The sequence below is a fragment of the Pseudomonas sp. GM48 genome, assembly GCF_000282335.1.
Taxonomy (GTDB): domain Bacteria; phylum Pseudomonadota; class Gammaproteobacteria; order Pseudomonadales; family Pseudomonadaceae; genus Aquipseudomonas.
In genome coordinates this window covers 1-42,550 of the sequence record NZ_AKJM01000086.1, presented here as the reverse complement: position 1 = coordinate 42,550, position 42,550 = coordinate 1, and the positions used below count along the sequence as shown (strand labels likewise).

Annotated in this window: 35 protein-coding genes; 13 read left to right on the top strand and 22 right to left on the bottom strand. The window is 60.1% G+C overall.

Features of this window, described 5'->3' with window-relative positions:
- Window positions 1-11: 11 nt before the first annotated feature.
- The 7 genes from PMI28_RS12640 to PMI28_RS12670 form a co-directional block, all read right to left on the bottom strand.
- Window positions 12-896: an ABC transporter permease subunit gene (locus PMI28_RS12640; RefSeq protein WP_007987688.1), complete on the bottom strand. Its 885-nt coding sequence runs from the start codon at window positions 894-896 to the stop codon at window positions 12-14.
- The gene (locus PMI28_RS12645; protein WP_238539257.1) at window positions 893-1,774 is read right to left on the bottom strand and encodes an ABC transporter permease subunit; all 882 of its coding nucleotides are present in this window, start codon (window positions 1,772-1,774) and stop codon (window positions 893-895) included. The genes PMI28_RS12640 and PMI28_RS12645 overlap by 4 nt, the downstream gene beginning before the upstream one ends.
- A 35-nt stretch (window positions 1,775-1,809) precedes the next feature.
- The gene (locus PMI28_RS12650) at window positions 1,810-2,952 is read right to left on the bottom strand and encodes an ABC transporter ATP-binding protein (protein ID WP_007987684.1); all 1,143 of its coding nucleotides are present in this window, start codon (window positions 2,950-2,952) and stop codon (window positions 1,810-1,812) included.
- A 71-nt stretch (window positions 2,953-3,023) separates the two neighbouring features.
- Window positions 3,024-4,121: a polyamine ABC transporter substrate-binding protein gene (locus PMI28_RS12655; protein WP_007987682.1), complete on the bottom strand. Its 1,098-nt coding sequence runs from the start codon at window positions 4,119-4,121 to the stop codon at window positions 3,024-3,026.
- A 243-nt stretch (window positions 4,122-4,364) separates the two neighbouring features.
- On the bottom strand, window positions 4,365-5,474 hold the full coding sequence (locus PMI28_RS12660) for a polyamine ABC transporter substrate-binding protein (RefSeq protein ID WP_007987680.1): 1,110 nt from the start codon (window positions 5,472-5,474) through the stop codon (window positions 4,365-4,367).
- Window positions 5,475-5,645: 171 nt separating this feature from the next.
- Window positions 5,646-7,010, bottom strand: a complete 1,365-nt coding sequence (locus PMI28_RS12665; RefSeq protein ID WP_007987678.1) for an aspartate aminotransferase family protein — start codon at window positions 7,008-7,010, stop codon at window positions 5,646-5,648.
- A gap of 59 nt (window positions 7,011-7,069) precedes the next feature.
- Window positions 7,070-8,428 carry a glutamine synthetase family protein gene (locus PMI28_RS12670; protein WP_007987676.1) on the bottom strand — a complete coding sequence of 453 codons (1,359 nt, stop codon included), beginning with the start codon at window positions 8,426-8,428 and terminating at the stop codon, window positions 7,070-7,072.
- A gap of 667 nt (window positions 8,429-9,095) precedes the next feature.
- Between PMI28_RS12670 and PMI28_RS12675 the strand changes: the two genes are divergently transcribed.
- Both PMI28_RS12675 and PMI28_RS12680 read left to right on the top strand, forming a co-directional pair.
- The gene (locus PMI28_RS12675; protein ID WP_007987674.1) at window positions 9,096-10,472 is read left to right on the top strand and encodes a glutamine synthetase family protein; all 1,377 of its coding nucleotides are present in this window, start codon (window positions 9,096-9,098) and stop codon (window positions 10,470-10,472) included.
- A 240-nt stretch (window positions 10,473-10,712) separates the two neighbouring features.
- Complete coding sequence (locus tag PMI28_RS12680; protein WP_007987672.1) at window positions 10,713-11,351, top strand: TetR/AcrR family transcriptional regulator; 639 nt, start codon at window positions 10,713-10,715, stop codon at window positions 11,349-11,351.
- 158 nt (window positions 11,352-11,509) lie between these two features.
- Here PMI28_RS12680 and PMI28_RS12685 read toward each other — a convergent pair whose 3' ends face one another.
- The 9 genes from PMI28_RS12685 to PMI28_RS12725 all read right to left on the bottom strand — a co-directional run bounded on the left by PMI28_RS12685 (window position 11,510) and on the right by PMI28_RS12725 (window position 20,534).
- Window positions 11,510-11,725, bottom strand: a complete 216-nt coding sequence (locus PMI28_RS12685; RefSeq protein ID WP_007967989.1) for a TOBE domain-containing protein — start codon at window positions 11,723-11,725, stop codon at window positions 11,510-11,512.
- A gap of 33 nt (window positions 11,726-11,758) precedes the next feature.
- A complete protein-coding gene (gene ssuB / locus PMI28_RS12690) occupies window positions 11,759-12,565 on the bottom strand; it encodes an aliphatic sulfonates ABC transporter ATP-binding protein (protein WP_007987670.1) in 807 nt (268 codons plus the stop codon).
- Window positions 12,562-13,344: an aliphatic sulfonate ABC transporter permease SsuC gene (gene ssuC / locus PMI28_RS12695; RefSeq protein WP_007987668.1), complete on the bottom strand. Its 783-nt coding sequence runs from the start codon at window positions 13,342-13,344 to the stop codon at window positions 12,562-12,564. Before ssuC ends, ssuB begins: the two co-directional genes overlap by 4 nt.
- 9 nt (window positions 13,345-13,353) lie before the next feature.
- Window positions 13,354-14,502, bottom strand: a complete 1,149-nt coding sequence (ssuD, locus tag PMI28_RS12700) for an FMNH2-dependent alkanesulfonate monooxygenase (protein WP_007987666.1) — start codon at window positions 14,500-14,502, stop codon at window positions 13,354-13,356.
- A 25-nt stretch (window positions 14,503-14,527) separates the two neighbouring features.
- A complete protein-coding gene (locus PMI28_RS12705) occupies window positions 14,528-15,493 on the bottom strand; it encodes a sulfonate ABC transporter substrate-binding protein (protein WP_007987664.1) in 966 nt (321 codons plus the stop codon).
- A gap of 90 nt (window positions 15,494-15,583) precedes the next feature.
- Window positions 15,584-16,177, bottom strand: coding sequence for an NADPH-dependent FMN reductase (gene ssuE, locus PMI28_RS12710; RefSeq protein ID WP_007987663.1), 594 nt, complete (start codon window positions 16,175-16,177; stop codon window positions 15,584-15,586).
- 334 nt (window positions 16,178-16,511) lie between these two features.
- Window positions 16,512-17,150, bottom strand: a complete 639-nt coding sequence (locus PMI28_RS12715) for a peroxiredoxin (protein WP_007987661.1) — start codon at window positions 17,148-17,150, stop codon at window positions 16,512-16,514.
- Between the two features lie 291 nt (window positions 17,151-17,441).
- Window positions 17,442-18,782, bottom strand: coding sequence for an OprD family porin (locus tag PMI28_RS12720; protein ID WP_007987659.1), 1,341 nt, complete (start codon window positions 18,780-18,782; stop codon window positions 17,442-17,444).
- Between the two features lie 411 nt (window positions 18,783-19,193).
- Window positions 19,194-20,534 carry an OprD family outer membrane porin gene (locus PMI28_RS12725; protein ID WP_007987658.1) on the bottom strand — a complete coding sequence of 447 codons (1,341 nt, stop codon included), beginning with the start codon at window positions 20,532-20,534 and terminating at the stop codon, window positions 19,194-19,196.
- Between the two features lie 364 nt (window positions 20,535-20,898).
- Here PMI28_RS12725 and tauA point away from each other — a divergent pair, with 364 nt between their 5' ends.
- Window positions 20,899-21,888 (top strand): taurine ABC transporter substrate-binding protein, encoded by a 990-nt coding sequence (gene tauA, locus PMI28_RS12730; protein WP_007987656.1) that lies wholly within the window; start codon window positions 20,899-20,901, stop codon window positions 21,886-21,888.
- A gap of 150 nt (window positions 21,889-22,038) precedes the next feature.
- Here the strand turns inward: tauA and argA are convergent, their stop codons facing one another.
- Both argA and argE read right to left on the bottom strand, forming a co-directional pair.
- Window positions 22,039-23,337 (bottom strand): amino-acid N-acetyltransferase, encoded by a 1,299-nt coding sequence (gene argA / locus PMI28_RS12735; protein ID WP_007987654.1) that lies wholly within the window; start codon window positions 23,335-23,337, stop codon window positions 22,039-22,041.
- Between the two features lie 260 nt (window positions 23,338-23,597).
- Window positions 23,598-24,761, bottom strand: a complete 1,164-nt coding sequence (gene argE, locus PMI28_RS12740; protein ID WP_007987652.1) for an acetylornithine deacetylase — start codon at window positions 24,759-24,761, stop codon at window positions 23,598-23,600.
- Window positions 24,762-24,918: 157 nt separating this feature from the next.
- Between argE and PMI28_RS12745 the strand changes: the two genes are divergently transcribed.
- Complete coding sequence (locus PMI28_RS12745) at window positions 24,919-26,286, top strand: CYTH domain-containing protein (RefSeq protein WP_007987650.1); 1,368 nt, start codon at window positions 24,919-24,921, stop codon at window positions 26,284-26,286.
- A 112-nt stretch (window positions 26,287-26,398) separates the two neighbouring features.
- Here the strand turns inward: PMI28_RS12745 and cadR are convergent, their stop codons facing one another.
- Window positions 26,399-26,848 (bottom strand): Cd(II)/Pb(II)-responsive transcriptional regulator, encoded by a 450-nt coding sequence (cadR, locus tag PMI28_RS12750; RefSeq protein ID WP_007987649.1) that lies wholly within the window; start codon window positions 26,846-26,848, stop codon window positions 26,399-26,401.
- 93 nt (window positions 26,849-26,941) lie between these two features.
- Here cadR and PMI28_RS12755 point away from each other — a divergent pair, with 93 nt between their 5' ends.
- The 7 genes from PMI28_RS12755 to PMI28_RS12785 all read left to right on the top strand — a co-directional run bounded on the left by PMI28_RS12755 (window position 26,942) and on the right by PMI28_RS12785 (window position 36,000).
- Window positions 26,942-29,203 (top strand): heavy metal translocating P-type ATPase, encoded by a 2,262-nt coding sequence (locus PMI28_RS12755; protein ID WP_007987646.1) that lies wholly within the window; start codon window positions 26,942-26,944, stop codon window positions 29,201-29,203.
- A gap of 16 nt (window positions 29,204-29,219) precedes the next feature.
- Window positions 29,220-30,083: a LysR family transcriptional regulator gene (locus PMI28_RS12760; protein ID WP_007987644.1), complete on the top strand. Its 864-nt coding sequence runs from the start codon at window positions 29,220-29,222 to the stop codon at window positions 30,081-30,083.
- A 228-nt stretch (window positions 30,084-30,311) separates the two neighbouring features.
- Window positions 30,312-31,388: a putative 2-aminoethylphosphonate ABC transporter ATP-binding protein gene (locus tag PMI28_RS12765; RefSeq protein ID WP_007987643.1), complete on the top strand. Its 1,077-nt coding sequence runs from the start codon at window positions 30,312-30,314 to the stop codon at window positions 31,386-31,388.
- Entirely contained in the window at window positions 31,388-33,112 is a 1,725-nt protein-coding gene (locus PMI28_RS12770; protein WP_007987642.1) for a putative 2-aminoethylphosphonate ABC transporter permease subunit, read from the top strand. Before PMI28_RS12765 ends, PMI28_RS12770 begins: the two co-directional genes overlap by 1 nt.
- A gap of 54 nt (window positions 33,113-33,166) precedes the next feature.
- Window positions 33,167-34,192: a putative 2-aminoethylphosphonate ABC transporter substrate-binding protein gene (locus tag PMI28_RS12775; protein ID WP_007987641.1), complete on the top strand. Its 1,026-nt coding sequence runs from the start codon at window positions 33,167-33,169 to the stop codon at window positions 34,190-34,192.
- A 117-nt stretch (window positions 34,193-34,309) separates the two neighbouring features.
- Window positions 34,310-35,443, top strand: coding sequence for a TIGR03364 family FAD-dependent oxidoreductase (locus PMI28_RS12780; RefSeq protein WP_007987640.1), 1,134 nt, complete (start codon window positions 34,310-34,312; stop codon window positions 35,441-35,443).
- Window positions 35,443-36,000 (top strand): phosphonate degradation HD-domain oxygenase, encoded by a 558-nt coding sequence (locus PMI28_RS12785; RefSeq protein WP_007987639.1) that lies wholly within the window; start codon window positions 35,443-35,445, stop codon window positions 35,998-36,000. Before PMI28_RS12780 ends, PMI28_RS12785 begins: the two co-directional genes overlap by 1 nt.
- A 150-nt stretch (window positions 36,001-36,150) precedes the next feature.
- Here PMI28_RS12785 and PMI28_RS12790 read toward each other — a convergent pair whose 3' ends face one another.
- Both PMI28_RS12790 and PMI28_RS12795 read right to left on the bottom strand, forming a co-directional pair.
- A complete protein-coding gene (locus PMI28_RS12790) occupies window positions 36,151-37,527 on the bottom strand; it encodes a GTPase/DUF3482 domain-containing protein (protein ID WP_007987638.1) in 1,377 nt (458 codons plus the stop codon).
- The gene (locus tag PMI28_RS12795) at window positions 37,520-38,890 is read right to left on the bottom strand and encodes a DUF2868 domain-containing protein (RefSeq protein WP_007987637.1); all 1,371 of its coding nucleotides are present in this window, start codon (window positions 38,888-38,890) and stop codon (window positions 37,520-37,522) included. Before PMI28_RS12795 ends, PMI28_RS12790 begins: the two co-directional genes overlap by 8 nt.
- Window positions 38,891-38,975: 85 nt before the next feature.
- Between PMI28_RS12795 and PMI28_RS12800 the strand changes: the two genes are divergently transcribed.
- Window positions 38,976-39,488 (top strand): dihydrofolate reductase, encoded by a 513-nt coding sequence (locus PMI28_RS12800; RefSeq protein ID WP_007987636.1) that lies wholly within the window; start codon window positions 38,976-38,978, stop codon window positions 39,486-39,488.
- 104 nt (window positions 39,489-39,592) lie between these two features.
- Here PMI28_RS12800 and PMI28_RS12805 read toward each other — a convergent pair whose 3' ends face one another.
- Window positions 39,593-40,984, bottom strand: a complete 1,392-nt coding sequence (locus PMI28_RS12805) for an L-cystine transporter (protein WP_007987635.1) — start codon at window positions 40,982-40,984, stop codon at window positions 39,593-39,595.
- A gap of 242 nt (window positions 40,985-41,226) precedes the next feature.
- Between PMI28_RS12805 and PMI28_RS12810 the strand changes: the two genes are divergently transcribed.
- Window positions 41,227-42,282 (top strand): hypothetical protein, encoded by a 1,056-nt coding sequence (locus tag PMI28_RS12810; RefSeq protein ID WP_007987634.1) that lies wholly within the window; start codon window positions 41,227-41,229, stop codon window positions 42,280-42,282.
- Window positions 42,283-42,550: the final 268 nt, after the last annotated feature.

The following is a 42,550-nucleotide window of genomic DNA, read 5'->3' as shown; positions in this document are numbered from 1 at the left end:
GCAGCTGGCCCTTAGGCCGTTGCTGCTGCCATTTGCTTTTTCGGTTGCTGCCAGGATTCGCTGGCGGTCTGGTCCATGGCTTCCTGGATCGCGCGTTTACGGGTGGCTTCGGCACGGCGGCTGAAGTACCAGACCATGAAGGTCACGATCGACACCGCCAGCAGGATGAGGCTGGCCACGGCGTTGATCTCGGGCTTCACGCCCAGACGTACCGCCGAGAACACTTCCATCGGCAGGGTCGTGGACCCAGGGCCCGACACGAAGCTCGCCAGCACCAGGTCATCCAGCGACAGGGCGAACGACATCATGCCGCCGGCCGCCAGTGACGGCGCGATCATCGGGATTGTGATCAGGAAAAATACCTTGAATGGCTTCGCACCCAGGTCCATGGCCGCTTCTTCGATGGACAGGTCCAGCTCGCGAAGGCGGGCGGAGACTACCACCGCCACGTAAGCGGCACAAAACGTGGTGTGAGCGATCCAGATGGTGACGATGCCACGTTCCTGCGGCCAGCCGATCAACTGCGCCATGGCCACGAACAGCAGCAACAGCGACAGACCGGTGATCACTTCAGGCATTACCAGCGGCGCGGTGACCAGGCCACCGAACAGGGTACGGCCCTTGAAACGCGTGATGCGCGTCAGGACGAACGCCGCCAGTGTGCCCAGTGCCACCGCCGCCACCGCCGTGTAGCAGGCGATTTCCAGCGAACGCACCACCGAGCCCATCAGTTGGCTGTTGTCGAGCAGGCCGACATACCACTTGATCGACCAGCCGCCCCACACCGTTACCAGTTTCGAGGCGTTGAACGAGTAGATCACCAGGATCAGCATCGGCAGGTAAATGAACAACAGACCCAGTACCAGCATCAGGCTGGAGAAACGGAAGCGCTTCATTCTTTACCCTCCATTTCCTTGGCCTGACTGCGGTTGAACAGGATGATCGGCACAATCAGGATCGCCAGCATCACCACCGCCAGGGCAGACGCCACCGGCCAGTCACGGTTGTTGAAGAACTCTTGCCAGAGCACTTTACCGATCATCAGGGTTTCCGGACCGCCGAGCAGTTCCGGGATCACGAATTCGCCCACCACCGGGATGAACACCAGCATGCAGCCGGCGATGATGCCGTTTTTCGACAGCGGCACGGTGATTTTCCAGAAGCTGTTGAAGGTGCTCGAACCCAGGTCCGATGCGGCTTCCAGCAGGCTCTGGTCGTGCTTCACCAGGTTGGCGTACAGCGGCAGGATCATGAACGGCAGGTAGGAATAAACCACGCCGATGTAGACCGCCAGGTTGGTGTTGAGGATCTGCAGCGGCTCGTCGATCCAGCCCATGCTCATCAGGAAACCGTTGAGCAGGCCGTTGTTGCTGAGGATGCCCATCCACGCATAAACGCGGATCAGGATCGCGGTCCAGGTCGGCATCATGATCAGCAGCACCAGCACCGTCTGCACTTCCTTGCGGGCAACGGAGATGCCGTAGGCCATCGGGTAGCCGATCAACAGGCAGAGGATGGTGCTGAAAAGCGCCATCTTCAACGAGCCGAGGTAAGCGGCGATGTACAGCTCGTCACCGCCCAGCATCGCGTAGTTGCCCAGGTTAAGCAGCAGTTGCAGCTTCTGCTCGGCGTAGCTGTAGATTTCGGTGTACGGCGGAATGGCCACGTCCGCTTCGGCAAAACTGATCTTCAGGACGATGAAGAACGGCAGCATGAAGAACAGGAACAGCCAGATGAATGGAATTCCGATGACCATCTGACGGCCACCGGGAATTATTCGATTGAGTCGGCGTTTGAGTTTGCGCATGTTCATGAGCGAAGTACCACGCCGCTGTCGTCTTCCCAGTACACGTAGACCTGATCACCCCAGGTCGGCCGCTGCCCACGGCGCTCGGCGTTGGCGACGAAGGACTGCACCAGCTTGCCGCTTGGCAGTTCGACGTAGAACACCGAGTGGCCGCCAAGGTAGGCGATGTCGTGAACCTTGCCGCTCGACCAGTTGTATTCGCAGGTCGGCATTTCGGCGGTGACCAGCAGTTTTTCCGGACGGATCGCGTAGGTGACCGACTTGTCCTGCACCGAGGTGCTGATGCCGTGACCGACGTAGATCTGGCGGTCCAGGTCCTTGCAGGTGATGGTTGCGTGGCCTTCGGCGTCGTCGATCACTTCACCGTCGAAGATGTTCACGTTGCCGATGAATTCGCAGACCAGGCGGCTGGTCGGGGTTTCGTAGATGTCGATCGGGCTGCCGATCTGGGCGATCCAGCCCAGGTGCATGATCGCGATGCGTTCGGCCATGGTCATGGCCTCTTCCTGGTCGTGGGTCACCATGACGCAGGTTACGCCGACGCGCTCGATGATCTCGACCAGCTCCAGCTGCATTTGCGAACGCAGCTTCTTGTCCAGTGCCCCCATCGGTTCGTCGAGCAGCAACAGTTTCGGTCGCTTGGCCAGGGAACGGGCCAGGGCCACACGCTGACGCTGGCCACCGGACAACTGATGCGGCTTGCGCTTGGCGTACTGGCTCATCTGCACCAGCTTGAGCATGTCGGCCACGCGCGCATCGATCTCGGCGGCCGGCAGTTTGTCCTGCTTGAGGCCGAAGGCGATGTTCTGCGCCACGGTCATGTGCGGGAACAGGGCGTAGGACTGGAACATCATGTTGATCGGCCGCTCGTAGGGCGGCATGTCAGTGATGTCTACGCCATCGAGGAAAATGCGCCCCTCCGTGGGCCGTTCGAAACCTGCAAGCATGCGCAGCAATGTGGATTTGCCCGATCCCGAACCGCCGAGCAGGGCGAAAATTTCGCCTTTCTTGATTTCCAGGGACACATCGTCCACGGCAATCGTCTCGTCGAACTTCTTCGTGACCCGGTCGATTTTGACCAGCACCTGCTTAGGTTGCTGGTCGCCCTCGAGGGCTTTCTTATAGGCGCCGGAGGCAACTGCCATTTACGAAACTCCCAAAAAAAGAGTGCAGTTCGCTCAAGGTGAGCCAACCTTGGATAGTTTGAGCCTTGAATCTATTTACCCGACTTGACCTTGGTCCAGCTGCGGGTCATCAAACGTTGAATATTCGGCGGTAACTCGATGGACACGTAGGTCTTGTCGAGAACCTCTTGCGGTGGATAAACCGCTGCGTCGGTGCGAATGGACTGTTCCATCAGTTTGTCCGACCCCGGGTTAGGGTTGGCATAGCCGACGTAATCACTGACCTGGGCAATCACCTCAGGCTTCAGCAAATAGTTGATGAAGGCGTGGGCCTGCTTGACGTTGGCCGAGTCCTTCGGAATCGCCAGCATGTCGAACCACAACGCACCACCTTCCTTGGGAATCGAGTAAGCGATGTTCACGCCTTTCTTCGCTTCAGCCGCGCGGTTGCGGGCCTGGAACATGTCGCCGGAAAAGCCGATCGCGATGCAGATATCGCCGTTGGCCAGGTCCGCGATGTATTTGGAGGAGTGGAAGTAGGTCACGTAAGGCCGGACTGCCAGCAATTTGGCTTCGGCCTTTTTGTAGTCTTCGGGGTTGGTGCTGTTTGCGTTCAGGCCCATGTAGTTGAGGACCGTCGGCATCATTTCATCGGCAGAATCGAGGAACGCCACGCCGCAACTGTTCAGCTTCTTGATGTTCTCCGGTTCGAATACCGCAGCCCAGGAATCGATCTTGTCGACGCCCAGCACAGCCTTGATCTTGTCGACGTTGTAGCCGATGCCGTTGGTGCCCCACAGGTACGGCACGGCATACAGGTTACCCGGATCGTTCTGTTCCAGGCGCTTGAGCAGCACCGGGTCGAGGTTCGAATAGTTCGGCAACTGCGACTTGTCGAGCTTCTGGAACGCCCCGGCCTTGATCTGCTTGCCGAGGAAGTGGTTCGACGGCACGACCACGTCGTAGCCGGTACGCCCGGCGAGCAACTTGCCTTCCAGGGTTTCGTTGGAATCGAAGACGTCATAGACCGGCTTGATACCGGTGTCTTTCTTGAAGTCGGCCAGTGTCGTCTCGCCGATGTAGTCCGACCAGTTATAAATATGCACGGTGCCGGCGGCCTGAACACTGACTGCAAGCGTCAGCCCGGCGCCAACCAGCATGGCATTGCGCAACAAAGAAAAAACAGGCAAGTGGAGGTCCTCTAAAATTAGTTGGGCCCAAGTTGCCCCGCGTTACATGACAACCGTGGTTGCCCGGCAACAAAACCGGCGCGCAACTTACCCTCGAAAAACCGTTCCAGCAAAACTTTTATGCAGACCCTTGTAGGAGCGAGCTTGCTCGCGATGGTCGTCAACGATTACGCGTGGTGCCTGACACCCTGCGGTGTTCCGGCTTTTTTCGCGAGCAAGCTCGCTCCTACAGGGTTTAACTGCTTACTTGCCCGACTTGATCTTGGTCCAGCTGCGGGTCATTTCACGCTGGGTTGCCGCTGGCAGGTCGGCGATGGCATACAACTTGGCCTGTACATCGGCTGGCGGGTAGATGCCTGGATCGCTGGTGATGTCTTTTTCTACCAGGGCTGTTGCAGCGGCGTTACCGTTCGGGAAACGTACGGCGTTGGTGATACTGGCCATGACTTCAGGCTTCTGCAGGAAGGTCATGAACTTGTAGGCGCCCTGAACGTTCTCGGCATCCTTGGGAATCGCGACCATGTCGAAGAAGCTGCCAGCGCCTTCTTTCGGAATGGCGTAGCTGACTTTGACCTTGTCACCCGCCTCTGCGGCACGGGACTTGGCCTGCTGAACGTCACCCGAGTAGCCAACCGCTACGCAGATGTTGCCGTTGGCCAGGTCCGAGATGTACTTGGAGGAGTGGAAGTAGGTGATCGAAGGACGAATCTTGAGGAACAGTTCCTCGGCTTTCTTGATGTCTTCTTTCTTCTGGCTGTCGGTTGGCAGGCCCAGGTAGTGCAGCGCGACCGGGAGCATTTCGGTCGGCGAATCGAGGAAGCTCACACCGCAACCCTTGAGCTTGGCGATGTTTTCCGGCTTGAGCAGCACGTCCCAGGAGTCGATGGTGTCGACGCCCAACGCAGCCTTGACCTTCTCCGGGTTGTAACCGATGCCGATCGAGCCCCACATGTACGGGAAGGCGTGTTTGTTGCCAGGGTCACTGACCGAAACGGCCTTGAGCAGATCCTGGTTCAGGTTTTTCCAGTTAGGCAGCTTGGACTGGTCCAGCTCCTGATATACGCCGGCCTTGATCTGCTTGGCCAGGAAGTTGTTCGACGGCACGACCACGTCGTAGCCGGACTTGCCCGCCAGCAGTTTGGCTTCCAGGGTTTCGTTGCTGTCGAATACGTCGTAAACGACCTTGATCCCCGACTCTTTCTCGAAGTTCGCGATGGTGTCCGGAGCGATGTAGTCGGACCAGTTATAGACGTGCAACACCTTGTCGTCCGCCTGAACCGCACCCGCCATCATGCCCGCGACGGACAGGGCGAGAAGTGTCTTGCCAGCAAGCTTTTTACCTAATGCCTTCATGCGTCATGCTCCAAATTTTTCTTTTTTGAACCACTTTGTTCAGCTGCCGAACCCGGACAACTGGAACTGCGGCTAGTCTGGCAAGATCCGAGGCGGTCTTTCAAGAAAAGACCGGCCTTTGTGACAGCATTGAGCGAGAGCGCCGCAGCTCCCTCGCTCTGAGCCTAGCACTTAGCCCTGCAATGCACTCAGGGTCAGGTCAAGGCACTTGCGAGCCTTGGTCACCAGCTCATCGATTTCCGCCGGTGTGATCACCAGAGGCGGAGCGATGATCATGGTGTCGCCGACTGCGCGCATGATCAGGCCATTATCGAAGCAGAACTGACGGCAGATCATGCCGACGCCCTTGCCCTCGTAACGCTTGCGAGTGGCTTTGTCCTGGACCAGTTCGATGGCCCCCAACAGCCCAACCCCACGAACCTCACCTACCAGCGGGTGATCGTTCAGTTCCCGCAGACGCTTCTGCAAGTACGGTGCCGTTTCTGACTTCACGCGCTCGACAATTTTTTCGTCGCGCAGGATACGGATGTTTTCCAGCCCCACAGCCGCCGCTACCGGGTGCCCGGAATAAGTGAAGCCGTGGTTGAAGTCTCCGCCCTCATTGAGCACGTCCACCACTTCATCACGCACGATCAGGCCGCCCATCGGGATGTAGCCTGACGTCAGGCCCTTGGCGATGGTCATCATGTCGGGCTTGAGGTCGTAGAAATCGGTACCGAACCACTCGCCGGTACGGCCGAAACCGCAAATCACTTCGTCAGCCACGAACAGGATGTCGTACTTGGCGAGGATTTCCTTGATGCGCGGCCAGTAGGTGTCAGGCGGAATGATCACGCCGCCGGCGCCCTGGATCGGCTCGGCAATAAAGGCGCCGACATTGTCGACGCCGACTTCCAGAATCTTTTCTTCCAGTTGGTTGGCCGCCCAGATACCGAATTCTTCCGGGGTCATGTCGCCGCCTTCGGCGAACCAGTACGGCTGGGCAATGTGGACGATGCCCGGAATCGGCAAGTCGCCTTGCTCGTGCATGTAGGTCATGCCACCCAGGCTCGCGCCGGCCACGGTGGAACCGTGATAGCCGTTCTTGCGGCTGATGATGACTTTCTTCTTCGGCTGACCCTTGATCGCCCAGTAGTGACGAACCATGCGCAGCATGGTGTCGTTGCCTTCAGAGCCGGAACCGGTGAAGAACACATGGTTCATGCCTTGCGGTGCGATGTCGGCGATGGCCTTGGCCAGTTCCAGTACCGGCGGGTGTGCGGTCTGGAAGAACAGGTTGTAATAAGGCAGTTCGCGCATCTGTTTGCTGGCGGCATCGGCCAGTTCATCGCGACCATAACCAATCGCGACACACCACAGGCCGGCCATACCGTCGAGGATCTTGTTGCCTTCGCTGTCCCAGAGGTACACGCCCTTGGCGTTGGTGATGATCCGCGGGCCTTTCTCTTTCAGCTGCTTGAAGTCGCTGAACGGAGCCAGGTGGTGATCGTTGCTCAGGGTTTGCCATGCACGGGTTTGCGGATTGTTGCTGGTCATACGAATCTCCTAAAAAATCCAGGTGAGAACGCCGCCCGACAACAGCGGCGCCCGGCGAATCAGACGGCGAATAGCAGGAATTCCCGTTCCCACGAACTGATCACGCGCTTGAAGTTTTCATGCTCGGCTCGCTTGACCGCGACGTAGCCAGTGATGAAATTTTTGCCCAGGTAACGCTCGATGGTCGCGCTGTTTTCCATGCGCTCCAGCGCGTCTTCGATAGTCAGCGGCAGGCGCAGGTTGCGGCGTTCATAGCCACGACCCACCACCGGCGCACTCGGGTTCAGGCCTTCGACCATGCCGATGTATCCGCAGAGCAGGCTCGCGGCAATCGCCAGGTACGGGTTGGCATCGGCGCCCGGCAGGCGGTTTTCCACCCGACGGTTATTTGGCCCGGCATCCGGAACCCGCAGGCCCACGGTGCGGTTCTCTTCGCCCCATTCCACGTTTACCGGTGCCGAGGTGTCCGGCAGGAAGCGGCGGAACGAGTTGACGTTGGGTGCGAACAGCGGCAGCAGCTCGGGGATGAGTTTCTGCAAGCCACCGATGTGGTGCAGGAACAGCTGGCTCATGGTCCCGTCTTCATTGGAGAAGATGTTCCTGCCGGTCTCGATGTCGATGATGCTCTGGTGCAGGTGCATGGCACTGCCCGGTTCGCCGGTCATCGGCTTGGCCATGAAGGTCGCGGCCACGTTGTGCTTGAGCGCGGCTTCGCGCATGGTGCGCTTGAACACCAGGATCTGGTCGGCCAGGGACAGGGCATCGCCGTGACGGAAGTTGATTTCCATCTGCGCCGTGCCGTCTTCGTGAATCAGTGTATCGAGGTCCAGGTCCTGCAGTTCGCACCAGTCGTAGACGTCTTCGAACAGCGGATCGAACTCGTTCGCCGCTTCAATAGAGAACGACTGTCGACCGATTTCCGGGCGACCGGAGCGGCCGACCGGCGGCTGTAACGGGTAGTCCGGGTCGTCGCTGCGTTTGGTCAGGTAAAACTCCATTTCCGGCGCCACGATGGGCTGCCAGCCTTTGTCGGAATAGAGTTTCAGGACTTTCTTGAGCACGTTGCGCGGCGACAGCTCGATCGGGTTGCCTTGCTTGTCGTAGGTATCGTGGATAACGATGGCGGTCGGCTCGATGGCCCAGGGCACCAGATACACCGCGTTCTGGTCGGGGCGGCAGATCATGTCGATGTCGGCCGGGTCGAGCAGTTCGTAATAGATGTCGTCTTCGACGTAATCGCCGGTCACGGTCTGCAACAGAACGCTTTCTGGCAGGCGCATGCCTTTTTCGGCGATGAATTTGTTGGTCGGCGAAATCTTGCCCCGGGTAATCCCGGTCAAGTCGGCGATCATGCATTCGACTTCTGTGATCTTGTGGTTTTTCAACCAATCGGTGAGCTGGTCGAGGTTGTTACTCATAAATGCCTCTAGGCTTGAGTTGTCTGACCCTTTTAAGGTCAGGCGTTGTTTGACGCATCGGCGTCGCGTTGTAGAGCGTTTCTGCGGCAGATTATCGTGTTTGCCGACACGGCCGCAGAGGCCGGGCGTGCAGAATCGCAAGCGGTGCCCTGAACGATGGTCAGGCCGCTATTGTGAATCGGTTCTATATTGAATGGAGTAACCGTAATGGGGGTGCCATCGCGACCGTCCAGAATAACGGACGGGGACGGGCTAACCGTCAGGGACGGAAGGATCACCGGAGCCGCTGAAGCCACGGAGCGGAAGGGCGTGTCACCACTGATGTGATAAACATGCCGACCGACCTGTCTTGAGCAGTCGATGACGCCGATTATCGGCAGGCGAGACATGAAGCACCCCGGTATTATTGCTGTTATGGGTTTGATTCGAGCTTAGCCTTGTTCATTTTTTTACACAACACCCCCGTAAAAAATACAACACGGCCCGCTCAAGCCCGCGGCCGCCACCACGTCCAGCGGAGTAAAAACGCCCTAAAGTGCCTCAAAAAAGCCACGCTAGTGCTTTTTTAGGGCAAAAAAGGCCTCGCTTGACTTCGGCATGCCGTTCGGGTTGACTGAAACCAGAAAAGATCAATGATTGATATTTTTAACAACAAAGGTGTTGCATCATGTCGGTACCCCCGCGTGCCGTTCAGCTTAACGAAGCGAACGCGTTCCTTAAGGAACATCCTGAGGTTCTGTACGTTGACCTTCTGATTGCGGATATGAATGGTGTGGTGCGCGGCAAGCGCATCGAACGCACCAGCCTCCACAAGGTTTACGAGAAAGGCATCAACCTGCCGGCCTCTCTATTTGCTCTGGATATCAACGGCTCCACGGTGGAAAGCACCGGTCTGGGCCTGGACATCGGCGACGCCGATCGAATCTGCTATCCAATCCCCGATACCCTGTGCAACGAGCCATGGCAGAAGCGCCCGACCGCGCAACTGTTGATGACCATGCACGAACTCGAAGGTGACCCGTTCTTCGCCGACCCGCGCGAAGTGCTGCGACAAGTCGTGGCCAAGTTCGATGAGATGGGCCTGACCATCTGCGCCGCGTTCGAACTGGAGTTCTACCTGATCGACCAGGAGAACGTGAACGGTCGCCCGCAACCGCCTCGTTCGCCAGTGTCCGGCAAGCGTCCGATGTCGACCCAGGTGTACCTGATCGACGACCTCGACGAATATGTCGACTGCCTGCAAGACATCCTCGAAGGCGCGAAGGAGCAGGGCATCCCGGCTGACGCCATCGTCAAGGAAAGTGCCCCGGCACAATTCGAAGTCAACCTGCACCATGTGAAAGACGCGATCAAGGCCTGCGATTACGCGGTTCTGCTCAAGCGCCTGATCAAGAACATCGCCTATGACCATGAGATGGACACCACCTTCATGGCCAAGCCGTACCCGGGCCAGGCAGGTAATGGTCTGCACGTGCACATTTCGATTCTCGACAAGGAAGGCAACAACATCTTCGCCAGCGAGGATCCCGAGCAGAACGCCGCGCTGCGACACGCGATCGGCGGTGTGCTCGAGACCCTGCCTGCGCAGATGGCGTTCCTCTGCCCGAACGTCAACTCCTACCGTCGTTTCGGCGCACAGTTCTACGTGCCGAACTCGCCGAGCTGGGGCCTGGACAACCGTACCGTGGCCGTTCGCGTACCGACCGGTGCTCCAGACTCCGTACGTATCGAACACCGCGTGGCCGGTGCCGATGCCAACCCGTACCTGCTGATGGCGTCGGTGCTGGCCGGTATTCACCACGGCCTGACCAACAAGGTCGAGCCAGGCGATCCGGTGGAAGGCAACAGCTACGAGCAGAACGAGCAGAGCCTGCCGAACAACTTGCGCGATGCACTGCGCGAGCTGGACGACAGCGAAGTCATGGCCAAGTACATCGATCCGAAATACATCGATATCTTCGTGGCCTGTAAAGAGAGTGAGCTGGAGGAGTTCGAACACTCCATCTCCGACCTCGAGTACAACTGGTACCTGCATACCGTGTAAGCGGTTGCAGTAAAAAAACGCCGCCGGCTGTAAAAGCCTGCGGCGTTTTTTTATGGGTAATTTCAGTTGGACCGGGTCGCCTGCTTCGCGAGCAAGCCCGCTCCCACAGGGATCTTCTGCGAACACAGCATCTACGTTGAACACAAATCCAGTGTGGGAGCGGGCTTGCTCGCGAAGGCGTCCGGGCAGACAACACACAACCCGACTCGTACAATGCCCGCTGCCCCGCAGGAGACTCCAATGACACGCGTAGCCACTCCCCGCAAACCCCGCGCACGCAGCCAGGCCCGGATCGATTCGATACTCGATGCGGCCCGTACGCTGCTGGCTGCCGAGGGTGTGGCCAGCCTGTCGATCTACAGCGTCGCCGAGCGCGCGGAAATTCCGCCCTCATCGGTCTACCATTTCTTCGCCAGTGTCCCGGCCCTGCTCGAAGCCCTGACCGCCGACGTCCACGCCGCGTTCCGCGCCTGCCTGCAAGCAGCCATCGACCATGACGCCCTGAGCGGCTGGCGCGATTTGTCGCGACTGGTGGAACAACGCATGCTCGACATCTACGCAGAGGACGCCGCCGCCCGCCAACTCATTCTGGCCCAGCACGGCCTGACCGAAGTCACCCAGGCCGACCGCCAGCACGACATCGAGCTGGGCGACCTGATGCACAAACTCTTCGACCACCATTTCGAGCTGCCGAAGCTGCCGGGGGACGTCGATGTGTTTGCTTTGGCCATGGAGCTGGGCGACCGGGTGTATGCGCGTTCGGTGCAGCAGCATGGGCAGATTACGCCGCGCATGGCTGAGGAAGGGATGCGGGTGTTTGATGCATATCTGGGGCTGTATTTACCGCCGTATCTGCCCAAGCGCAGTATTCCAGCCTGACGACCCCTTCGCGAGCAAGCCCGCTCCCACAGGGGGAACGCATTTCAAATGTGGGAGCGGGCTTGCTCGCGAAGGCCACGGCACCGTTCTCACTGAATCACACGCACAAAAAACCCCGAAGGGCTCAAACCCTTCGGGGTTGTCGTTTACGCGCACGATTACAATTTGGCGATCGACACCTCGGTGGATTTCACAAACGCGATCACTTCACTGCCGACCGCCAGTTCCAGCTCTTTCACCGAACGCGTGGTGATCACCGAAGTGACGATGCCGGAAGCGGTCTGCACGTCGATTTCCGACAGTACGTCGCCGAGGACGATTTCCTTGATGGAGCCTTTGAACTGGTTGCGAACGTTGATGGCCTTGATAGTCATAGTGTTGATTCCTGTCGTTGGGTAAGACTTGCGTTATTGAGCCCAGCGCAATTGCGTGGGCAAGGGTGAAACAGGTTCCGGTTCCGGCGGCTGGCCGGGTAGCGCCAGTACGCGATTGAGCACTTCGGTTTCCAGCGCCGCCAGCCGATGGGAGCCGCGCACCCGAGGGCGCGGCAGTTCCACGTGCAGGTCGAGGCCGACTTCACCGTCTTCGATCAGAATCACCCGATCGGCAATTGCCACCGCTTCGCTGACGTCGTGGGTCACCAGCAACACTGTGAAGTCGTGCTGCTGCCAGAGCCGTTCGATCAACTGCTGCATTTCAATTCGGGTCAGGGCATCCAGCGCGCCCAAGGGTTCGTCGAGCAACAGCAGGCGCGGCTGATGAATCAACGCACGGGCCAACGCCACGCGTTGCTTCTGTCCACCGGACAGCGCGGCCGGCCACTCGTTGGCGCGGTCGGCCAGGCCAACCGCCTCCAAAGCCTGCAAGGCTTGCGGCCGCCAGTTGCCCTTGAGGCCCAGGCCGACGTTGTCGATGATCTTTTTCCATGGCAGCAAACGCGCTTCCTGGAACATCAGCCGTGTGTCTTCCCGCGCCTCGCTCAGTGGCGCGGCACCGGCGAGCAGCTCACCGCCAGTGGGTTGGTCGAGACCGGCGAGCAATCGCAGCAAAGTACTTTTGCCGCAACCGCTGCGACCGACCACGGCGACAAATTGCCCCGCCGGAATGTGCAGGTCGATCTCGCGCAGTACCTGCCGTGAGCCAAAGGTTTTTTGCAGCTTGCGCACCGCCAGCGGAATCCCGCGCAGCAGGCGTGGAGGTTGCTCCGCAATCATGCCGCACCTCCCTTGGCAACCTGATACGCCGGGTGCCAGCGCAGCCACACACGCTCAAGTCCACGGGCCGCGAGGTCGGCCAGTTTGCCGAGCACCGCGTACAACAGAATTGCCAACACCACCACGTCGGTCTGCAAGAACTCCCGGGCATTCATCGCCAGATAACCGATACCGGAACTGGCGGAGATGGTTTCCGCGACGATCAACGTCAGCCACATAAAACCCAGGGCGAAACGCACGCCGACCAGAATCGAAGGCAGTGCACCCGGCAGAATCACCTGCCAGAACAGACCGAAACCGGACAAGCCATAACTGCGTGACATCTCCACCAGCGCCGGGTCGACGTTGCGGATGCCGTGGTAGGTGTTGAGATAAATCGGGAACAATGTGCCCAGCGCCACCAGGAAAATCTTCGCCGACTCATCGATACCGAACCACAGGATGACCAGTGGAATCAGCGCCAGGTGTGGCACGTTGCGGATCATCTGCACCGAACTGTCGAGCAAGCGTTCGCCCCATTTCGACAGACCGGTGATAAAACCCAGGGTCAGACCGATGCCGCCACCGATGGTGAAACCCAGCGCGGCACGCCAGCCACTGATGGCCAGGTGGGTCCAGATTTCGCCGCTGCGCACCAGGCTCACGCCGGCCTCGATCACGGCAATCGGTGCCGGCAGGATCCGCGTCGACAACCAGCCCGCCGACACACTCAACTGCCACACCGCCAGCAACAACACCGGCAACGCCCAGGGCGCCAGGCTGTGGATGATTTTCTTCATGAGCGCGCCTCAGCTCTGGGACGCGGCTTTGGGCAGAATGTCGTTGGCGACCATCTCGCCGAACGGGCTGACGTAACCGGCACTTTTCGGCAGTTCAGGACGCTCGACATCGAGGTGCGGGAACAGCAATTCGGCGACGCGATACGACTCCTCCAGGTGTGGATAACCGGAGAAGATAAACGTGTCGATGCCCAGGTCCGCGTACTCCTTCACGCGGGCGGCCACGGTCGGACCATCGCCCACCAGTGCTGTACCGGCACCACCGCGGACCAGACCGACACCGGCCCACAGGTTCGGGCTGACTTCCAGGTTGTCGCGGCTGCCGCCATGCAATGCGGCCATGCGTTGCTGACCGACCGAATCGAAACGCGCCAGCGAAGCCTGGGCACGAGCGATAGTCTCGTTGTCGAGATGAGAGATCAGCCGATCCGCGGCTTTCCACGCCTCATCGTTGGTTTCGCGCACGATCACGTGCAGGCGAATGCCGAAGCGCACGGTGCGTCCGAGCCTGGCGGCTTTGGCACGGACCTGTTCGATTTTTTCCGCGACGGCGGCCGGTGGTTCGCCCCAGGTCAGGACCATTTCCACCTGTTCGGCGGCCAGATCCTGTGCGGCTTCCGAGGAACCACCGAAGTACAGCGGCGGACGCGGCTGCTGGATCGGCGGATAGAGCAGTTTCGCGCCCTTCACGCTGATGTGCTGGCCGTCGTAATCGACGGTTTCACCTTCCAGTACGCGGCGCCAGATGCGGGTGAATTCCACCGAGGCCTGATAACGCTCTTCGTGGCTGAGGAACAGGCCATCACCGGCCAACTCTTCCGGATCACCACCGGTTACCAGATTGAACAACGCCCGTCCGCCGGACAGTCGATCCAGGGTCGCAGCCTGCCGCGCCGCTACCGTCGGGGAAATGATCCCGGGGCGCAGGGCGACAAGGAATTTCAAGCGCTGGGTCACCGGAATCAGCGATGCCGCCACCAGCCATGAGTCTTCGCAGGAACGCCCGGTCGGAATCAGCACCCCGCCAAAACCCAGGCGGTCAGCGGCTTGCGCGACTTGTTGCAGGTAACCGTGATCGACGGCGCGTGCGCCTTCGGCGGTGCCAAGGTAATGGCCGTCGCCGTGGGTAGGCAGGAACCAAAAAATATTGAGGCTCATGGAGTGGTCTCCTTGGGGAATCGAATTATTGGGCTTTCGCAACGGCGGCCGGCGGCGTCCAGATCACGTCTTTGATGCTCAACGGCTTGGGAATCAGCTTGAGTTGGTAGAAGCTGTCGGCGATTTTCTGCTGTGCCGCGACCACTTCCGGGGTGAGGAGCAGCGCGCCGTAGCCCTGGCGTTTCACCGCGGTCAGGGTGATATCAGCCGGCAGGCCGAGCAGTGGCGACACCTGTTCAGTCACTTCCTGGGGATTGGCCCTGGACCACTCGCCGACTGCGCGCACTTCTTCCACCAGGGTCTTGATCACCTCGGGATTCTTTTGCGCGTAAGGTTTGGTCGCCAGGTAGAACTGGTGGTTGTCGACGATGCCCTGGCCATCGCGCAGGGTGCGCGCTTGCAGTTGCTGTTCGGCGGCAGCCTGGTAGGGGTCCCAGATCACCCAGGCATCGACGCTGCCTCGCTCGAACGCGGCGCGGGCATCGGCCGGCGGCAGGAAGACGGTCTGGATGTCGGTGTATTTGAGGCCGGCGTCTTCCAGTGCACGCACCAGCAGGTAGTGCACGTTGGAGCCCTTGTTGAGCACGACTTTCTTGCCCTTGAGCTCGGCTACCGATTTGATCGGCGAGTCCTTCGGCAGCAGGATCGCTTCGCTGTGGGGCGCAGGCGGTTCGTAAGCGACGTAGAGCAGATCGGCGCCGGCCGCTTGGGCGAACACTGGCGGTGTTTCGCCGGTAACGCCGAAGTCGATGGAGCCGACGTTCAAGCCTTCAAGCAGTTGCGGGCCGCCGGGGAACTCAGTCCATTGCACGTCCACGCCTTGGGCGGCGAGGCGTTTTTCCAGGGTGCCTTTGGCTTTGAGCAGCACCAAAGTGCCGTACTTTTGATAGCCGATGCGTAATGTCTCGGCCTGAGCTTGAGTAATGGCGCCGAAGGTGACAGCCGCAGCAAACAGAGCGACCAGACCACGACGCAAAATGACAGGGCGCATGGCGCTCTCCTTTTTGCAGTTGGGTTTTGGCTGCACCTGCTTGCCCGTTGGCGGGCGAGTAAGGCCAGTACTTCAATTTTTCGGTGAGGCTTAAATGCTCCAGCGAGCACTCAGCAAACGATCATTCAACAGGGTCGGATCGAGCGGCTTGGGCCGTCGCGCCATGGCGCTGAAAAACAGCTCCAGCGATTCATTCAGCCGTTGCTCCAGCTCCGGCGCCAACTGTGCCAGGGCGCTGCCTTCGCCGTAAGCGATCTGACTGTCGACGGCGAAAATCCCTTGCAGCATTTCCTGGGCTTTCAATGCCGACAGTACCGGTTTGAGCGCGTAATCCACCGCCAGCATGTGGGCGATGCTGCCGCCAGTGGCCATCGGCAGAACCACCTTGTGGCTCAAGGCGCGTTCGGGCAGCAGATCCAGAACGACTTTCAGCGCTCCGGAAAACGATGCCTTGTAAACCGGTGTGGCGATCAGCAGGCCATCGGCGTTTTCAATCTGTTGCAGCAGGTCGATCACCTTGGGGCTGTCGAAGCGTGCGTGCAGCAAGTCCTCGGCCGGGAAGTCCCGCACCTGATAACTCACCACTTCCACGCCCTGTCCTTGTAACCAACGCTGGGAGCGGTCCAGCAGCACCCCGGAACGAGAGCGCTGACTGGGACTGCCACCGAGTGAGACAACCAACATTCAAACGATTCCTTGCACGGTGTTGGCGATTCGCGGTTTGCGATCTCGCTTCGATGGAGTGACCTTAACAGTTGATTTATATATCCATAAATCATATTTATTCATTTGGTTATTCGTTAAAGAAATATACAAGCAGACTTCTTCCGGGCAAAAAAACAGGCCGTCGAAACGGCCTGAAATCCCCTGCTTTGTGGATGCCTTTAACTGTGAAAGCTGTGGTGTCTGATCTGGCGCCTTCGCGAGCAAGCCCGCTCCCACAAGGGGGTACGCGATCAACTGTGGGAGCGGGCTTGCTCGCGAAGGCGGCATCAGCCACACCGCAAATATTGATGACTCACCGATTCGGCTGCGGCGTCAGGCGCAAATACGGTTTAACCGCCCGATAGCCCTTGGGAAAGCGCTGTTTGATTTCATCCTCATCCTTGAGCGACGGCACGATCACCACCTCATCACCGTCCTGCCAGTTGGCCGGTGTGGCCACCTTGTAGTTGTCGGTGAGTTGCAGCGAGTCGATCACTCGCAGGATTTCGTGGAAGTTGCGGCCGGTGCTCGCCGGGTAGGTAATCGTCAGCCGGACCTTTTTGTTCGGATCAATCACGAACAGCGAGCGCACGGTCAGGGTGTCGTTGGCGTTGGGATGGATCAGGTCGTAGAGGTCCGAGACTTTGCGGTCGGCGTCATCCAGGATCGGGAAGTTGACCACGGTGCCCTGGGTTTCGTTGATGTCCTCGATCCACTTGTGGTGCGACTCCACCGGGTCCACCGACAACGCGATGGCCTTGACTCCACGCTGGGCGAACTCATCCTTGAGCCTGGCGGTGAAGCCCAATTCAGTAGTGCATACCGGCGTGAAATCCGCCGGATGGGAAAACAGCACACCCCAGCTATCGCCCAGCCACTGATGGAAACGGATGCTGCCGGCGCTGGAGTTCTGTTCGAAATCGGGGGCGATATCGCCAAGTCTGAGACCCATGGTGCTGCTCCTTGTGAGTGCTTGATGGGTTCAACTGTGCCTGTGTTTTTTATCTATTAAAAAGAATAAATATCAATTTATTTAGATCATTAAGAAATATTAAAGATCTGTTCACTGGACGTGCACGCACAACCCGCCGAACATCGGCCACGAGGTTCGAGAAGGCCTTGAGTTGCTGCAAAGAGGGAACTTCAGGACGGGATTACGGGGGTGAACCCGTCCTGGAAATGCAAAAGCCCCGCCCGGTGCGATACCGGGCGGGGCTTTTTTGTCTCGGTTACGCGAGCGCTATTACAACAGCGGGATCGAGTAGCTGAGGATCAGGCGGTTTTCGTCCTGCGAACGGGTGTTCGGCAGGTCGGTGCGCCAGGTAGCGTTTTTCCACGTCAGACCCAGGTTTTTCAGCGGACCTTCCTGAACGACGTAAGCCACGCTCAGATCGCGCTCCCACTCGGAAGCACCATTGGCCGCTTGGCCACCCTTGGCGTTAACGGTATCGATATTATCGCCGTGCAGGTACACCAGACCCGCGGTCAGGCCAGGTACGCCGACTTTGGCGAAGTCGAACGCGTAGCGTGCTTGCCAGGTTTTCTCGCCGGCACGGCCGAACTTCTGGATTTGCGAATCGGTGATGGTGTAGTTCGACGAACCGTCACCCTGGTTCAGCCAAGGGAAGTCACTGCTGCCGTTGCTGACCTGGTAACCGCCACCGAAGGTATGACCGGCAACCGAATACAGGAACAGGCCGCTGTACAGGTTGTTGTCGACCTTGCCTTTACCGTTTGGCGCGTTGTAGTTGCCGGTGGTGAAGAACAGAGGGTCGTGACCGTTGGCACCATCATCAGAGCTGTTGAAATAACGGAAATCCGACTTCAACACGCCCGGGCCGATTGCCCAGTTGTGCACCAGACCCAGGAAGTGTTGCTTGTAGAACTCTTCCAGGTTGCCGTAGTAGTACTGGGCCGTCAGGTCCTTGGTGATTTTGTAGTCACCACCGGCGTAGATGAATTTGTTGCTGTCGCGGAACTTGGTGCCGCGAGTGTTCGCGCCCGAAATCGACATCTGCTCGTTGTTGCTGGAGTTACGGCCTTTAACGGCTTCGATCTGACCACCGACCAGCGACAGGTCCTTGATCTCGGCGGAAGTGATCTGGCCACCCTGCCAGGTTTGCGGCAGCAGGCGGCCGTCGTTGGTCACAATCACCGGGTTTTTCGGCTGCAGGGTGCCCAGCTTCAGTTCGGTCTGGGAAACCTTGGCCTTGGCAGTCAGGCCCAGGCTGGAGAAATTATCAACCGCCTCGCCGTTGGATTTGCTCGGGAAAACCGTGCCGCCGTAAGAGGTCGCCGTGGCGCCGTTGGTGCCGCCGCCCGAATCCAGCTTGACGCCCAGCAGACCGATGGCATCGATACCGAAGCCGACGGTGCCTTGGGTGTACCCGGAGATGAAACGCAGATCGAAGCCCTGGCCCCATTCTTCGTTTTTGTTGGCACCGGCACCGTCACGGTTGTCGGTATTGATGTAGAAGTTGCGCAGCCCCAATGTTGCCTTGCTGTCTTCGATAAAACCCGCGGCGCTTGCCTGCTGGGTCAAAACCCCTACGGCCACAGCGATGGCCAAGGTGGACTTGTTCATGTTTCGCTCCTCTCGTTTCTAATTCTTGTGTTCCTGGTCCTGGATCTAATGCCCGGGATCCTAAACGCATAAATTCGCGGCAAACCGTCTGAGCCGGTCGTTTGGCGGGCCGCAGGATACATGGCCTTAAAGCCAAAAAGAATTCTTTAGTATTTTTTAATATCGACTTGGAATATGACTTCCCACGACAGATCCGAGGTATCGGCGGCAAGGCCAATTCCTGAACCTGATCAATTGTCGAGGGACGAAATTGCCAAATCCGAGCTCAGGGAAGAGTGTCGGACAGGCGCACTTTAAGCGGGATGGTTAAAAACTAAAAAGAATAAAAAAGAAATAGCATCTTTGTTTATGGAATATAAAACTCGACACGAAAAAAACCCCGCCAACCGACGGGGCTTTTTCTGACGGCTATTACATGAAGCTATAGGTGTAGTTGAAGATCAGACGGGTCTGGTCTTGGTCAAGGGTGCTGGTGTTACCACGGTAGGTACCGTGACGCAGCGTCGTGCCAAACCCTTTCAGTGCGCCCGTTTGAATCACGTAATCAATACGCGCGTCGGTCTCGTGCTCAGTCTGGTCTTTGCTAACACCGTCCACAGCCTTGATGTCTTGACCATGCAAGTAAGCCAGCGAAGCTTTCAAGCCTGGCACGCCCAGGGAGGCGAAGTCATAGGAGTACTGACCGAACGTGGTGTTTTCACCGGCACGGATAAAGCTGCCAACTGTGGCGTCGGTAAACGAGTAGAAGCTCGCGCCGCCGGCACCTTCAGGATTACCGTTGCTATCGACAAGGTTGCCTTGGTTCAGGAAAACGAAGCCGCCGTCATCGCTGACACGCTGATGCCCGAGCAGGAACGCGTTGCCACCCAGGGTATAGGTGAACATGGCGCTCCAGGTCTTGTTATCGACCACGCCCTTTTCTTTGGCAAAGCCATTGTTGTTGTTGAACTGGAAGCCAGGGTCGCCGTTCTTGCCGTCGGAGCTGCTATCGAAATAACGGATATCGGTCTTGAACGACTGATTGGCCGCGATCGGGTAGACGTGCACCAGACCGAGGAAGTTCTGCTTGTAGAAGTCTTCCAGGTTCGCATAGTAGTACTGCAGCAAGAGGTCTTTGGTGACCTTCCAGTCAGCACCGCCGTAGAGGAATTTGTTGCTGTCCTGAGTAGCGCCAGCCACAGACAGGCCAGTGGAGTTCGAGGAGGCGCGCCCCGACGCGTGCTCCAGCTGACCAAAGTTGAAGGTCACGTTGTCGATTTCTTTGGAGGTGATGGTGCCACCTTCAAAGGTCTGCGGCAGCAGACGGCTGTCGTTCGCGATCAGGATCGGCAGGTTCGGTGCCAGAGCGCCACCCAGGTGGGCTTCAGTCTTCGAGAAGCGCGCCTTGACGTTGCCATCCAGACGGCTCCACTCGTCGGCCGCCTCATTGCCATCGCTAGGGAAGAATGAGTTGCTGTTACCGGTCGGGTGATGCCCCTTGCCGCCATCCAGGTGGATCCCGACGAGTGCCTGAGCATCGATACCGAAGCCGACTGTACCTTGGGTAAAACCGGACAGGTAGTCGAACTTCAGACCCTCAGCGGTTTCGCGCTGACGGTTGGCAGGAGTGCTCGCACCTTCACGCATATCGGCGTCGTAATACATGGTGCGAGAGCTGATGGATGCCTTGCTGTCTTCCAGGAAACCTGCGGCGCTTGCCTGCTGCGCCAAAACCCCAACGGTCACGGCCAAAGCCAAGGTGGACTTGTTCATTGTGAAGCTCCTCTCGATTCTAATTCTTGTGTTCCTGGTCTCGAGTCGACGCCCGAAATCCTAAGATGCGCGATTAGCGCCAGAGCGTGACCCATAAGTCAATCGTAACCATATGTGTCTACGACCATAGTCTAACCCCCGGTTTTTTGGTCCCTGCAGGGTCATGAATTCGTCATGAACCTGAAAAGAATTACCCGATTCTTTTCTAATACCGTTTAGGAATTTAGCTCCCAGTTCCCCAACTACCCCAGAATAGAGGGTTTTTCTTACAAGCTAATTCCTAATCGGTATTTGTTTTTGCTTTTTTAGATCGATTAGTTTCTGACGCAATTCGGAAACAAATCCTTTACCGAAAGGCAGCCCCATGACGACTAAACGCGCACTATCCGGATCAATTGTTACAGTTTGTGTATCGTTCGTATTTTCTTTCACCGCTCATGCAGCGAACCTCACCGTCGGTTATCAAACCGGAATCGACCCCAGCAAAGTCCCTCAGGCCGATGGCCTTTATGAAAAAACCATCGGCCAGCCCATCGACTGGCGACGCTTCAACAGCGGTCCGGAAGTGGTCACGGCGATTGCTTCCGGCGATGTGCAAATCGGCAATCTCGGCTCCAGTCCGCTGGCCGCTGCCGCCTCGCGCAACCTGCCAATTGTCGCGTTCATCGTTTCGGCCCAGATCAATGCCGCCGAAGCGCTGGTGGTGCGCAACGGCAGCGGCATCGAAAAACCGCAAGATCTGATCGGAAAGACCATCGCCACGCCATTCGTTTCAACCTCCCACTACAGCCTGCTTGGCGCGTTGAAGCACTGGGGCCTGGACAGTTCAAAAGTCAAAGTGGTGAACCTGCAGCCAGCGGAAATCGCGGCCGCCTGGAAACGTGGTGATATTGATGGCGCGTTTGTCTGGTCGCCTGCCTTGGGGGAGATCCGCAAGAGCGGCAAGACCTTGACCGATGCCGCGCAGGTGGGCCAATGGGGGGCGCCGACCTTTGAGGTCTGGGTGGCGCGCAAGGATTACGCCGAAAAACATCCGGAGGTCGTGGCAAAGTTTGCCAGGGTCACCCTGGATTCATTCGCCGACTATGCCGCTCATAAAGACCAATGGACCGCCGATTCGCTGCCCGTGCAGAAAATCGCCAAACTGACCGGCGCCAACGCCGCGGATGTACCGGAGCTATTGGCCGGTTCCGCATTCCCGGATGCCAGGGCGCAACAGGGCACCGCGCTGCTGGATGGCGGCACGGCCAAGGCCATTGGCAAGACGGCGAAATTCTTGAAGGAACAAGGGAAGGTCGAGACGGTGCTGCCGGACTACTCGCCGTATGTCAGCGCGAGGTTTGTCACCGAGTAATCCACTGAAAACCTGTGGCGAGGGGGCTTGCCCCCGTTGGGCTACGGAGCAGCCCCAAAACCTGCCTGACCGAGTCGCATGGTTTTGCGGCCGCTTCGCGACCGAACGGGGGCAAGCCCCCTCGCCACAAGGAAGCACGCTGCGACAACATCACAGGGCTTTTTCGAAGATCTTCGAATTACGCTGATAGTTGTACAGCGACGCCCGCGCCGACGGCAGTCGGTCGACGCTGCTGGGTTCGAAGCCACGTTCGCGGAACCAGTGCGCGGTGCGGGTGGTGAGGACGAACAAGGTTTTCAACCCCTGGGCCCGTGCGCGGGTTTCAATACGCTCCAGCAGCTCATCACCGCGACCGCCATGGCGGTACTCCGGATTCACCGCCAGACATGCCAGTTCACCCGCATCCGAATCGGCGATCTGATACAGCGCCGCGCAGGCGATGATCATGCCTTCGCGCTCAACCACACTGAACTGCTCGATTTCGCGTTCCAGCACCTCGCGGGAACGGCGCACCAGGATGCCTTGCTCTTCCAGCGGACTGATCAAGTCCAGCAAACCACCGACGTCTTCAATGGCCGCTTCGCGCACCACTTCGAATTGCTCCTGGGCCACCAGCGTACCGCCACCGTCGCGGGTGAACAGTTCGGTCAACAGTGCGCCGTCTTCGGCGTAGCTGACGATATGGCTGCGGGCCACGCCGCCGCGGCAAGCTTCGGCCGCGGCATCCAGCAATTCTGCCTGATAGTTGCTGCCCAACCGTTGCAGATGTGCCGGCACCTGCTGCGGACGCAGTTCGCGCACCAGGCGCCCGTGTTCATCGATCAGGCCCAGGTCGGCACCGAACAGCAGCAGCTTGTCCGCACCCAGGTCGATGGCCGCACGAGTGGCGACGTCTTCGCAGGCCAGGTTGAAAATCTCCCCGGTCGGCGAGTAGCCAAGCGGCGACAGCAGCACGATGGAGCGCTCGTCCAGCAGACGGTTGATACCCTTGCGATCGACCCGGCGCACTTCGCCGGTGTGGTGATAGTCGACGCCTTCGAGCACGCCGATCGGCCGCGCCGTCACCAGGTTGCCGCTGGCCACCCGCAGGCGTGAGCCCTGCATCGGCGACGAGGCCATGTCCATCGACAGGCGAGCCTCGATGGCAATGCGCAACTGGCCGACCGCGTCGATCACGCACTCCAGGGTCGCGGCATCGGTGATACGCATGCCGTGGTGGTAATGCGGGGTCAGGCCACGGGCCGCGAGGCGCGTTTCGATTTGCGGCCGGGAACCGTGAACCAGCACCAGACGCACGCCCAGGCTGTGCAACAGCACCAGGTCGTGGACGATATTGCCGAAGTTCGGGTGTTCAACGCCGTCGCCGGGCAGCATGACGACAAAGGTGCAATCGCGGTGGGCGTTGATGTAAGGCGAAGCGTGACGAAGCCAATTGACGTATTCGGGCATGAACCTGGGCCTGTAATAAATAGCAGCCGAAAAAAGGGCGAAACTGAAAACGCACAGCGGGCTGATGGTTATCGTCGGAACAGGCTTGGCGACACGCGCGCTCTCCTCATGAATACGGGTTTGAATACCGGCAATTTATACGGCTTGTCAGGCAAATCACAGCCCCTGTAGGAGCGAGCTTGCTCGCGATGGACTTCAACGATTACGCGACTTTCTGAATGGACGCGTGGCCCTTGCGTTCATCGCGAGCAAGCTCGCTCCTACAGGGCCGCGGTTTGGGTCGTGGTCAGGCAATAGTGTTCGATCAGTTGCCTTAATAGATGCACCGTAGGCTGCAAACGTGACATTTCGAGGTATTCCCCCGGCTGGTGGGCGCAGGCGATATCACCCGGGCCAAGTACCAGCGTTTCACAGCCAAGGCGCTGAAGATAAGGCGCTTCGGTGCCGAACGCCACTGCTTCGGCGCTATGGCCGGTAAGCTTTTCGGCGAGCCGCACCAGCTCCGCATCCTCGGCCTGCTCGAAGGGCGGCACTTCCGGGAACAGCGGCGCATAGTCGATCTTGACCTGATGCCGTTCGGCAATCGGGTTGAGCTTCTGCAGGATCTCGGCACGCAAGGCCTTGGGGTCCATGCCGGGCAACGGCCGCAAATCGAATTCCAGCGAACACTGGCCGCAGATGCGGTTGGGGTTGTCGCCGCCATGGATGCAGCCGAAATTCATCGTCGGGGTCGGCACACCAAACTGTGGATTGCGAAATTCGCGCTGCCACAACAAGCGCAGGCCGCGCAGTTCACCGATGGCATCGTGCATCGCTTCCAGGGCGCTGTGGCCCAGGCGCGGGTCGGAGGAGTGACCGCTCTGACCGAGGATGTCGATGCGCTCCATCATGATGCCTTTGTGCATGCGGATCGGCTTGAGCCCGGTCGGCTCGCCGATCACCGCCGCGCGTCCCAACGGCCGTCCCGCTTCGGCCAGCGCGCGGGCGCCGGACATCGAGCTTTCTTCGTCACATGTGGCGAGAATCAGCAATGGCTGTTTGAACGGTTGATCGAGCAGCGGTTTGACCGCTTCGATGGCCAGGGCGAAAAAGCCCTTCATGTCGCAACTGCCCAGGCCGACCCAACGACCGTCGACTTCGGTCAGTTTCAGCGGATCGGTCTGCCACAACGCACCGTCGAACGGCACGGTGTCGCTGTGCCCGGCGAGCACCAGGCCACCGGGGCCGGAACCGAAACTGGCCAGCAGGTTGAACTTGCCGGGGCTGACTTGCTGGATCTCGCAGGTAAAACCCAGCTCACCGAGCCACGTCGCCAGCAGGTCGATCACCGGGCCGTTGGTTTGATCGAGACTGGGCTGGGTACAACTGACGGACGGTGTAGCGATCAGCGCAGCGAATTGTTCTTTCATCGATGGCAATGGCATCGCTGACTCCCGGCTCCCGAATTGAAGTCCATCATAGAACCAACCGGTGACAGGAATAAACCGTTGCGGCGCGGACTAACCTTGAGTCCTGTACACTGCACGACCTTGGCAGCCACACATTCCCCCGGCTGCGCTCCCGATCCTGGATTTTCCGGCCATGCAGAAAGAAACCGAAATCAAACTCCGCGTCAGCCGCGAAACCCTCGCCGCCCTGCGCGAGCACCCGTTACTGAAAAAACGCAACAAAAGTGGCTGGGAACGCCGTGAGTTGATGAACCAGTACTTCGACACGCCCGAGCGCGACCTGGCCCAGGCCAAAGTCGCCCTGCGCCTGCGCAAGGATGGCGACGAAGTGATTCAGACCCTCAAGACCCGTGGCCAGAGCGTCGCCGGTTTGTCGGTGCGTAACGAGTACGACTGGAACCTGCCCAAAGCCAAGCTCGACCTGAAGAAACTCGACGGCGAATGCTGGCCCGAGGAACTGGCCGAACTTGACAAGAAAACCCTGAAGCCGATCTTCACCACTGACTTCGTCCGCGAACGCGCGGAAATCGCCTGGGGTCGCGGCAAGTCCAAAGTGGTCATCGAAGCCGCGCTGGACCTGGGTCACGTCGTGGTCGGCAAGCAGAAAGAAGAAATCTGTGAGCTGGAACTGGAACTGCGCGAAGGTGAGCCGGCCGCGTTGCTGGAACTGGCCGCCGAGCTGGCCGAGAAACTGGCCCTGATGCCCTGCGATATCAGCAAGGCCGAGCGTGGTTATCGCCTGTACGACGCCCACAGCTATTCGTTGAGCCTGCCGGCGCCGCAAATCACTGCCGAAACGCCGCTGGACGACGCGTTCGCCGCGCTGAGCTGGCATTTGCTGGGCAGCAGCCAGCGTCTGGCCGAGCAGTATCGCTTCAACGGTCACTGGCGCCTGTTGCAGGACTGGGTGGAAAACCTCGCGGAAATGCGCGCGCTGATCAGCAGCCTCGGCCAGGCCGCACCGCGTCAGTCGACCCACGATCTGCGTGTCGCCCTCGATGCCTTGCTGGAAGACTGGCGCCCGCTGGTCCAGGCCGGCCTGGAAGATGAAGACGTGCGCAAAGCTGCACCTGAGCAGTTCCTCGAAGAACTTGAAGACCCGCGTTGGGGCCTGTTCTCCCTGACCACCTCGCGCTGGTTGCTGGCCCGCACCTGGGCCGCCGACCGCAACACCCGTGGCAATCGCCAGGGCGCTGCGCAACTGGGCAGCTGGTTGCCGCGCCTGCTGGGCGAGGAAACCACTTCGCTGCAATTGCAGCGTTATCAGCAACAGCCGGAAGACCTGGCCGAGCAACTGCCACGCATCGAACGCATCCAGGTCTGGCTGCACCATGCGCGTAACGTGCTGGAGATCCCGGAAATGGATCGCCTGTACGGCGAGCTGAACAAACTGGCGCAACTGGCCAACGAATCGATCACCGACGAAGTCCTGGATGCGCGCAAGCAGCAGGCGATTGCGGTGTATCAGAACCGTGCCTGGAAAATGCTGCTGCGTCTGTAATACCGCTAGCGCGAGCAGCTTGCCGGGCGAAGAGGCCGGAACATCCAGCATCTATGTTGGCTGGTCCGGCGCTTTCGCGGGCAAGCCCGCTCCACAAGGCTTTGCACTGTTCTCAGTGGCCGTGGCTACGGCCAACATGGGAATGCTCAACCTCCGTTGCCACAACCCCGCCGCTCACTTCCAGCCGCTGCAAAATCCCGCATTGATCAATATCCGGCCCTTCGCTGCAACGTTGGCGCAGGTCGAGCAGTTGCGTCTGCAAGGCCAGCAAGCCATCGATCCGCGCCTTGACGTGGTGAATGTGCTCGTCGATCAGCGCGTTGACGCTTTCGCACTGGTCCTGCGGGCTGTCGCGAAACGCCAGCAGGCTACGGATTTCTTCGAGCGTCATGTCGAGGGTGCGACAGTTGCGGATGAAGGTCAGGCGCTCGGCGTGGGCCTGGGTATAGACGCGATAGTTGCCGTCGCTGCGGGCCGGTTCCGGCAGCAGGTTCTCGCGCTCGTAGTAGCGGATGGTCTCCACGGCGCAGTCCGTAAGTTTCGCCAACTCTCCAATCTTCATGACGACAATCTCCAAAACTCCAGAATCGGTGCTTGACCCTATAGTGGCTACAGGGTCTTAACTAGGCAACAGGCACTCTTATGGACGCAACCAATGAGCGATTCCCTGCACTCCCACAAACCCGGGGCTGAACATGAACACAGCCACAAGCTCAAGCCCGTGCAAAAGCATGGCCATGGCGGTCACGACGACGCCTGCTGTTCTTCCAGGGCGACCGCACCCGCGGTGATAAAACTGAGCGAGTCGCCAACGCCCGGGGCCCGGCTGAGCAGTTTTCGCATTGAGGCGATGGACTGTCCAACCGAACAGACACTGATCCAGAACAAGCTAAGTAAACTGACCGGGGTACAGCAGCTTGAGTTCAATCTGATTAACCGGGTGCTCGGCGTGACCCATGATTTGCCCGGTATCGAGCCGATCGTCGAGGCCATCAAATCCCTGGGCATGCAGGCCGAGCCAATGGAGCAGGGTGCGGAAACCCCGACGCCGGTGCCCCGGAAAAAGCCGTGGTGGCCCCTGGCACTGTCCGGTGTGGGTGCATTGCTGGCGGAAGTTATCCACTTCACCGCTTCCGCACCGAACTGGGTGGTGGCGGTTATCGCACTGGTTTCGATCCTCAGCGGTGGCCTCGGTACCTACAAAAAAGGCTGGATCGCCCTTAAAAACCGCAACCTGAACATCAACGCGCTGATGAGCATCGCGGTGACCGGTGCGGTGCTGATTGGCCAGTGGCCGGAAGCGGCGATGGTGATGTTCCTGTTCACCGTGGCCGAGTTGATCGAGGCCAGATCCCTCGACCGCGCGCGCAATGCCATCGGCGGTCTGATGCAGATGACTCCGGACACGGCAACGGTGTTGCAGGCTGATGGCAGCTGGCTGGAACTGGATGTCAAAACCATTGGGCTCGGCGCGCGGGTGCGGGTTCGTCCCGGTGAGCGCATCGGCCTGGATGGTGAAGTGCTGTCCGGCCGGTCGACTATCGATCAGGCGCCGATTACCGGTGAAAGTCTGCCGGTGGAAAAAACCGTCGGCGATAAAGTGTTCGCCGGCACCATCAATCAGGCCGGTTCCCTGGAGTACGCGGTGACCGCCGCCGCGGATAACTCAACCCTGGCCCGCATCATCCACGCCGTCGAGCAGGCCCAAGGGGCGCGGGCGCCGACCCAGCGTTTCGTCGATCAATTCTCGAAAATCTACACCCCGGTGGTGTTCGTCCTGGCCCTGGCGGTGGCGATCATCCCGCCGCTGCTCATGGGCGCTGTGTGGTTTGACTGGATCTACCGCGCGCTGGTGCTGCTGGTGGTTGCCTGTCCGTGTGCGCTGGTAATTTCCACGCCGGTGACCATCGTCAGCGGCCTCGCGGCGGCGGCGCGCAAGGGCATTCTGGTCAAGGGCGGCGTGTACCTGGAAGGCGGGTACAAGCTGGATTACCTGGCTCTCGATAAAACCGGGACGATCACCCACGGCAAACCGGTGCAGACCGATTACCTGTCCCTCGACCCGACCGCTGACGCTACGGCCCCGGCAATTGCCGCTGCGCTGGCCGGGCGCTCGGATCACCCGGTTTCCATGGCCATCGCCAGAGCGGCTGTGGATAAACAAACCACGACGCTGATTGTGGATAACTTCGCAGCGCTGGGCGGGCGCGGTGTGCGCGGCGAGATCAACGGCCAGCTCTACCATTTGGGCAACCATCGTCTGGTGGAGGATCTGGGCCTGTGCTCGCCGGCGCTGGAAGAAAAACTGTTTGCCCTGGAAAAGCAGGGCAAGTCGGTGGTGCTGCTGCTTGATTCGTCCGGCCCATTGGCGCTGTTCGCCGTCGCCGATACGGTAAAAGCGTCCAGCCGCGAAGCCATCCGGCAACTGCATGACCTGGGCATCAAAACCCTGATGCTCACTGGTGATAACGTCCACACCGCACAAGCCATTGCTGCGCAAGTCGGCATCGACGAGGCCAAGGGCGACCTGTTGCCAGGTGACAAACTGCAGGCTATCGAGGCTCTTTATGGCCAAGGGCATCGGGTTGGCATGGTCGGGGACGGCATCAACGACGCGCCTGCGCTGGCGCGTTCCGAGATCGGTTTTGCGATGGCCGCCGCGGGCACCGATACCGCTATCGAAACTGCCGATGTCGCCCTGATGGACGACGACCTACGCAAAATCCCGGCATTCATTCGCCTGTCGCGGCAGACGTCGAGCATCCTCAAACAAAACATTGCCCTGGCTTTGGTCATCAAGGCGATCTTTCTTGGGGTAACCTTCGCCGGGCTCGCTACCATGTGGATGGCAGTGTTCGCCGACATGGGCGTGAGCTTGTTGGTGGTGTTCAACGGTTTGCGCCTGCTGCGCAAATAAAGGATGAGGGACGGTTGTGCTGAGTGCCGAGCTGAAGGCGTTTTACATGGTGGCCCGCCTGGGCAGCATTACCCAGGCTGCAAAAAAGCTCGGCCTGAGCCAGCCGACGGTGACGACACAGATCCGCAACCTCGAAAGCCAGTATGCAGTCGAACTGTTCTACCGTGGCGGCCGGCGTCTCAGCGTCAGCGAGGAGGGCGCGCGGCTACTGCCAATGGTCAAAACGCTGATGCAGCAGGAAGCCGACATCGAGTTTTTCCTGCGCAACTGCGGCCAGGTCCAGGGCACATTGCGCATTGCCGCCACGGCGCCGTATTACATCCTCGACCTGGTGAAGACCTTCCGCGAACGCCTGCCGCAAGTGGAAGTGTCGGTCGAGATCGGCAACTCGCAACAGGTGCTTGAAGCGCTGGAAGATTATCGGGTCGATGTCGCGGCGTCGTCGCAATTGCTCGATGACGCACGGCTGATTCGCCGGGTACTCGGCAGCGATCCACTGGTGCTGGCGGTGCATCGCAATCACCCGCTGGCGGTTCACGATCATGTGCCGCTCGGCGCCTTGGCCGGACATACCTTGCTGATGCGCGAGCCGGGCTCGACTACACGTCGCCTGACCGAAGAGTTGCTGGCCAGTGCCGGCGTGTGTTTCGGCCCGCTGCTGGAGATCGGCAGTCGCGAATCGATCCGCGAGGCGGTGCTGCGTAACATCGGTATCAGCATCATTGCCCGCCAGGAAGTGCCCCATGATCCGCAACTGCGGGTGCTGACCATCGAGAATGCGCCGCAGATTCCCGAGTACCTGTACTGCCTCAAGGAACGCAAAGGTGCGCGGCTGCCGGCGGCGTTTCTGGGGTTGGCGCAGGAAATGGCCCCGGCCTGATTTTTGTGGTGCCAGTGATGACCTCTTCGCGAGCAAGCCCGCTCCCACAGGGAACCGCGATCAACTGTGGGAGCGGGCTTGCTCGCGAAGGCGCCAGATCAAACAACACAGAGCCTGAAGGCTTAACCAAAAATCCTGAATACCACTATCGGCAGTTTTTGCCTTACTGCCACATGACGGACTCATTACAACCCTAGGATGGCCCCATCTGCTAGATGAGGTCCGTCCATGAACAACTCGATCGCAACTGCCCTGACCAACCCCGGCGCACCGATGAAAGTGCGCGGCGTACAGAAACGTTTTGGCGCCTTCACGGCGCTGGATAACGTTTCCCTCGACGTGGCGGCCGGTGAGCTGGTGTGTCTGCTCGGCCCGTCGGGCTGTGGCAAGACCACCTTGCTGCGCTGCATCGCCGGTCTGGAAAAGCAGGACAGCGGCGAGTTGTACCTGGGCGATCGCGACGTTTCCCACCTGGCGCCCCAGGCACGGGATTACGGCATCCTGTTCCAGTCCTACGCGTTGTTCCCCAATCTCACCGTCGAAGCGAACATCGCCTACGGCCTCGCCGGCAGCGGTCGCGACGAAGTGCGCCGTCGGGTCGGTCAGATGCTGGAACTGGTTGGTCTGACCGGCAGTGAGAAAAAATACCCGGGCCAGTTGTCCGGCGGTCAGCAGCAACGTGTGGCACTGGCCCGCGCCCTGGCGCCCGCACCTTCGTTGTTGCTGCTGGACGAACCGATGTCGGCCCTCGATGCCCGGGTGCGCGAGCATCTGTGCACCGAACTGCGCCAACTGCAACGCAACCTCGGCATCACCACCCTGATGGTCACCCACAACCAGGACGAGGCCATGCTGATGGCCGACCGCATCGCCGTGATGAACAACGGCAAGGTCGAGCAGTACGCCACGCCGCAGGAAATCTACAACCGCCCGGCCACACCATTCGTGGCGGAGTTCGTCGGCCAGGGCAACTGGTTGCCGTTCCATAGCGGCAGCGACAGCCACGCCCAGGTCGGCGGGATGAACATGCGCCTGGCCAATGGCAGCGCTAAAACCTCGTCCGGCCGTTTGTTCTGCCGTCCGGAAGCGATCAGCGTCAACCCGCTGGTGCACGAGGAAAACCTGTTCCCGGCCAAGGTTCGTGAAATCACCTTCCTCGGCAACCGCTGCCGCATGAGTTTCGAGCTCGATCAATTACCGGGCCATGCGCTGTTGGCGGAGCTGGCACCGGAAGCCATGCCGCGCCTGGGCGCCCGGCAGATCATGGTCGCCTTGCCGCCGCGCAGCTTGCAGGTGTTTGCCTGATGAGCGCGAACATCGCGCTGCCGCTGCCGCAAAAGCAGGTTCGGCAGACCAGCCGCGCCGAGATCGGTGACCGGTTGTTCGTGGTCGGCGGCAAAGTCCTTCTGTTGGTATTGTTGGGCGTTGCCGTTTTGATGCCGTTGCTGGCGATCTTCTGGCGTGGTTTCAGTGCGGAAACCGGGCAGGGCGGTGGCTGGGTCGCCGCCAAGGAACTGGTGACCAGCGAAAACTTCCACTGGTTGCTCGGTAACAGCCTGAAGGTTTCCCTCAGTGTCGCGGCCATTGTCGTACCGCTGGCCTATCTGTTTGCCTACGCCCTGCAACGCACCCTGATTCCGGCAAAAGGCATCTGGCGTGGCATCTCGCTGCTGCCTTTGATGGCGCCATCGATGCTGCCGGGCATTGCGCTGGTTTACCTGTTCGGCAACCAGGGCATGTTGCGGGGTTTGTTCTCGGACAACATCTACGGCTTCTGGGGCATTGTGCTCGGCGAAGTCATCTACACCTTCCCGCACGCCTTGATGATTCTGCTGTCGGCCCTGTCCCTGGCCGATGCGCGACTGTTCGACGCGGCCTCCAGCATGGGCGCCAGTCCTGCCAAAGCCTTCCGCAGCATTACCTGGCCGGCGACCCGTCAGGCCGTGTTCGCCGCGTTCTGCCTGGTGTTCACCCTGACCATCACTGATTTCGGTGTGCCGGTGGTGGTCGGTGGCGACTATCAAGTGCTGGCGCTGGAGGCCTACAAGGCTGTGGTGGGCCAGCAGCAATTCGGTCGTGGCGCGTTGATCGGCATGGTGTTGTTGCTGCCGGCGCTGTTCAGCTTTGGCGTCGATGCCTGGTTGCGTCGGCGTCACGGCGACTCTATGAGCGGTCGTGCCCAAGTGTTCAAGCCTGCGCCATCGAAACTGCGCGACGGTTGCTACCTGGCCATCGTCCTGTTGATCAGCGCCGCGTTGTTGCTGGTGTTCGGCATGGCGGTGTTCTCGTCCCTGGTGAAGTTCTGGCCGTACAACCTGTCGCTGTCGCTCAACCATTACCAGTTCAACGAAACCGCCGGCGGTGGCTGGCTGGCCTACGGCAACAGCCTGAAGATGGCTTTGGGCACGGCGTTGATCGGCAGCCTGCTGATCTTCACCGGTGCCTACCTGATGGAGAAAACCAAGGGACAGCGCGGCCTGAACCTGACCTTGCGCATGCTCAGCTTCGTACCGATGGCGGTGCCGGGCCTGGTACTGGGGTTGGGTTACGTCTTCTTCTTCAACCTCACCGGCAACCCGCTGCACGTGCTCTACGGCACCATGACGCTGCTGATCGTCTGCACCATCGCTCACTATTTGACCACCGCGCAAATGACCGCCACCACCGCGCTGCGTCAACTCGATGCCGAGTTCGAAGCGGCCGCGTTGTCGCTCAAGGCGCCGTTGTACCGCCACTACCTGCGCGTCACCGTGCCGATTTGCCTGCCGGCGTTGCTGGACATCGTGCGCTACCTGTTCGTCTCGGCCATGACCACCGTCTCGGCGGCGATCTTCCTCTACAGCCCCGACACCATCCTCGCAGCGGTGGCGGTGCTGAACATGGACGACGCCGGCAACGTCGGCGGCGCGGCAGCGATGTCGACCCTGATTCTGTTCACCTCGGCGGGCGTGTCCCTGCTGCTGGCCTGGGCTTCGCGCGGCTTGCTGCGCCGCTCCCAGGCCTGGCGGCAGACCGCGCCCGGTCACTGAATCCCTTCTCCTCAAACCGAAAGCACCCACTCAACTCAAATACAGGAAAAGATCATGTTCAAGCCTATGGCCCTGGCCGCTGCTGTCCTCACCGCTTTCAGCCTGAACGCCTATGCGGCGAAAACCGAGTTGACGGTGTACACCGCTCTCGAAGCCGAACAGCTGACTGCCTACAAGGCCGCGTTTGAAAAGACCAACCCGGACGTCGAAATCAAATGGGTGCGTGATTCCACCGGCATCATCACCGCCAAGCTGCTGGCCGAAAAAGAACGCCCGCAGGCTGACGCCGTATGGGGCCTGGCCGCTTCCAGCCTGGCGATCCTCGATCAGCAAGGCATGCTGCAAAGCTACGCACCAAAGGACCTGGGCAAGATCGGCGGCAACTACCGCGACGCCGCCAACCCGCCAGCCTGGGTCGGCATGGACGTCTGGGCCGCGACCATTTGCTTCAACACTGTCGAAGCCGAAAAACAGGGCCTGACCAAGCCAGTGAGCTGGCAGGACCTGACCAAGCCTGAGTACAAAGGCAAGATCGTGATGCCGAACCCGGCATCGTCCGGCACTGGTTTCCTCGACGTCAGCGCCTGGCTGCAAACCTTCGGCGAGAAGCAGGGCTGGGCGTACATGGACGGCCTGCACCAGAACATCGGCCAGTACGTTCACTCCGGTTCCAAGCCTTGCAAACTGGCGGCTGCTGGCGAATTCCCGATCGGTATTTCCTTCGAGTACCCGGCCGTTCAACTCAAGCGTAAAGGCGCGCCGCTGGACATTATCCTGCCGAAGGAAGGCCTGGGCTGGGAGATCGAAGCGACTGCCGTGATCAAGGGCACTGCCCACGAAGAAGCCGCAAAGAAACTGGCTGACTTCTCCGCCAGCCCTGAGGCGATGGAACTCTACAAAGAAAACTTCGCCGTGCTCGCCCAGCCTGGCATCGCCAAGCCACAGACCGAACTGCCGGCCGACTACGAGCAGCGCCTGATCAAGAACGACTTCGCCTGGGCTTCGAAGAACCGCGACGAAATCCTGACCGAATGGCGCAAGCGTTATGACGGTAAGTCCGAGAAAGTCGTAGCCAAGTAAGATCTTCATCGGCTGAAAGGGCCTCTTCGCGAGCAAGCCCGCTCCCACAGGGAAATGCATTCCAATGTGGGAGCGGGCTTGCTCGCGAAAGCGGTTTCAAATTCAGGACAAGACTTCATGACACAACACAACGACATGCTGATCGTCGGCGCCGGCATCCTGGGTTTGTCCCACGCGTATGCCGCCGCCAAACGCGGTCTGAAGGTCACGGTTTTCGAGCGCAGCGAAACGCCTGTCGGCGCTTCGGTGCGTAACTTCGGCCAGGCCCTGGTCACCGGCCAACCGCCGGGACCGATGCTGGAACTGGCCCGCGCCAGTCGCGCAATCTGGGGCGATTGGGCGCAGCTCGCCGGCCTGCAACTCAAGCGCAATGGCTCGTACCTGTTCGCCCGCACCGAGGCGGAAGAACAACTGCTGGAAGCATTCTGCGATGGCCGCGCGGTGGAGCACGGTTACCGCGTCGACCTGCTGCGCGGCGCCGCATTGCGCGATTTGTACGGCGGCCAGTTCAGCCATCACCGTGCTGCGTTACACGGCATGGACGACCAGCAACTGTATTCGCGCGAAGCGATTCCGGCGCTGATCGACTTCCTGCGCCGTGACCTGGGCGTCAAGTTTCACTTTTCCACCCTGGTGCGCGATGTCGAGCCCGGTTGCCTGCACAGCACCGCCGGCAGCTTTAGTGCCGAGCAGATCATCGTCTGCTCCGGCCACGATTATCAGACCTTGCTGGCCGAGCAGATCGCCGAGCTCGACCCGCAAATCTGCCGCCTGCAAATGCTCCGCGCCCGACCGCACATCAACCTCAACCTGCAACACGCGTTGCTCACCGGCTTGAGTTGCGTGCACTACGGCGCCTTCGCCGACTTGCCGGAGGCCGTGGCGGTGCAGGCAGAAATTCTGCAGTACGCGCCGCATCTGCACGAAAACGGCATTCACCTGCTGATCAGCCCGACACCGTATGGCGAGTTGATCATTGGCGATTCGCACCATTACGGCAGCGATCCGTCGCCCTTCAATGCCGAGCAGGTCGATGATTGGATGATCGAACTGGCCGAGCAGACCCTGGGCTGCAAGGTGCAAGTGGTCGAACGCTGGCAGGGTGTCTATGGTTCACGGGGACCGGGACCGTTCTCGTTCCTGCGCCCGGCAAAAGGCCTGAGTGTGGCGTTGATGCACACTGGCGTTGGCATGAGCGTCGGACCGGCAATGGCCGAACGCAACGTTGCGACGGTATTGGAGGAAATCTGATGGAACGCCATGCACGAGTGATTGCCGAGGTGTTCGGTTTGTACGAGCGCTTTGGCGACAGCGACTACATCGGCGAGCCGGTGTCGCAGATCGAGCACATGTCCCAGGCGGCGGAGCTGGCCATGGCCGAAGGTTTCGATGATGAAGTGGTGCTGGCGGCGTTCTTTCATGACATCGGGCATATCTGCGCCGAAAGCGTGGAGAACATGGGTGGCTTTGGTGTGGTCAGCCATGAGCGCCTCGGTGCCGACTACCTGCGCCGCGCCGGCTTCAGCGAACGCATGGCGCGGTTGGTGGAGTATCACGTGCAGGCCAAGCGTTATCTGACGCTCAAGGAGCCGGGGTACTACGCTCGCCTGAGCGAGGCCAGCCGCCGGACCCTGGAATATCAGGGTGGGGTGATGACGGCTGAAGAGGCTGAGGCGTTCGAAAAAGACCCGTTGTGCGCGGTGAGTTTGCGCATGCGCCAGTGGGATGAGCTGGCCAAGGAGATGTATGTGCCGGTGATTGATCTTGGGGTGTTGAAGGAAAAAGCGCTGCGTCTACTGGCGGCGTAAGGCCTCGGCACCGGGTGGCTGCCTTCGCGAGCAAGCCCGCTCCCACATTGGATTTGTGGCTGGTCACTGATGGATGGTCCAGCACAAAACCCTGTGGGAGCGGGCTTGCTCGCGAAGGCGTCAGTTCAGGCAAAGCAAATGTTCCTGCCTCTACAGCTGTTGTGCCAGAACTTCTATCTGCTCCTGTCGCTCCGCCTGATTCAGTTTGGAATGAGGATTGAGCGACGACCACTGCGGATGCGCCCGGGCCTTGTTCAGGGCTTCGGGTAGCTTGCCTTCGCGCCAGCTCTTGTCCTGGGGCGTGGCTAGCTGAATGCTGTCCATCGCCGCATGCCCACGGGCGTTCAGCGCTTGCAGCAATTGCCGTTGGCGCAACGCCAACAGGCGCAGGACATTGTCATCCACCGTCAGTTCGCGCTGGCCCTTGATCTTGCCGAGCAAACGGCTGCCATAACTGCGCGCGGTTTGCAGCGCGCCACCGGCGATGGCCCCGGCCAGTGCCGCCGCACCCAGAGTAATCCCGCCCACCAACAAGTCGACCCCGGCCCCGGCGGCAGCACCCGCGGCGATACCGCCACCGACGCGCACGCCCAGTTGCTTGAGGGTTTCCGGATTGAACAGGTCATCGCCCCAACGGCCGTCGAGCAGCGGCAAATCACTGGCGGCGGCATCCTGGGGGCGGAAGGCATAGAGTTTGAGTAAGGCTTCGACGCAGCGCTGTTCACGCTGGCGTACGGCTTTGCGCAGTTCTCTGATCGCTTGCTGTTCTTGTTCGGCATCACTGACCACACTGCGTCGGCAGGCCGCGCAATCGATCAGCAGTTCGGCAATCAATCGCTCTGCGCTTTGTTGACGAGCCAGGCGCTGGGCTAGCTGATCGGCGATCAGGCGTTCGAGTTGCGGCCGGGCCGTTTCCAGCAACAGGGCGAGACTTTCATAGAGTCGACGTTCGCCATCTTCCGGCGGCGCGACACTGTCGAAGCGCACCAAGGCATGCAAGCCCAACCGCGCCAGTGCTTCGCGCCAGGCCGGTTCGCGGTGGTTGGCGCTGCTGACGAAATTCAGCACTGGCAGCAAGGGCTTGCCGCAACTGGCCAGCACTTCCAGCTCGTCGCGATACTTGGCCAGCACCGGCTCCCGGGCATCGATCACATAGAGCCCGGCGTCCGAAGCCAGTAACTGGCGTAACACCTTGGCTTCCTGTTCGAAGCGCTGGCGTGCTTCGCTGCCCTCAAGGAACCGCGCCAGTCGCGCCGGGCCGTCGAGGCGTTCGCCGGGACGCTCCAGGCGTTCGAGGTAATCGAGTAGGGCGATGGCGTCTTCCAGGCCAGGGGTGTCGTAGAGGTCGAGCAGCGGCTCGCCGTCCACCGACAGCCGTGCGCCCTCGACATGCCGCGTGGTGCTGGGGCGATGGGACACTTCACCGAAGCCGACGTCGCGAGTCAGGGTGCGCAGCAACGAAGTCTTGCCGACATTGGTGTGGCCGACCACGGCGAGTTTCAGAGGCTGCTTCCAGGTGTCAGTCATGACCCGTCTCCAGCCAGTTCATCGGTGCGCAATCGGCAAACGGCAGCTCCAGCTGTTGCAGCGCCACGTGCCAGTCGCCCAGGCGTTCGGCGTCCAGCGCTTCACCGGGGGGCGCCTGCAACAACCACACGCGGGTGGCGCTGGCGCTGCGGGCCAGTTCGGCAATCAAGGCCAGGCTGCCGCGATCCGGCGAGCGCCGCGGATCGCAGGCGATGGCCAGGCGCGCCGGAGGGAAACGGCTCAATTGTTCGAGGAGTTTGTGCCGCGATTCGCGACTGTCGAGGATACCGGCGTTGCTCACGTTTTTCGGCAAATGCGGTGGCCACGGGCGCTGGTCGTCCAGCTCAATGGCGACCAACAGCGCGCCGTCGCTTTGCTGCTCGGTGACACCGCTTTCCACGCGATGCAGTTGTTCTGGAGCGGCATCGCTGACGCCGAGACGCTCGCTGGTGGGCATCAAGCGTTCGCGCAATTGCGCGTAGCCGGGCAGATTCAAGTCCAGGCGCAGCGCCGTTTGACCCGTCTTCCAGCGCCACAGGCAAAACAGCGCGAGCAGCAGGCGCGGCACCACGCCGTAAACCAACAGCACACCGACCAGCCACGCGGCCCAGGCCTGTCGGGCGCTTTCGATGTTCAATGCCGCATCGCCGCTGGCGCGGATCATTTCCTCGGTCGGCACGCTGAAGCCGAACAGGGCCGGCAATGCGCCGAGGGCCTGGGTCACGGCAATAAAGGTGTCGGCGCCGAGAATCGTGGTTTCCCAGACGAAACCGTAGCGCCGGGTTGCCATCAACATCAGCAGGATGACCAGCGCGCTGAGCATCGCCAGCAACCACAGGCTGTTGACCAGCACGCCGAGGGCCCAGCGATTGAGCTTCTGCCGTTGCAATAACAGAAGCAGGGCGGGGGCCAGTTGCGCGGCTTTGGCATCCCGGGCGAGCTTTTCGCTAAGCCACAGCCACAAGCGCCCGAGGCTGGCGCCGTGTTCGCCGGCAAATACCAGGCCCAGGGCCCAGCCCAGCAGCAGAATCAGGTTGAGCCCGAGCAGGCTGCCCAAGGCCCAGAACACATTCACCGGGTGCAGGCCGTCACCCATTGCGGCAAAGGCCAGGCCGGCGCCGCTGATCACGCCCAGCACCGCCATTACGATCAGCGCCAGTCGTGCACCTTGCAACCAGTGTGTGAGAGCCGCCGCCAGGCCATCGCGTTCGGCCAGCCACAGGGCGCGGCGTTGAATGCGCGTCGGCAAATCGCCCCCGGCGCTGCGGGCCAGACGGTTAGCTTCCAGATCGTCCAGGGGGCCTGCGTGTTCTTCGCGCAGGCGGATGGTTTCTGTCAGCCAGAGGGTATTGAGTTCAGTCACGCGGCATCCCGTCGCTTAATTGAGCTGTGAGCATAACCGCTGTGGCGCTTATCGGCGAAAGCGAGGCTCTGGTATCCTCGCCGGCATGACTAAATCACTCCCCCTCAGCCTGATCGCAGCCCTCGGTGAAAACCGTGTGATCGGCGTCGACAACAGCATGCCCTGGCACCTGCCGGGGGACTTCAAATACTTCAAGGCCACCACGCTCGGCAAACCGATCATCATGGGGCGCAAGACCTGGGATTCCCTCGGTCGCCCGCTGCCGGGCCGCTTGAACATCGTGGTCAGCCGTCAGGCGGATCTGGTGCTGGAAGGCGCGGAGGTTTATCCGTCGCTGGAAGCCGCCGTCGTTCGTGCCGAAGCATGGGCGAAGGAACAGGGTGTCGATGAGTTGATGCTGATTGGCGGTGCGCAGTTGTATGCGCAAGGGTTGGCGCAGGCTGATCGTTTGTACCTGACCCGCGTGGCGTTGAGCCCGGAAGGGGATGCGTGGTTTCCGGAGTTTGATTTGAGCCAGTGGAAACTGGTATCGGATGTGCCGAACCCGGCCGAAGGCGACAAACCGGCGTACAACTTCGAAGTGTGGGAAAAAGCTTAAGAGCTTCGCGAGCAAGCCCGCTCCCACAGGGGATGTGTGTCGTTCACAGATCCAATGTGGGAGCGGGCTTGCTCGCGAAGGGGCCCCCTCAGTCGCTGAAGGATTTAAGCCTGCGCCAACGCCGAATGCTCATCCGCATCCAGCAGCGCCTTATCGGTCTGCTGCATCACCTGGCTGGTAATCGCACCGGCCGTCATCGAACCGCTGACGTTCAACGCCGTGCGCCCCATATCAATCAGCGGCTCGACCGAAATCAACAACGCCACCAGTGACACCGGCAAGCCCATCGCCGGCAGCACGATCAGCGCGGCAAACGTCGCGCCGCCACCCACCCCGGCCACCCCGGCGGAGCTCAGCGTGACAATCGCCACCAGCGTCGCGATCCACAACGGGTCCAGCGGATTGATGCCCACGGTCGGCGCAACCATCACCGCCAACATCGCCGGGTACAGACCGGCACAGCCGTTCTGGCCAATGGTCGCGCCAAACGAGGCGGCGAAACTGGCGATGGACTGCGGGATGCCCAGACGACTGGTCTGCGCTTCGATGCTCAACGGAATCGTCGCAGCGCTGGAACGGCTGGTGAAGGCAAATGTCAGCACCGGCCAGATTTTGCGGAAGAAGCGCAGCGGATTGATCCCGGCAACCGACACCAGCACGCCATGTACGACAAACATCAGGCCCAGGCCGATGTAGGACACCACCACGAAACTGCCGAGCTTGATGATGTCTTGCAGGTTGGAACCGGCGACCACCTTGGTCATCAGCGCCAATACGCCGTACGGGGTCAGTTTCATCACCAGGCGCACCAGGCGCATCACCCAGGCTTGCAGGGTGTCGATGGCGTTGATCACTTTCTGACCTTTCTCGGCATCATCCTTGAGCAGTTGCAGCGCCGCGACACCCAGGAATGCAGCGAAAATCACCACGCTGATGATCGACGTCGGCTTGGCCCGTGCCAGGTCGGCGAACGGGTTTTGCGGAATGAACGACAGCAGCAACTGCGGCACATTCAGGTCGGCGACCTTGCCGGCGTAATCGCTCTGGATGGTTTGCAGGCGGGCCATTTCCTGGGTGCCGGCGACCAGGCCTTCGGCGGTCAGGCCGAACAGGTTGGTCAGGCCGATGCCGATCAACGCCGCGATGGCCGTGGTGAACAGTAGCGTGCCGATGGTCAGGAAGCTGATCTTGCCCAGCGAAGAGGCGTTGTGCAGGCGGGCCACGGCGCTGAGGATCGAGGCGAACACCAGCGGGATCACGATCATTTGCAGCAATTGCACATAACCATTGCCCACCAGATCGAACCAGCCGATCGAGGCTTTCAGCACCGGATTGCCGGCACCGTAGACAGTGTGCAACGCCACACCGAACGCCACGCCCAACACCAGCGCGAGCAGGACTTTTTTCGCCAGGCTCCATGTTGTGTGACGGGTTTGCGCCAGGCCGAAAAGCAGGGCGAGGAACACCAGCAGATTGAGGATCAGGGGCAGATTCATGAAGACTCCGATAAGACTTGTGCCGGTTGCACCCTTGGGCAACCGCGAACCGGCAAGCCTAACAGCTTGAAAACTAATGAATTAATATCAAAAACGCAGGGTGTCCGTCGTTTTTGGAATAAGCGGATGTCGCTGTCAGAAATGCAACTGGCGCGAAAGGGACGTGGGCGGTCGCTGACAGACGAGGACTGTCACACTTATTTGTTAGCGTCGATGTCTTTCACATTCAGGGAGAAACGCCAATGAAGTTCGCACCGAAATTACTGGCTGCAGCACTTTGCCTGGGCCTTGCCGGCCAGGTTTTCGCAACGGATCTGAAACACTGGCCAGCCGATCAGGCCAAGGCACTGGACACGATGATCGCGGCCAACGCCAACAAGGGTAACTACGCGGTGTTCGACATGGACAACACCAGTTACCGCTACGACCTCGAAGAGTCGTTGCTGCCGTTCATGGAGAACAAGGGCCTGATCACCCGCGACAAGCTCGATCCCTCCCTGAAGCTGATGCCGTTCAAGGACACCGCCGACCACAAGGAAAGCCTGTTCAGCTACTACTACCGCCTCTGCGAAGTCGACGACATGGTTTGCTATCCATGGGTCGCCCAGGTGTTCTCAGGCTTTACCCTCAAGGAACTCAAGGGCTACGTCGACGAAATGATGGCGTCCGGCAAACCGGTGCCGGCCACTTACTACGAAGGCGACGTGGTCAAGAAACTCGACGTCAACCCGCCGAAGATCTTCACCGGCCAGCAAGAGCTGTACAACAAGCTGATGGAGAACGGCATCGAGGTCTACGTGATGACCGCCGCCTCCGAAGAACTGGTGCGCATGGTCGCGGCCGATCCGAAGTACGGCTACAACGTCAAACCGCAGAACGTGATCGGCGTGTCGATGCTGCTCAAGGACCCGAAGACTGGCGAGCTGACCACCGCGCGCAAGCAGATCACCGCCGGCAAGTATGACGAGAAGGCCAACCTCGGCCTCGAACTGACCCCGTACCTGTGGACCCCGGCGACCTGGATGGCCGGCAAGCATGCGGCGATCCTGACCTACATCGATGAGTGGAAAAAACCGGTACTGGTCGGCGGCGATACCCCAAGCAGTGATGGTTACATGCTGTTCCACAGTGTTGATGTGGCCAAGGGCGGCATCCATCTGTGGGTCAACCGCAAAGACAAATACATGACCCAGATTAACGGCATGATGGCCAAGAACGCCGCGGCCCAGACCAAGGAAGGGTTGACGGTGACTGCCGACAAGAACTGGGTGATCGTGAAGCCGGAAGAGATTCAATAAAGGCTGCATAAACCCCATGTGGGAGCGGGCTTGCTCGCGAAAGCGGTCTGCCGGTAGACAGGGTTGTTGACTGGCACGACGCCTTCGCGCGCAAGCCCGCTCCCACAGTTGATCTCCCATGTTTGGGAGATTTGTATCAGGCAAAAAAATGCCCCGCACTTGGCGTAATGCCAATCAATCAGGTGAACCGCCTTCCTTGTAGCAGCTGCCGAAGGCTGCGTCCGGCTGCGCAGCAGTCGTACATCCGGCTTGCACGATCTCTCTGACG

Bases quoted from the DNA above. Each gene is read 5' to 3' on its own strand.
- PMI28_RS12640 (WP_007987688.1), bottom strand. From the start codon at position 896: ATGAAGCGCTTCCGTTTCTCCAGCCTGATGCTGGTACTGGGTCTGTTG.
- PMI28_RS12650 (WP_007987684.1), bottom strand. From the start codon at position 2,952: ATGGCAGTTGCCTCCGGCGCCTATAAGAAAGCCCTCGAGGGCGACCAG.
- PMI28_RS12660 (WP_007987680.1), bottom strand. From the start codon at position 5,474: ATGAAGGCATTAGGTAAAAAGCTTGCTGGCAAGACACTTCTCGCCCTG.
- PMI28_RS12665 (WP_007987678.1), bottom strand. From the start codon at position 7,010: ATGACCAGCAACAATCCGCAAACCCGTGCATGGCAAACCCTGAGCAAC.
- PMI28_RS12670 (WP_007987676.1), bottom strand. From the start codon at position 8,428: ATGAGTAACAACCTCGACCAGCTCACCGATTGGTTGAAAAACCACAAG.
- PMI28_RS12675 (WP_007987674.1), top strand. From the start codon at position 9,096: ATGTCGGTACCCCCGCGTGCCGTTCAGCTTAACGAAGCGAACGCGTTC.
- PMI28_RS12680 (WP_007987672.1), top strand. From the start codon at position 10,713: ATGACACGCGTAGCCACTCCCCGCAAACCCCGCGCACGCAGCCAGGCC.
- PMI28_RS12685 (WP_007967989.1), bottom strand. From the start codon at position 11,725: ATGACTATCAAGGCCATCAACGTTCGCAACCAGTTCAAAGGCTCCATC.
- ssuB (WP_007987670.1), bottom strand. From the start codon at position 12,565: ATGATTGCGGAGCAACCTCCACGCCTGCTGCGCGGGATTCCGCTGGCG.
- ssuC (WP_007987668.1), bottom strand. From the start codon at position 13,344: ATGAAGAAAATCATCCACAGCCTGGCGCCCTGGGCGTTGCCGGTGTTG.
- ssuD (WP_007987666.1), bottom strand. From the start codon at position 14,502: ATGAGCCTCAATATTTTTTGGTTCCTGCCTACCCACGGCGACGGCCAT.
- PMI28_RS12705 (WP_007987664.1), bottom strand. From the start codon at position 15,493: ATGCGCCCTGTCATTTTGCGTCGTGGTCTGGTCGCTCTGTTTGCTGCG.
- ssuE (WP_007987663.1), bottom strand. From the start codon at position 16,177: ATGTTGGTTGTCTCACTCGGTGGCAGTCCCAGTCAGCGCTCTCGTTCC.
- PMI28_RS12715 (WP_007987661.1), bottom strand. From the start codon at position 17,150: ATGGGTCTCAGACTTGGCGATATCGCCCCCGATTTCGAACAGAACTCC.
- PMI28_RS12720 (WP_007987659.1), bottom strand. From the start codon at position 18,782: ATGAACAAGTCCACCTTGGCCATCGCTGTGGCCGTAGGGGTTTTGACC.
- PMI28_RS12725 (WP_007987658.1), bottom strand. From the start codon at position 20,534: ATGAACAAGTCCACCTTGGCTTTGGCCGTGACCGTTGGGGTTTTGGCG.
- tauA (WP_007987656.1), top strand. From the start codon at position 20,899: ATGACGACTAAACGCGCACTATCCGGATCAATTGTTACAGTTTGTGTA.
- argA (WP_007987654.1), bottom strand. From the start codon at position 23,337: ATGCCCGAATACGTCAATTGGCTTCGTCACGCTTCGCCTTACATCAAC.
- argE (WP_007987652.1), bottom strand. From the start codon at position 24,761: ATGCCATTGCCATCGATGAAAGAACAATTCGCTGCGCTGATCGCTACA.
- PMI28_RS12745 (WP_007987650.1), top strand. From the start codon at position 24,919: ATGCAGAAAGAAACCGAAATCAAACTCCGCGTCAGCCGCGAAACCCTC.
- cadR (WP_007987649.1), bottom strand. From the start codon at position 26,848: ATGAAGATTGGAGAGTTGGCGAAACTTACGGACTGCGCCGTGGAGACC.
- PMI28_RS12755 (WP_007987646.1), top strand. From the start codon at position 26,942: ATGAGCGATTCCCTGCACTCCCACAAACCCGGGGCTGAACATGAACAC.
- PMI28_RS12765 (WP_007987643.1), top strand. From the start codon at position 30,312: ATGAACAACTCGATCGCAACTGCCCTGACCAACCCCGGCGCACCGATG.
- PMI28_RS12770 (WP_007987642.1), top strand. From the start codon at position 31,388: ATGAGCGCGAACATCGCGCTGCCGCTGCCGCAAAAGCAGGTTCGGCAG.
- PMI28_RS12775 (WP_007987641.1), top strand. From the start codon at position 33,167: ATGTTCAAGCCTATGGCCCTGGCCGCTGCTGTCCTCACCGCTTTCAGC.
- PMI28_RS12780 (WP_007987640.1), top strand. From the start codon at position 34,310: ATGACACAACACAACGACATGCTGATCGTCGGCGCCGGCATCCTGGGT.
- PMI28_RS12785 (WP_007987639.1), top strand. From the start codon at position 35,443: ATGGAACGCCATGCACGAGTGATTGCCGAGGTGTTCGGTTTGTACGAG.
- PMI28_RS12790 (WP_007987638.1), bottom strand. From the start codon at position 37,527: ATGACTGACACCTGGAAGCAGCCTCTGAAACTCGCCGTGGTCGGCCAC.
- PMI28_RS12800 (WP_007987636.1), top strand. From the start codon at position 38,976: ATGACTAAATCACTCCCCCTCAGCCTGATCGCAGCCCTCGGTGAAAAC.
- PMI28_RS12805 (WP_007987635.1), bottom strand. From the start codon at position 40,984: ATGAATCTGCCCCTGATCCTCAATCTGCTGGTGTTCCTCGCCCTGCTT.
- PMI28_RS12810 (WP_007987634.1), top strand. From the start codon at position 41,227: ATGAAGTTCGCACCGAAATTACTGGCTGCAGCACTTTGCCTGGGCCTT.